The sequence below is a fragment of the Thioclava kandeliae genome (assembly GCF_040297545.1).
Lineage (GTDB): Bacteria > Pseudomonadota > Alphaproteobacteria > Rhodobacterales > Rhodobacteraceae > Thioclava > Thioclava kandeliae.
Genome location: NZ_JAYWLC010000005.1, coordinates 1 through 55474, shown reverse-complemented (window position 1 = coordinate 55474; position 55474 = coordinate 1). Strand labels below are relative to the sequence as shown.

Annotated in this window: 58 protein-coding genes and 1 pseudogene (1 of these 59 cut by a window edge); 40 read left to right on the top strand and 19 right to left on the bottom strand. The window is 61.3% G+C overall.

Annotated elements, in window-relative coordinates:
* On the bottom strand, positions 1–1067 hold the 5' portion of the coding sequence (locus VSX56_RS07990) for an efflux RND transporter periplasmic adaptor subunit (protein WP_350936240.1). 73 nt of this gene lie to the left of the window's left edge; only the first 1067 of its 1140 coding nucleotides appear in the window; its start codon is at positions 1065–1067; the stop codon falls past the left edge of the window.
* A 309-nt stretch (positions 1068–1376) separates the two neighbouring features.
* Here VSX56_RS07990 and VSX56_RS07985 point away from each other — a divergent pair, with 309 nt between their 5' ends.
* From VSX56_RS07985 to VSX56_RS07970, 4 genes are all read left to right on the top strand, one after another.
* The gene (locus VSX56_RS07985; protein ID WP_339114291.1) at positions 1377–1688 is read left to right on the top strand and encodes an antibiotic ABC transporter; all 312 of its coding nucleotides are present in this window, start codon (positions 1377–1379) and stop codon (positions 1686–1688) included.
* An 82-nt stretch (positions 1689–1770) separates the two neighbouring features.
* On the top strand, positions 1771–2742 hold the full coding sequence (locus VSX56_RS07980; protein ID WP_350936237.1) for a diacylglycerol/lipid kinase family protein: 972 nt from the start codon (positions 1771–1773) through the stop codon (positions 2740–2742).
* On the top strand, positions 2739–3593 hold the full coding sequence (locus tag VSX56_RS07975; protein WP_350936235.1) for a metallophosphoesterase family protein: 855 nt from the start codon (positions 2739–2741) through the stop codon (positions 3591–3593). Before VSX56_RS07980 ends, VSX56_RS07975 begins: the two co-directional genes overlap by 4 nt.
* Before the next feature lie 68 nt (positions 3594–3661).
* On the top strand, positions 3662–4000 hold the full coding sequence (locus VSX56_RS07970) for a hypothetical protein (protein WP_339114294.1): 339 nt from the start codon (positions 3662–3664) through the stop codon (positions 3998–4000).
* Here VSX56_RS07970 and VSX56_RS07965 read toward each other — a convergent pair.
* Complete coding sequence (locus VSX56_RS07965) at positions 3997–4758, bottom strand: alpha/beta fold hydrolase (RefSeq protein ID WP_350936233.1); 762 nt, start codon at positions 4756–4758, stop codon at positions 3997–3999. The two genes, VSX56_RS07970 and VSX56_RS07965, sit on opposite strands and share 4 nt — an antisense overlap.
* A gap of 97 nt (positions 4759–4855) precedes the next feature.
* Here VSX56_RS07965 and VSX56_RS07960 point away from each other — a divergent pair, with 97 nt between their 5' ends.
* Positions 4856–5227, top strand: coding sequence for a hypothetical protein (locus VSX56_RS07960; protein WP_339114296.1), 372 nt, complete (start codon positions 4856–4858; stop codon positions 5225–5227).
* Positions 5228–5323: 96 nt separating this feature from the next.
* Here the strand turns inward: VSX56_RS07960 and glyA are convergent, their stop codons facing one another.
* On the bottom strand, positions 5324–6616 hold the full coding sequence (glyA, locus tag VSX56_RS07955) for a serine hydroxymethyltransferase (RefSeq protein WP_350936229.1): 1293 nt from the start codon (positions 6614–6616) through the stop codon (positions 5324–5326).
* 182 nt (positions 6617–6798) lie between these two features.
* Here glyA and VSX56_RS07950 point away from each other — a divergent pair, with 182 nt between their 5' ends.
* Positions 6799–7560, top strand: coding sequence for an NAD kinase (locus VSX56_RS07950; protein ID WP_339114298.1), 762 nt, complete (start codon positions 6799–6801; stop codon positions 7558–7560).
* 4 nt (positions 7561–7564) lie between these two features.
* On the opposite strand, the gene VSX56_RS07945 is transcribed toward VSX56_RS07950, so the two are convergent.
* The 3 genes from VSX56_RS07945 to VSX56_RS07935 all read right to left on the bottom strand — a co-directional run bounded on the left by VSX56_RS07945 (position 7565) and on the right by VSX56_RS07935 (position 13697).
* Positions 7565–8950 carry a sigma-54-dependent transcriptional regulator gene (locus tag VSX56_RS07945; protein WP_350936227.1) on the bottom strand — a complete coding sequence of 462 codons (1386 nt, stop codon included), beginning with the start codon at positions 8948–8950 and terminating at the stop codon, positions 7565–7567.
* 339 nt (positions 8951–9289) lie between these two features.
* On the bottom strand, positions 9290–11185 hold the full coding sequence (locus tag VSX56_RS07940; protein WP_350936225.1) for a propionyl-CoA synthetase: 1896 nt from the start codon (positions 11183–11185) through the stop codon (positions 9290–9292).
* Positions 11186–11420: 235 nt separating this feature from the next.
* Positions 11421–13697: an NADP-dependent malic enzyme gene (locus VSX56_RS07935; protein ID WP_350936223.1), complete on the bottom strand. Its 2277-nt coding sequence runs from the start codon at positions 13695–13697 to the stop codon at positions 11421–11423.
* A gap of 206 nt (positions 13698–13903) precedes the next feature.
* Between VSX56_RS07935 and VSX56_RS07930 the strand changes: the two genes are divergently transcribed.
* The 5 genes from VSX56_RS07930 to VSX56_RS07910 all read left to right on the top strand — a co-directional run bounded on the left by VSX56_RS07930 (position 13904) and on the right by VSX56_RS07910 (position 19102).
* Positions 13904–14296: a cytidine deaminase gene (locus VSX56_RS07930; protein ID WP_339114302.1), complete on the top strand. Its 393-nt coding sequence runs from the start codon at positions 13904–13906 to the stop codon at positions 14294–14296.
* Entirely contained in the window at positions 14296–15603 is a 1308-nt protein-coding gene (locus VSX56_RS07925; protein WP_339114303.1) for a thymidine phosphorylase, read from the top strand. Before VSX56_RS07930 ends, VSX56_RS07925 begins: the two co-directional genes overlap by 1 nt.
* A complete protein-coding gene (locus VSX56_RS07920; protein WP_350936220.1) occupies positions 15603–16838 on the top strand; it encodes a phosphopentomutase in 1236 nt (411 codons plus the stop codon). Before VSX56_RS07925 ends, VSX56_RS07920 begins: the two co-directional genes overlap by 1 nt.
* Positions 16839–16895: 57 nt before the next feature.
* Positions 16896–17528 (top strand): uracil phosphoribosyltransferase, encoded by a 633-nt coding sequence (upp, locus tag VSX56_RS07915; protein WP_339114305.1) that lies wholly within the window; start codon positions 16896–16898, stop codon positions 17526–17528.
* 68 nt (positions 17529–17596) lie between these two features.
* Complete coding sequence (locus VSX56_RS07910; protein ID WP_350936218.1) at positions 17597–19102, top strand: SPOR domain-containing protein; 1506 nt, start codon at positions 17597–17599, stop codon at positions 19100–19102.
* Positions 19103–19149: 47 nt separating this feature from the next.
* Here the strand turns inward: VSX56_RS07910 and VSX56_RS07905 are convergent, their stop codons facing one another.
* Complete coding sequence (locus tag VSX56_RS07905; RefSeq protein ID WP_350936216.1) at positions 19150–20169, bottom strand: hypothetical protein; 1020 nt, start codon at positions 20167–20169, stop codon at positions 19150–19152.
* A 138-nt stretch (positions 20170–20307) separates the two neighbouring features.
* Here VSX56_RS07905 and VSX56_RS07900 point away from each other — a divergent pair, with 138 nt between their 5' ends.
* Positions 20308–20961: a sulfotransferase family 2 domain-containing protein gene (locus VSX56_RS07900; protein WP_434096021.1), complete on the top strand. Its 654-nt coding sequence runs from the start codon at positions 20308–20310 to the stop codon at positions 20959–20961.
* Positions 20962–21218: 257 nt separating this feature from the next.
* Positions 21219–21818: a Hint domain-containing protein gene (locus VSX56_RS07895; RefSeq protein ID WP_339114309.1), complete on the top strand. Its 600-nt coding sequence runs from the start codon at positions 21219–21221 to the stop codon at positions 21816–21818.
* A 69-nt stretch (positions 21819–21887) separates the two neighbouring features.
* Here the strand turns inward: VSX56_RS07895 and VSX56_RS07890 are convergent, their stop codons facing one another.
* The 3 genes from VSX56_RS07890 to VSX56_RS07880 all read right to left on the bottom strand — a co-directional run bounded on the left by VSX56_RS07890 (position 21888) and on the right by VSX56_RS07880 (position 23282).
* Positions 21888–22100 carry a hypothetical protein gene (locus VSX56_RS07890; protein ID WP_339114310.1) on the bottom strand — a complete coding sequence of 71 codons (213 nt, stop codon included), beginning with the start codon at positions 22098–22100 and terminating at the stop codon, positions 21888–21890.
* A gap of 200 nt (positions 22101–22300) precedes the next feature.
* Complete coding sequence (locus VSX56_RS07885; protein ID WP_350936211.1) at positions 22301–22699, bottom strand: MerR family transcriptional regulator; 399 nt, start codon at positions 22697–22699, stop codon at positions 22301–22303.
* Positions 22700–22913: 214 nt separating this feature from the next.
* Positions 22914–23282 (bottom strand): MerR family transcriptional regulator, encoded by a 369-nt coding sequence (locus tag VSX56_RS07880; RefSeq protein WP_406871115.1) that lies wholly within the window; start codon positions 23280–23282, stop codon positions 22914–22916.
* Between the two features lie 187 nt (positions 23283–23469).
* Here VSX56_RS07880 and VSX56_RS07875 point away from each other — a divergent pair, with 187 nt between their 5' ends.
* The 3 genes from VSX56_RS07875 to VSX56_RS07865 are packed head-to-tail and all read left to right on the top strand — an operon-like array spanning position 23470 to position 25724.
* Positions 23470–23892, top strand: a complete 423-nt coding sequence (locus tag VSX56_RS07875) for a PaaI family thioesterase (RefSeq protein WP_339114313.1) — start codon at positions 23470–23472, stop codon at positions 23890–23892.
* On the top strand, positions 23889–24395 hold the full coding sequence (locus tag VSX56_RS07870) for a PaaI family thioesterase (protein ID WP_339114314.1): 507 nt from the start codon (positions 23889–23891) through the stop codon (positions 24393–24395). Before VSX56_RS07875 ends, VSX56_RS07870 begins: the two co-directional genes overlap by 4 nt.
* 12 nt (positions 24396–24407) lie before the next feature.
* Positions 24408–25724 carry an MATE family efflux transporter gene (locus tag VSX56_RS07865; RefSeq protein WP_350936208.1) on the top strand — a complete coding sequence of 439 codons (1317 nt, stop codon included), beginning with the start codon at positions 24408–24410 and terminating at the stop codon, positions 25722–25724.
* Here VSX56_RS07865 and VSX56_RS07860 read toward each other — a convergent pair.
* Together VSX56_RS07860 and VSX56_RS07855 are read right to left on the bottom strand one after the other, a co-directional pair.
* Positions 25721–26170: a YqaA family protein gene (locus VSX56_RS07860; protein WP_350936206.1), complete on the bottom strand. Its 450-nt coding sequence runs from the start codon at positions 26168–26170 to the stop codon at positions 25721–25723. The two genes, VSX56_RS07865 and VSX56_RS07860, sit on opposite strands and share 4 nt — an antisense overlap.
* A 105-nt stretch (positions 26171–26275) precedes the next feature.
* Complete coding sequence (locus tag VSX56_RS07855) at positions 26276–26830, bottom strand: LabA-like NYN domain-containing protein (RefSeq protein ID WP_339114317.1); 555 nt, start codon at positions 26828–26830, stop codon at positions 26276–26278.
* Between the two features lie 150 nt (positions 26831–26980).
* Between VSX56_RS07855 and folK the strand changes: the two genes are divergently transcribed.
* From folK to recO, 12 genes are all read left to right on the top strand, one after another.
* The gene (folK, locus tag VSX56_RS07850; RefSeq protein WP_339114318.1) at positions 26981–27565 is read left to right on the top strand and encodes a 2-amino-4-hydroxy-6-hydroxymethyldihydropteridine diphosphokinase; all 585 of its coding nucleotides are present in this window, start codon (positions 26981–26983) and stop codon (positions 27563–27565) included.
* Between the two features lie 73 nt (positions 27566–27638).
* Positions 27639–28001 (top strand): DNA-directed RNA polymerase subunit omega, encoded by a 363-nt coding sequence (gene rpoZ, locus VSX56_RS07845; RefSeq protein WP_339114319.1) that lies wholly within the window; start codon positions 27639–27641, stop codon positions 27999–28001.
* A gap of 34 nt (positions 28002–28035) precedes the next feature.
* Positions 28036–30153, top strand: a complete 2118-nt coding sequence (locus VSX56_RS07840) for a RelA/SpoT family protein (protein ID WP_339114320.1) — start codon at positions 28036–28038, stop codon at positions 30151–30153.
* Between the two features lie 76 nt (positions 30154–30229).
* Positions 30230–30979: a DUF2062 domain-containing protein gene (locus tag VSX56_RS07835; protein WP_350936203.1), complete on the top strand. Its 750-nt coding sequence runs from the start codon at positions 30230–30232 to the stop codon at positions 30977–30979.
* A gap of 78 nt (positions 30980–31057) precedes the next feature.
* A complete protein-coding gene (locus VSX56_RS07830; RefSeq protein ID WP_339114322.1) occupies positions 31058–31801 on the top strand; it encodes a pyridoxine 5'-phosphate synthase in 744 nt (247 codons plus the stop codon).
* 18 nt (positions 31802–31819) lie between these two features.
* Positions 31820–32263 carry an ABZJ_00895 family protein gene (locus VSX56_RS07825; protein ID WP_339114323.1) on the top strand — a complete coding sequence of 148 codons (444 nt, stop codon included), beginning with the start codon at positions 31820–31822 and terminating at the stop codon, positions 32261–32263.
* Positions 32260–32685, top strand: coding sequence for a holo-ACP synthase (acpS, locus tag VSX56_RS07820; RefSeq protein WP_339114324.1), 426 nt, complete (start codon positions 32260–32262; stop codon positions 32683–32685). The genes VSX56_RS07825 and acpS overlap by 4 nt, the downstream gene beginning before the upstream one ends.
* Positions 32686–32741: 56 nt before the next feature.
* Positions 32742–33530: a signal peptidase I gene (gene lepB / locus VSX56_RS07815; RefSeq protein WP_339114325.1), complete on the top strand. Its 789-nt coding sequence runs from the start codon at positions 32742–32744 to the stop codon at positions 33528–33530.
* A complete protein-coding gene (gene rnc / locus VSX56_RS07810) occupies positions 33527–34213 on the top strand; it encodes a ribonuclease III (RefSeq protein WP_350936199.1) in 687 nt (228 codons plus the stop codon). Before lepB ends, rnc begins: the two co-directional genes overlap by 4 nt.
* Positions 34210–35121, top strand: coding sequence for a GTPase Era (era, locus tag VSX56_RS07805; RefSeq protein WP_350936197.1), 912 nt, complete (start codon positions 34210–34212; stop codon positions 35119–35121). Before rnc ends, era begins: the two co-directional genes overlap by 4 nt.
* Complete coding sequence (locus tag VSX56_RS07800; protein ID WP_339114328.1) at positions 35121–35447, top strand: DUF1491 family protein; 327 nt, start codon at positions 35121–35123, stop codon at positions 35445–35447. The genes era and VSX56_RS07800 overlap by 1 nt, the downstream gene beginning before the upstream one ends.
* 1 nt (position 35448) lies before the next feature.
* Positions 35449–36171, top strand: a complete 723-nt coding sequence (gene recO / locus VSX56_RS07795) for a DNA repair protein RecO (RefSeq protein ID WP_350936195.1) — start codon at positions 35449–35451, stop codon at positions 36169–36171.
* A 10-nt stretch (positions 36172–36181) separates the two neighbouring features.
* On the opposite strand, the gene VSX56_RS07790 is transcribed toward recO, so the two are convergent.
* Positions 36182–36685: a GNAT family N-acetyltransferase gene (locus VSX56_RS07790; protein ID WP_350936193.1), complete on the bottom strand. Its 504-nt coding sequence runs from the start codon at positions 36683–36685 to the stop codon at positions 36182–36184.
* A gap of 87 nt (positions 36686–36772) precedes the next feature.
* The gene (locus VSX56_RS07785) at positions 36773–38434 is read right to left on the bottom strand and encodes an acyl-CoA dehydrogenase family protein (protein WP_350936191.1); all 1662 of its coding nucleotides are present in this window, start codon (positions 38432–38434) and stop codon (positions 36773–36775) included.
* Positions 38435–38610: 176 nt separating this feature from the next.
* Here VSX56_RS07785 and VSX56_RS07780 point away from each other — a divergent pair, with 176 nt between their 5' ends.
* The 4 genes from VSX56_RS07780 to rnr are packed head-to-tail and all read left to right on the top strand — an operon-like array spanning position 38611 to position 43313.
* Complete coding sequence (locus tag VSX56_RS07780) at positions 38611–39369, top strand: sulfite exporter TauE/SafE family protein (RefSeq protein ID WP_350936189.1); 759 nt, start codon at positions 38611–38613, stop codon at positions 39367–39369.
* Positions 39370–39429: 60 nt separating this feature from the next.
* On the top strand, positions 39430–40572 hold the full coding sequence (gene dapE, locus VSX56_RS07775) for a succinyl-diaminopimelate desuccinylase (RefSeq protein ID WP_350936187.1): 1143 nt from the start codon (positions 39430–39432) through the stop codon (positions 40570–40572).
* Entirely contained in the window at positions 40569–40985 is a 417-nt protein-coding gene (locus VSX56_RS07770) for a GNAT family N-acetyltransferase (protein ID WP_339114334.1), read from the top strand. Before dapE ends, VSX56_RS07770 begins: the two co-directional genes overlap by 4 nt.
* Before the next feature lie 45 nt (positions 40986–41030).
* Complete coding sequence (rnr, locus tag VSX56_RS07765) at positions 41031–43313, top strand: ribonuclease R (RefSeq protein WP_350936184.1); 2283 nt, start codon at positions 41031–41033, stop codon at positions 43311–43313.
* Here rnr and VSX56_RS07760 read toward each other — a convergent pair.
* From VSX56_RS07760 to VSX56_RS07750, 3 genes are all read right to left on the bottom strand, one after another.
* Positions 43305–44780, bottom strand: coding sequence for a phospholipase D-like domain-containing protein (locus VSX56_RS07760; protein WP_350936182.1), 1476 nt, complete (start codon positions 44778–44780; stop codon positions 43305–43307). The two genes, rnr and VSX56_RS07760, sit on opposite strands and share 9 nt — an antisense overlap.
* Positions 44781–44929: 149 nt before the next feature.
* Entirely contained in the window at positions 44930–45892 is a 963-nt protein-coding gene (locus tag VSX56_RS07755) for a VPLPA-CTERM sorting domain-containing protein (protein WP_350936180.1), read from the bottom strand.
* Between the two features lie 172 nt (positions 45893–46064).
* Positions 46065–47663 (bottom strand): phosphoenolpyruvate carboxykinase, encoded by a 1599-nt coding sequence (locus tag VSX56_RS07750; protein ID WP_350936178.1) that lies wholly within the window; start codon positions 47661–47663, stop codon positions 46065–46067.
* 355 nt (positions 47664–48018) lie between these two features.
* Here VSX56_RS07750 and VSX56_RS07745 point away from each other — a divergent pair, with 355 nt between their 5' ends.
* The 7 genes from VSX56_RS07745 to VSX56_RS07715 are packed head-to-tail and all read left to right on the top strand — an operon-like array spanning position 48019 to position 53446.
* Positions 48019–48723 carry a response regulator transcription factor gene (locus tag VSX56_RS07745; RefSeq protein WP_339114339.1) on the top strand — a complete coding sequence of 235 codons (705 nt, stop codon included), beginning with the start codon at positions 48019–48021 and terminating at the stop codon, positions 48721–48723.
* A gap of 32 nt (positions 48724–48755) precedes the next feature.
* Complete coding sequence (locus VSX56_RS07740) at positions 48756–50462, top strand: sensor histidine kinase (protein ID WP_434096018.1); 1707 nt, start codon at positions 48756–48758, stop codon at positions 50460–50462.
* Positions 50463–50465: 3 nt separating this feature from the next.
* Positions 50466–50891: an HPr kinase/phosphorylase gene (locus VSX56_RS07735; RefSeq protein WP_339114341.1), complete on the top strand. Its 426-nt coding sequence runs from the start codon at positions 50466–50468 to the stop codon at positions 50889–50891.
* On the top strand, positions 50888–51811 hold the full coding sequence (rapZ, locus tag VSX56_RS07730) for an RNase adapter RapZ (protein ID WP_339114342.1): 924 nt from the start codon (positions 50888–50890) through the stop codon (positions 51809–51811). Before VSX56_RS07735 ends, rapZ begins: the two co-directional genes overlap by 4 nt.
* Positions 51808–52230, top strand: a complete 423-nt coding sequence (locus VSX56_RS07725; protein WP_339114343.1) for a PTS sugar transporter subunit IIA — start codon at positions 51808–51810, stop codon at positions 52228–52230. Before rapZ ends, VSX56_RS07725 begins: the two co-directional genes overlap by 4 nt.
* Entirely contained in the window at positions 52211–52480 is a 270-nt protein-coding gene (locus VSX56_RS07720; protein WP_350936174.1) for an HPr family phosphocarrier protein, read from the top strand. Before VSX56_RS07725 ends, VSX56_RS07720 begins: the two co-directional genes overlap by 20 nt.
* Positions 52481–52516: 36 nt before the next feature.
* Positions 52517–53446 carry a lysophospholipid acyltransferase family protein gene (locus tag VSX56_RS07715; RefSeq protein WP_339114468.1) on the top strand — a complete coding sequence of 310 codons (930 nt, stop codon included), beginning with the start codon at positions 52517–52519 and terminating at the stop codon, positions 53444–53446.
* A gap of 25 nt (positions 53447–53471) precedes the next feature.
* On the opposite strand, the gene VSX56_RS07710 is transcribed toward VSX56_RS07715, so the two are convergent.
* On the bottom strand, positions 53472–54347 hold the full coding sequence (locus VSX56_RS07710; protein ID WP_339114345.1) for a 3-hydroxybutyryl-CoA dehydrogenase: 876 nt from the start codon (positions 54345–54347) through the stop codon (positions 53472–53474).
* Positions 54348–54511: 164 nt separating this feature from the next.
* Between VSX56_RS07710 and VSX56_RS07705 the strand changes: the two genes are divergently transcribed.
* Positions 54512–55333 (top strand): DUF6473 family protein, encoded by an 822-nt coding sequence (locus tag VSX56_RS07705; RefSeq protein WP_350936171.1) that lies wholly within the window; start codon positions 54512–54514, stop codon positions 55331–55333.
* 56 nt (positions 55334–55389) lie between these two features.
* On the opposite strand, the pseudogene VSX56_RS07700 reads toward VSX56_RS07705, so the two are convergent.
* Positions 55390–55474, bottom strand: a pseudogene (locus VSX56_RS07700) (electron transfer flavoprotein subunit alpha); the annotation flags it as partial.

Sequence of the window (55474 nt, the reverse complement as noted above, 5' to 3'; positions counted from 1 at the left end):
GTCGCCCCCAGATTAAGACGGTTCTGGCCGGCATTGACGATCTTGTCGCCCGCCGTCACGCCGTCGGTGATCTCGACCATATCGCCCGAACGGCGGCCCAGTTTCACGAAGACCTGTTTGACGATCTGGCGTGTCTCGCCATCGCTTTGCTCGTCGCGCACCGCATAGACGCTATCGCCATAGAGGCTCGAGGTGATGACGGTTTGCGGCAGGGCGATGACCCCGTCCTCGGTCGGCAGGATCACCCGCACCTGCAGGAACTGGCCGGGCGTCAGCGCGCGGTCCTCGTTGGGGATCATCGCTCGCACCCCGACCAGACGGGAATTGGCATCGATCTTGGGTTCGATCCCGACGATCTTACCCTCGCGGGTGATGCCGCCGATTTCGGAGGTCACCTGCACATCCTGACCCACCGAGACATTGCGGACCTGCTGCTCGGAGAGGGTAAAATCGACATGCATTTTCGAGGCATTTTGCAGCGTGGCATAGGTGGTGCCGACGGTGGCATATTCGCCCAGATCCACCTGCGGAATACCGATCGTGCCATCGAAGGGGGCCAGAAGCCGTTTGGTTTCAAGCACGGCTTTCAGCTTCTCGACGCTGGAATGGGCAGTGGTGGCATCGGCAATCGCGCTATCGAGTGTGGAGACGGCCGAAACGCCGCGGTCGCTGAGTTTCTGCGCCCGTTCAAGCGAGGTCTGCGCCAGTTCGAGCGAGGCCTGAGCCGCTGCCAGATCGGCGCGCTCCTGACGGTCGTCGATCTGCACGAGAAGATCGCCCTGTTTGACCTCCGCATTGGCGGTGAAGTTGATCTCGCGCACGATCCCTGCGGCCTCGACCGCCAGATCGGTGCCTTCGGCGGCATTGGCGGTGCCGATGGCTTCGATCCCCGGTGTCCATGTGACGGGGCGGACCTCGGTGACAGAGACCACGACGGGCGGAGCCTGCATCGTGGCGAAGAACTGACCGATCATTTTCTCGCGGAACAGGTTGAAACCGATGATACCACCGGCGACCACGATCAGAAGGATAATGGCAATGGTAGGGGAGAGGAGTCGTCTGAACATGGTGGCTCCGATTAGCCTGCGGGGAATAATAAGCATCGAACTGAACTATTGGGTTCAGTTAGGTCTTCTTATCTCTGTCACGTTTCTTTGAGCAAGCTTAAAGTTTTCGTGTGCCATAGGGGAAAGAAACTGTGGGTCAAATAACACTGACGCAAGGTAAATGCTGTATCGGCGCTGTTTCTTTTCCATGTTTGCGCAAACGTGTGTAACTGACCGCGTCTCAAACGCGTTAATGGACGGTAAGGGAGCAATATGCCATGCTGCAGGTGCAGCATTGCGCCGGCCCCGTCTGGTGTAGAAAGGTGACCCATGTTCTTCGATCCCACGGCTTCGGCCTCACTGCCTCTTGAAACTGCGTGGCTTGGCTGGGAAGCGCAGGCCGTGATCGCCATGCGCATGGCGGGAATGGCAGGGCTCTGGCATGCCGCGCCCGATGAAATGACCCGAATGGTTACCGAGAAAATCGATGCAGGTTTCGGCGCGACCGAAGCCGCCGCCCGCACCGTGTTTGCAGGGGGCACCATGGATCAGGCAATGCGTGCGATGGTGAAGGAATATAGCCGTCATACCTCGGATAATGTGCAGCGCCTATCCAAGCTGGGCCCCGCGCAGGTCTTCTGAAACCGCGTCGATGAATTTGAACGCCCCATGAAACCCGTGGGGCGTTTTCGCGTTCACCCTGTAATCACAGGAGTTCGCACGCATGTCACTGTCTCAGGTTGATGTAGAAGAGGTTCGCAGTCCCGAGCCGTTGGCTGTCGATACTGCGCAATTCCTGCGCATCTATGTGGTCGCCAACCCCAAATCCGGCCAGAATTCTCGGGCGCGAGAACCCATTGAAGCCGCTCTGGAAGTGTTTGGCGATGAGGCCAAGCTCTATCGCTGGGCGCCGGATGAGGAAGTTTCGAAAGCCGTGGACCGCGCGATTGCTGATGGCGCGGAACTGATCGTGGCCGCAGGGGGGGATGGCACCGTCATGGCCGTGGCGCAGGCGATGCTGGGCAAGAACGTCCCGATGGCGGTTCTGCCTTTGGGCACGTTCAACTTTTTCGCCCGCGGTCTGCGCCTGTCGGAGGATGCGACCGAAGCCGCGCGCCAGATCCTGAAAGGGGATACCCGCCAGATCAGGGTTGGCACTGTCGAGGGACAGGTGTTCCTGAACAATGCCTCGCTCGGGATCTATCCCAAGATCCTCAAAGCGCGCGAGGCGATCTATGCGCGCTGGGGTCGGCACCGGTTGGTGGCCTATTGGTCGGTGATCCGTACTTTCCTGAAATTCCAGAAACCTATGAAAGTTGAGTTCCGGACTGAGGATCTGCACGATACCCGCTCGACCCCACTGATTTTCGTGGCGCGCTCGGCCTATCAGCTGGATTTCTTCGGATTGCGCGGCGTGCGGGCGATCACCGATGACAAATTCGCCGTTCTCATCGCCAAGGGCAAGACCCGTGGCGAGCTGTTCCGGCTGGCATGGCGGCTGGTGACGCGGCAGGTGCAGGAGGGTCGGGATTACGATGTGCTGCGCTGCCGCGAGTTTACCGTCAGCCTGCTCGACAAACGTCGCGCGCTGCTGGCCTTTGATGGCGAAAAGGCACGGATGAACGCGCCTTTCGAATTCCGTATGCACCCCGAGCCGCTGACCATTGTTATCCCCGAGGAGAGCGAGGAGGCATGAGACGTATCATCCATCTCTCCGATCTCCATTTCGGAAAGACCGATCCACGGCTGGAGCGGCCTCTTCTGCGCAAGATCGACGAGCTTGCCCCTGATCTGGTGATCGTTTCGGGTGATTTTACCCAGCGTGCACGGCGCCATCAGTTTGCGCAGGCGCGCGCTTTTCTGAACCGGATCAAAGCGCCCGTGCTGGCGGTTCCGGGCAACCATGACACGCCGCTGGATAATGTTCTGGTGCGCTTTGTTACGCCGTGGCGGCGTTACCGGCAGGCGATCGACCGCGAGCTGGAGCCCGAATGGCGCGACGCGCGTGTGCATGTGGTCGGCGTGAACACCGTCAACCGGTTCAAATGGCAGCGCGGACGGATCGGCCCGCATACCATCCGCCGCGTGTGCAGCAGCTTTTCTGCAGTGCCGCGCGATGTTCTGCGAATCGTTGTGATGCATCATCCGCTCGAACATGGGCCGGAGACCGACAAGAAGTTGATGGAGGGTGCTTCCCACGCGCTCAGGCGGCTGTCGAAATGCGGTGCGGATATTGTTTTGTCGGGACATCTTCACGAGGGATCTGCCGCGCCATTCCACGCAGCGCCCGGGCTTTTGTTCGTGCAGGCGGGAACGGGGCTGTCGACGCGGCTGCGGGGCACTCCCAATATGTTCAATCTGCTGGAACACCAGTCGGCGGGCGAGGTGTCTATCACGCGCTATCTTTCGAGTTCTGAGGGAAAGTTTGCGCCGGAGGCCGTGCGGCATTTCCGCAAGACCGCGCAGGATTGGTCGGAGGTCGCTTCTCCAAGCCCGATCGAGGCGACCTCCCACGATATGATCCGGTCGGTGGCTTTTGCCCCGTAAGCTGTTTACCAAGCCTTAACCATCATCCGGCCATGCTATGCCTACTCCGTCAAAGAGGGGAGGGCACCATGCGTAGAGAATTTGCTGCTTGTGTGGTCACAGGATGTGCGATGCTCCTGCAAGGCTGTGGTGCCCAACCCGCCCCCCAGTTCTTCAATGCCGAACGCCACGAGATCACGCTCGACGGTATCCGCTTTGTGGTGTTTGACCGCGGAGGCGATGCCGAGGTGATCCGCATGGGGTATCTGACATTGCGCGAGCGTGATCGGGTGCCGCCCCTTATGCGTCGCGCGGCCGAAGCGACGACCGGTTGCAAGGTGACCGGCCCCTCGAGTGGCCCGCTCAGATCCCCCTCGCTGCCCGGGGATACGGGCGAGGCGAGGTTCCGGCTTGAGTGTGGGGCTTAATCCAGAAATTCGCGGATAATGTCCTCGAACTCGCGCGGTTTCTCGGCATGGAGCCAATGCCCGACGCCCTCGAGCCTGACCATGCTGTTCTGCGGGAAAAGCGCGTCGATCCTCGGCTGGAATTCGGGGCGGACATAGTCCGAAGCGCCGCCATAGACAAAAAGGGTCTCGCCGTTGAAGGAGCCTGTCACATCGGGGAAGCCGACGATCTTGTCCATCTCCCGTTCCAGCACATCAAGGTTCAGTTTCCACTGTGCAGGCTCGGATTTCAGATCCAGCGATTGCAGCAGGAAGGCACGCACGGGCTCGCTGGCAACGGTCTCCGATAGGCGGCGATTGGCCTCCGAGCGCAGTGTCAGCCCCTCCAGATCGAGGCCCTTCATCGCGCGCACCAGGGAGTTCTGTGAATGGGCATAACCCACCGGCGCGATATCGGCTACAATCAGCCGGTTGATCAGCTCCGGTCGCGTGAGCGCCAGCACCATCACCGCCTTGCCGCCCATCGAGTGGCCTAGCACGTCCATTTTGCCGCCATGCGCCTCGATCACTTGCGCGACATCCCCGGCCATATCGAAATAGCTCTGGCTGTCCAACTGAGGACTGTCGCCGTGATTGCGCTGGTCTACAGCCAGCACTTCGCGCCCGTCCGACAGGCGTTTCTGGATGACCCCCCAGTTACGGGCGGATCCGAAAAGACCGTGGACGATCAGAAGCGGGGGCTTGCCAGTGGGGCTACCTTGGGAGAGCACGTTCAACATGGGCCCATTGCTAGCGCGCGGGCCCGCGCAATGCCAGAGGTTTCAACGCTTGTCCCCATGCGGTCGCAGGGCTAGCTTGCCTGCAAAGGAGCCCGCGATGAACCCTGCCGAATTTCAAGACAAAGTGGATCATGTGTCTAGGCTGCTGGCCAAGCGGCTGGGGGCCAAGGGGGCGAGCCTTGGCGAACGGATCAACCACCGTGCCCGCGCGCTGCCACGCCGTGTGCGGGTGGCCGCCCGCGAGCTGGCGAGGCTCGAGCCGATGATGGGGGCGCCCAAGTTGATGAAACAGGTCGATCAGAAAAAGACCGACCGGAATTATCGTATCTGTATCAAGTATCTGGAGCCTCTGGGGGCGGAGCAGAGGCTGGTGCAGGGGGTGCTGAAGGTGATCACGGGGATCGTTTTCCTTATCGTGCTCACCGGTGGCGCGATGCTGGCTTATGCCATAGCCCACGGGCAGCTTTGAGAGGGCCGGCCCCGCTGCGGGCCGCCTGGCGATCCTGAGCGCGGATATGGAAAAGGCCCCGGAATTCCGGGGCCTTTTCGGTTGGTTCGAACCGGATCAGAGGTTCGGGTAGAGCGGGAACTTGGCGCAGAGTGCCGCGACTTCCTCGCGCACTTCGGCCTCGACCGCGTCGTTATTGTCTTCGCCATTAGCGGCCAGACCGTCCACGACCTTCACGATCATGCGACCGATCTGGCGGAACTCTTCTTCCTTGAAGCCGCGGGTGGTGCCTGCGGGGGTGCCCAGACGGACGCCCGAGGTCACGGTCGGCTTCTCGGGGTCGAAGGGCACGCCGTTCTTGTTGCAGGTGATGTGCGAACGGCCCAGAGCCTTGTCGGTCGCGTTGCCCTTCACGCCTTTCGGGCGCAGGTCAACCAGCACGACATGGGTGTCGGTGCCGCCGGTGACGATGTTCAGGCCACCTTTCATCAGCTCGTCCGAAAGAGCTTGCGCATTTTTCACGACCTGCTCGGCATAGACCTTGAACTCGGGGCGCAGCGCCTCGCCGAAGGCCACGGCTTTCGCCGCGATCACATGCATCAGAGGACCACCCTGAATGCCCGGGAAGATGGCCGAGTTGATCTTCTTGGCGATCGCCTCGTCATTGGTCAGGATCATGCCGCCACGCGGACCACGCAGGGTCTTGTGGGTGGTGGTGGTGGCCACATCGGCATAGGGGAAGGGCGAGGGGTGCTGACCGCCTGCGACCAGACCGGCAAAGTGCGCCATATCGACCATCAGCAGAGCGCCAACCGAGTCGGCGATCTCGCGCATTTTGGCGAAGTCGACCTGACGCGGGATGGCCGAACCACCGGCGATGATCAGCTTCGGCTTGTGCTCGTTGGCCAGTTCCTGGATCTGGTCATAGTCGATACGCTCATCCTGACGGCGCACGCCATATTGCACGGCGTTGAACCATTTGCCCGACTGGTTGGGCTTGGCACCGTGGGTCAGGTGGCCGCCTGCATCCAGCGACATGCCCAGAATGGTGTCGCCCGGCTGCAGCAGGGCGGTGAACACACCCTGGTTGGCCTGCGAGCCCGAGTTCGGCTGGACGTTGACATATTCACACCCGAACAGCTGCTTTGCGCGCTCGATGGCGAGGTTTTCGGCAACATCGACGAACTCGCAGCCGCCGTAATAGCGCTTGCCCGGATAGCCTTCGGCATATTTGTTGGTCAGAACCGAGCCCTGGGCTTCCATCACCGCTGCCGAGACGATGTTCTCGGAGGCGATCAGTTCGATCTCGTCGCGCTGGCGGCCAAGCTCGTTGCGGATCGAGCCAAACAGCTCGGGGTCACGGGTTTCAAGGCTTTCGGTGAAGAAGCCTGCATCACGCTGTTCGGTCATCTCTCGGATCTCCCGGGTAAGGAATTTTCGTGCACCGTTTATCGCAGAAAATCTCTGGCGGAAAGCGCTATAGGCGACAAATATGCGACGAATGGCGGCAGGGGGAGGACTTGCGGTCGGGATTGTATTGCCTTTCATGCCCGTGCTTGATCTATCTTCGGGTCGAATGAAGGAGAAGGCTCGTGCGCTTTCGCAATAAAATCCATTTCACCGCATCGCGTGGCGAGGTTGCGCAGACAGCGCTCAAGGCGCTTACCGCGCATTACGGCCAGTGCGCGGTGACACAGGCCGAGGTGCTGGTGGCTCTGGGCGGCGACGGGTTCATGCTGCAGACCCTGCATGAGGGGCTGGATCTGCCCGTCTACGGGATGAATCGCGGCACGGTCGGCTTTTTGATGAATAAATATGGTTTCGAGGATCTCGAGGCGCGGCTGGAGGCTGCGGAAGAGGCCGTGATCCATCCGCTCTCGATGACTGCCCAGACCGCGGATGGCGAGATCCACAAGGCGTTGGCAATCAACGAGGTCTCGCTTCTTCGTGCTGGTCCGCAGGCGGCGAAACTCCGGATCTCGGTGAACGGGCGCGAACGGATGAGCGAGCTGATCTGCGACGGGGCGATCCTGTCCACGCCCGCCGGATCGACGGCCTATAACTACTCGGCGCATGGGCCGATCCTGCCGATCGGGGCAGGGGTGCTGGCGCTGACCGGTATCGCGTCCTTCCGGCCCCGCAGATGGCGCGGGGCGATTCTGCCCGATCAGGCGAAGGTCCGGTTCGAGGTGCTGGAACCGATGAAGCGGCCTGTGATGGCAGATGCCGATTCCCGTTCGGTGCATCCGGTCAAATGGGTCGAGATCGAGCTGGAGCGCCGCATCTCGCACCGTATCCTCTTCGATCCGGGGCATGGTCTGGAAGAGCGGCTGATGAACGAGCAATTCGCCTGAATGCTCATTCTTCGGTCGCGCGCCATGTCTCCAGCTTGCGGTAGAGCGTCGAGGGCGCCACTTGCAGCCCGCGCGCTGTCTGCGGCACGGACTGATCGTTCCGGGCGAGCCGGTATTCGATGATCCGCCGTTCGATCTGGGCAAGGCTTTCCCCATCGAACGCTGCCAGCGCGTCGAGCGGCGTATCATTCTGCGGGGGCGGTTCGCTGATCTGCGGCAGCATGTCGAGCGTCAGCGCATCCCCGTCATTGAGGATCACGGCCGAGCGGATCATGTTCATCAACTCGCGCACATTTCCCGGCCAGAGGGCGGTTTGCAGGCGATGCAATGTCTGCTCCGGAATGGTGGTGAAGCCCCGCTGTTCCTGTGCGGCGAATTTCCGAAGGAAATGTTCGGCCAGCGGGCCAATGTCCTCGCGTCTCTCGCGAAGGGGCGGGATATGAAGTGCCACAACGCAGAGCCGGTAGAGCAGATCAGCACGCAGTTTGCCCTGCTCTACGGCGTCCTGCTGCGGGATGTCCGAGGCGCTGAGGATGCGCAGATCAACTTGTCTCTCGGTCGGACTGCCGACAGGGCGGACCTTTTGGTTCTGCAAGAATCTCAGTAATTTGCCCTGAAGCGCGGTGTCGAGCTCGGTCAGCTTGTCGAGAAACAGCGTGCCGCCATCGGCGCGGATGGCAGCCCCCGCATGATCGGAGATTGCACCGGGTAGCGCCCCGCGCATATGGCCGAACAGCTCGGATTCAAAGCGGTCAGCCCGGATGGCCGAGCAGTCGAAGACCACGAACGGGTTGCCCGCGCGCGGAGATAGCCGGTGGATGGCCTCGGCACAGATTTCCTTACCGGTGCCGGATTCGCCCACGATCAGGACCGAGGCATCCGAGGTCGCCGTCTGCCGGATACGGTCGTAAAGCGCGGCCATCTGTTCGGACTGACCGATAAAGGCGCCCACCGCCCCCGGAGACGGGCTGCCACTGGCGCGCTGGCCGCGGATTTGCGCCAGCGCGCGGTTTATCGCGGACTGTAGGCGCGGCTCGCTCACCGGTTTTGTCAGGTAATCGAACACGCCAGCGCGCATCGCTGTCACCGCGCGCTCTGCCATGCGTTCGGCGGTGATGACGATGATCTGGGTATGGGGAGCTTCTGCGCGCATCTGCGCGATCAGATCCATCCCGTCGCCATCCGGCAGCATCAGATCCAGAAGGACAAGCGGGTAGGGGTGCTGGGCAAATAGCGCCATTGCCTGTCTGGTATTCTCGGCAGAATGGGGCACCAGCCCCATCTTCTGCAACTGGGCCATATAGACATGCTGCACGCTGGCAATATCCTCGACAACCAGAACAGGGGTCGGGTTGGGGTCGGGAAGGGGCACAGGAGCAGAATTCATCATACCGGCTGTTCTTCGGCTAATGGGCAAGTGATACAGGATACTGTTTCTTTTATCGTAACAATCGCGAGGTTCATAAACCTAATTGCCCCAAGGATGCCCTGCGGACTGCCTTTCCGCCTTGGGTTGAGTTGCGTCCGGGGCAGATCAAACGCCGCATCCTTCCGAAAATCTGTCCGGCGGGGGGAGGCTGCGAGAAAGAGGTCTGATTTGATCATGTGCGCTTAAAAGGACTCTATGTTTCCCAGTCCTAGCGCACGGATCTTTGAAAAAGGTTATCAGGCCAGCATCGGGTGGATATGCAGGCACCGGGGGCAGGTCCCGCGGTGCCTGGCAGAGGATTCAGGCGGTTTTGGGCAGTCCCAGACCGTGCAGCGCCTCTTCGATTTCGGTCAGGACCGCTGGGTCATCGATTGTGGCGGGAAGCTTGTAGGGCTGGCCATCCGCGATCTTGACCATCGTCGCGCGCAGGATCTTGCCGGAGCGCGTTTTGGGAAGCCGGTCGACCACGCAGGCGGTCTTGAAGGCCGCTACGGGGCCGATCTTCTCGCGTACGAGGCCGAGGCATTCGCGGACGATCTCGTTATGTGCCCGCCCGCAGCCCGCATTGAGGCATAAAAACCCGAGCGGCATCTGGCCCTTCAGCGCGTCCGAGACCCCGATCACCGCGCATTCCGCCACATCGGGATGGGAGGCCAGAACCTCCTCCATCGCGCCAGTCGAGAGGCGGTGGCCCGCCACATTGATGACGTCATCGGTGCGGGCCATGATATAGACATAACCGTCCGCATCGATATAGCCCGCATCGCCTGTCTCGTAAAAGCCTGGGAAATGTTCCAGATAGCTTTTGCGGAACCTGTCCTCGGCATTCCACAGCGTGGGCAGCGTTCCGGGGGGCAGAGGCAGTTTGATGGCAATCGCGCCCAGTTCGCCCTGTGGCATGGGATTGCCCTCATCATCGAGGATATGGATGTCATAGCCCGGCATCGGCACCGAGGGGCTGCCCGGTTTGGTGGGTAGGGTCTCGATGCCGATGGGATTTGCCGCGATGGCCCAGCCGGTCTCGGTCTGCCACCAGTGGTCGACCACCGGCACGCCCAGATGTTTCTGCGCCCATTCCACCGTCGCGGGGTCGGCCCGCTCGCCGGCTAGGAAGATCGCCTGCAGGTCATGCAGCTTGTAGCGCCGGATCCATTCGCCATCGGGGTCCTCGCGGCGGATGGCGCGAAGGGCTGTGGGCGCGGTGAAGAAGCTCTTGATCCGCTGGTTCTGGATGATGCGCCAGAAGACGCCCGGATGCGGCGTGCCTACGGGTTTGCCTTCGAACACCACCGTGGTGGCACCTGCCAGAAGCGGTCCGTAGCAGATATAGCTATGGCCCACGACCCAACCCACATCCGAGGCCGCCCAGAACCTGTCGCCCGCTTCGATATTGTAGATCGCCTTCATTGACCATTGCAGCGCGACCAGATGGCCCGCCGTATGGCGCACCACGCCTTTGGGCTGGCCGGTGGTGCCGGAAGTGTAGAGGATATAGGCGGGATGGTTGCCCTCAACCGGCACGCATTCGGCAGGGCGCACGCCATACTGGAAACCGTGCCAGCTGAAATCGCGCCCGTCGACGAGCTTGGCGACCTCCTGCTCGCGTTGCAGGATGACGCAGAATTCGGGTTTATGGGCGGCCTGATCGATCGCCTGATCCAGCAGCGGCTTGTAATGGACCACCCGATTGGGCTCGAGCCCGCAGGAGGCGGCGATGATCGCCTTGGGGGTGCAATCATCGATCCTTACCGCCAACTCGGTGGCGGCAAAGCCCCCGAAGACGACCGAATGGATCGCGCCCAGCCGTGCCACGGCGAGCATGGCGATCACGGCTTCGGGGATCATCGGCATATAGATGATGACGCGGTCGCCTTTTTCGATGCCACGCATCCGCAAGGCTCCTGCAAGCGAGGCAACGCGGTTCTGTAATTCCTTATAGGTGATACCCTTGGTCGAATGGGTGATCGGGCTTTCGTGCTGGATCGCAATCTGGTCGCCGCGCCCTGCCTCCACATGGCGGTCGACGGCGTTCCAGCAGGTATTCACCATCCCGTCGCTGAACCATTCATAAACGGGGGCCTTCTCGTCGAACAGGGCCTTGCTCGGGCGTTTCTCCCAGTCGATGCCGCGGGCGGCCTGCATCCAGAACCCGTCCGGATCCGCCTTCCAGCCCTCATAGACCTCTTTATAATTCATGGGTTCCTCCTCCTACCTCCCTATTTGGTAGGATGCAGGACGAACCCTAGCAACAATGTTACCGCTGAAGTTGCGCCTTTGCCGAAAATATTTGCATAGTCATGCGTAGAAATACGCGAATAATTTGCAAATTGACGAAGGGGAAGGCGGGCCCTGTAAATTCTGTCGATATTTGCAAAGCGCATGAAAAAGCGGGACGCCCGAGAGCGCCCCGCTTTCCGGAAACCGGTGCCGATCAGCTGTAATGCGCGACCGGCGTGCCCGCGATGGCCGACATGTTCAGAAGACCGCGGGTGGTGATCGACGGCGTCACGATATGGGCCTTGTTGCCCATGCCCATCAGGAGCGGGCCGACTTCGAGCCCGTTGGCCTTCATCTTCAGGATGTTACGCACACCCGAGGCCGCATCTGTATTGGCAAAGACCAGCACGTTGGCGGCGCCCTGCATACGCGAGCTGGGCAGCAGGCGCTCGCGGACCGATGCGTCGAGTGCCGCGTCCACATGCATCTCGCCCTCGAAGCAGAAATCGACCTCATGCGCTTCGAGCAGATCCATCGCCTCGCGCATCCGGCGGCCCGAGTCGGTGTCGAGATTGCCGAACTGGCTATGCGAGCAGAGCGCGATCTTCGGTTCCAGACCGAAGCGACGCACATGGCGAGCCGCGCCGATCACCGCTTCCATGATCTGGAGCGGCGTGGGCGAATGGTGCACATGCGTATCGGCAATGAACAGCGGCTCGTCCTCGAGGATCATCAGCGACAGCGCCCCCACCGGATGCAGGCCCCCGCGCGCAAGGATCTCGCGCACATATTTCAGGTGCCAGCCATATTGGCCGAAGGTGCCGCAGATCATCGAATCCGCCTCGTTACGATGCACCATCACGCCCGCAATCGCGGTGGTATTGGTGCGCATGATCGCCCGCGCCAGATCGGGCGTGGTGCCACGGCGCGCCATCAGCTCGTGATAGGTGCCCCAGTAATCGCGGTAGCGCGGGTCGTTCTCGGGGTTCACGATCTCGGTCTGGTTGAGATCCAGCGTGAGGCCCGCCCGTTCGCAGCGCATCTGCATGACCTCCGGACGGCCGATCAGGATCGGCGTATCGGTGGTTTCCTCGATCATCGCCTGCGCCGCGCGCAACACGCGCTCGTCCTCGCCCTCGGCAAAGACGATCCGGCGCGAGGCCTGGGCTGCGGCCTCGAAGACCGGACGCATGAGCAGGGCGGATTTGAAGACCGAGCTATCGAGCTTCTGCTTGTAGGCCTTGATATCGGGCAGCGGGCGCTCGGCCACGCCGGTTTCCATCGCGGCCTTTGCCACAGTGGTCGCCACGATGCCCATCAGACGCGGATCGAAGGGCTTGGGGATCAGATAATCCACCCCGAAGGTCAGCTTTTCGCCCTGATAGGCCGCGGCCGCCTCGGCAGAGGTGGTGATACGCGCCAGTTCGGCGATCCCTTCGACGCAGGCGATCTTCATCGCGTCATTGATCTCGGTCGCACCCACATCCAGCGCACCGCGGAAGATGAAGGGGAAGCAGAGCACGTTATTGACCTGGTTCGGATAATCCGACCGGCCCGTGGCCATGATCGCATCGGGCGCCACTGCGCGCACCTCTTCGGGCATGATCTCGGGGGTGGGGTTGGCCAGCGCGAGGATGATCGGCTGTTTGGTCATCTTCGCGACCATCTCGGGCTTCAGGACACCCGGACCCGACAGGCCGAGGAACAGATCCGCACCGTCGATCACCTCGTCGAGGGTCCGCAGGTCGGAGTTCTGAGCATAGGCGGCCTTATGCGGGTTCATGTCTTCGTTGCGGCCCTCATGGACCAGACCATGAAGGTCGCACAGCCAGACATTCTCGCGCTTCACACCGAGTTTGAGCAGCATGTTGAGGCAGGCAATGCCCGCAGCCCCGCCACCGGTGGACACGATCTTGATATCCTCGGGCTTTTTGCCCGCGATCTTCAGCGCGTTGGTGACAGCCGCGCCCACCACGATGGCGGTGCCGTGCTGGTCGTCATGGAAGACCGGAATATTCATCCGCTCGCGGCAGATCTTTTCCACCACGAAACAGTCGGGGGCCTTGATGTCCTCGAGGTTGATCGCGCCGAAAGTGGGCTCCATCGCGCAGACGATCTCGGCCAGTTTCTCGGGGTCGGATTCGTTCAGCTCGATATCGAAACAGTCGATATTGGCGAATTTCTTGAACAGAACCGCCTTACCTTCCATCACGGGTTTCGAGGCGAGCGCGCCGATATTGCCAAGGCCCAGAACGGCGGTGCCGTTCGAGACCACGGCCACAAGATTGCCGCGCGCGGTGTAGCGGGCGGCATCTTTCGGCTCTGCTTTGATCTCGAGGCAGGCCTCGGCCACGCCGGGGCTATAGGCACGGGAAAGGTCGCGACCGTTTGCCATGGGCTTGGTTGCGCGGATCTCCAGCTTACCGGGCTTGGGGAATTCGTGGTAGTCGAGCGCCGGATGGCGCGGCTTGTCGGACCGGATGTCTTCCATTCTTGCCTCCGATGAGAGTTGGTTTGGTATTAAACTATTTTCTCGTGGGGTCAAATGGCTGTTGGGGCGAATTGTCGCAGGTCTCGCGCGGGCCGCATCACTTCGGCGTGGGGGCGGGCCGTCTGTGCGGGGAGGCGGGGCCTTGCATCGCCTGTCTACTCGGCGCAGAGTCCGGTCAAACAGTCTGCTGACCCGGAGATGATGGGATGACGCTTCTCGATGCTGCGCGCAAGGTGCGCGAAAATGCCTATGTGCCCTATTCCAACTTCAAGGTCGGGGCGGCGCTACGCACGGCCTCGGGAACGGTCTATGTGGGCGTGAATGTCGAGAACGTGGCCTATCCCGAAGGCACCTGCGCCGAAGCGGGCGCGATTGCGGCAATGGTCGCGGCAGGTGAGACCGAGCTGGCCGAAGTCGCCGTCATTGCCGATAGTCCGACGCCCGTCCCGCCCTGTGGCGGCTGCCGCCAGAAGCTGGCCGAATTCGGCGCCAAAGACACGCCGGTTACGCTGGGCACGTTGTCGGGTGCCACGCTGAAGACGACAATCGGCGATCTGCTGCCCGGCCAATTCGACAAGAGCCATATGGACAACGCCTGATGGATGCGCGCCGTGTGATCGAGACGGTCCGCGATGGCTGTGGCCTGAGCGTGGAGGCCGCTGAATGGTTCACTCGCGGGCTGGTGGACGGCTCGGTTGGAGATGCGCAGGCAGGGGCCTTTGCGATGGCTGTCCTGTGTCGCGGGATCGGCACCTCGGGACGGGTGGCGCTGACCGAGGCCATGCGCGACAGCGGCCGCGTCATGCGCTGGGATTTGGGCGGGCCGGTGGTCGACAAACATTCGACAGGCGGTGTGGGTGATTGCACCTCGCTCCTGCTGGCACCGGCGCTTGCGGCCTGCGGGGCCTATGTGCCGATGATTTCGGGACGGGGTCTGGGCCATACGGGCGGCACGCTCGACAAGCTGGAGGCCATTCCGGGCTATACGGTCAATCCCGACGAAGAAAGCTTCCGCGATCTGGTGGCCGCGGTCGGCTGTGCGATTATCGGCGCCAATGACCGGATCGCGCCCGCAGACAAGCGCCTTTATGCGATCCGCGACATCTCCGGCACAGTGGAAAGCATCGACCTGATCACCGCCTCGATCCTGTCGAAGAAGCTGGCGGTGGGGCTTGATGCATTGGTGCTGGATGTAAAAACTGGCTCGGGCGCGTTCATGGCGGGGCATGACCAGTCCCTCGGTCTGGCGCAGGCGCTGGTCGATACGGCCAATGGCGCGGGCTGCCGCACCTCGGCGCTGATCACCGATATGAACCAGCCTTTGTCCTTCGCGGCCGGCAATGCGCTCGAGATCATCGAGGTGATGGAAACGCTGACCGGCAATCAGGTCAATGAGGCGCTGTGGGATGTGGTCTCGGCCCTGGGTGGCGAGGCTTTGCTGCTTGCGGGGCTGGCCAAGACAGCCGATGAGGGATCGGCGCGGATTGATGCCGCACTCGAGAGCGGGCGCGCGGCCGAGGTCTTCGGGCGGATGGTGGCTGGGCTTGGCGGGCCCAATGATTTCGTCGAACATTATCTCGACCGGCTTCCCTCTGTGCCGGTAATGCGTCCTGTGCCGGCACCGCGCCGTGGCTATATCGCGCGGATCGACACGCGCGCCTTGGGCGAGACGGTGGTGCAGCTGGGCGGCGGGCGGATGAATGCGGGCGATCGCATCAATCCGGGCGTCGGCCTGTCGAGCCTTGCGATGATCGGCGAGGACCGCGAGCCGAACGAGCCGCTGGCGATGGTTCATGCCGCCACTCCCGAGGCCGCCGAACGCGCGGTTGCGCGGGTGCAGGCCGCCTATCAGCTGAGCGACAGCCGCCCCGAAGAGCCACCGCTGATCCATGAGAGGCTTGCCTGATGACCCGCGCCTTCCTGATCGTGATGGACAGTGTGGGGATTGGTGGTGCCCCCGATGCCGATGCGTTTTTCAATGATGGCACACCCGATACCGGCGCCAATACGCTCGCCCATATCGCGCAGGCCTGTGCGCAGGGGCGTGCCGAAGACGGGCGCTCTGGCCCGCTGCGGATGCCAACGCTCGACCGGTTGGGGCTGGGGGCGGCGGTGCGGCTCGCCTCGGGCGAGGTGGCCCCCGGGCTTGGGGCCGAACCGCAAGGGGCATGGGGCGCGGCCAGCGAGATCTCCAAGGGTAAGGACACTCCTTCGGGTCATTGGGAGCTGGCGGGTGTTCCCGTGCCATGGGACTGGGGCTATTTCCCCGACAAACAGGACAGCTTCCCGCCGGATCTGGTGGACTTCGTGGCGCGATGCGCGGGCACGGAAGGGATCTTGGGCAATTGCCATGCCTCGGGCACCAATATCATCGAGGATCTGGGCGACGCGCATATCCGCACGGGCTGGCCCATCTGCTATACCTCTGTCGATAGCGTCTTCCAGATTGCGGCGCATGAGGAGACCTTCGGCCTCGAGCGTCTTCTGCAGCTTTGCCGCGACATCGCCCCGCGTCTGCACGGGATGAAAATCGGGCGGGTCATCGCGCGGCCCTTCACCGGCAGCGAAGGCAGGTTTATCCGTACACCCAACCGCCGCGATTTCGCCATTGCTTCGCCCGCCCCCACGCTTCTGGACTGGACGCACGATGCGGGCCGCACGACCCATGCAATTGGCAAGATCGGCGATATCTTCAGCCATCGTGGCATTGCCCATCTGCACAAGGGCAAGAATGATGCCGATCTGATGGACCATCTGGTGCGGCTGGGGACAGAGGCGGAAGAGGGCAGTCTGACCTTTGCCAATTTCGTCGAATTCGACAGTCTCTGGGGGCATCGGCGCAATGTGTCGGGCTATGCGCGGGCGCTCGAATGGTTTGATCGGGGGGCGGCGCGCTTCCTCGAGACGCTGCGTCCGGGCGATCTGGCGATCTTCACCGCCGATCATGGCAATGACCCGACCTGGGCGGGCACCGACCATACCCGCGAGCGGGTGCCCGTGCTCGCGGCGGGGCTCGGGGTGCGGGCGCTGGGGCAGGTGGGGTTTGTCGATGTGGCGGCCTCGGTTGCCGGCCATCTGGGCCTTTCCGTGCCAGCTATGCAAAAAACGGGGAACAGCTTCCTTTTGCACAGTCCCGTTTGATAGCATAAGGGACAGACCGAACCGTTCCGCAGGGAAAGCCACAAGAAGGAGAGGCCAATGGGCCAGCATCTCACCGTCGTCGATCACCCGCTCGTCCAGCACAAGCTGACGCTCATGCGCAAGGCCGATACCTCCACCGCATCCTTCCGCCAGCTGCTGCGCGAGATCAGCCTGCTTCTGGCCTATGAGGTCACCCGCGATCTGGAACTGACCACCTTGCGCATCGACACCCCGATGCAGCCGATGGATGCGCCGATCCTCGAAGGCAAGAAGCTGGCACTGGTGTCGATCCTGCGCGCGGGCAACGGGCTTCTGGACGGGATCCTTGAGCTGATCCCCGCCGCGCGCGTAGGGTTTGTGGGCATGTATCGCGACCCCGAGACGCTCCAGCCGGTGGAATATTACTCCAAACTGCCGAACCTTCTGGAAGAGCGCATGACCATCGTGGTCGATCCGATGCTGGCCACGGGCAATTCCTCGGTCGCCGCCATTGATCTGGTCAAGAAGAAGGGCGCCAAGAACATCATCTTCCTCTGCCTGCTGGCAGCCCCGGAAGGCGTGGCCCGCATGAAGGAAGCCCATCCCGATGTGCCGGTTGTGACGGCGGCGCTCGACGAATGCCTCAATGACCACGGTTATATCGTGCCGGGTCTAGGGGATGCGGGTGACCGTATCTTTGGCACCAAATAAGCCATTTGAGCTTTACTTGCGGCCCGTCCTCATTCATCTTTAGGTAACTTCTACCTCGAGGATGGAATATGCGTATGGGCCGCCTGTTGACGAGCACTGTGATCCTAGCGGTTCTGGGCACGGCCGGAGCCGCTTTCGCCCAAGAGAGCGCCCCCGCCGAACTTCCTCCTGCCTCCTACAAGGGGCGGCAATATGTGGATAGTCAGGGCTGCGTCTTCGTGCGGGGTGGCTTTGGCAATGTGGTGCGCTGGGTGCCGCGCGTGAATCGTGACCGCACGCCGATCTGTAACTACAAACCTACTTTCGGCAGCAATGAGAAGGTTCTCGATATCGCGAAATCCGCGCCCGAGGCCACGCCTGCGCCCGTGGAGAAACCCGCGCCCGCGCCGAAAATGGCCGCCAGCACGCCTGCCGCGAAACCCGCCGCCAAGCCCGCGTCCGATCCTCTGGCAGGCTATAAGGGCGGGCGGAATGCGCCGATGCCCACCATCGCGCTGACCACCACTCCGCCGCGGATCGGACGTGCGGTTGCGACAGCGCAGCCCGTGCCTGCCGCAGGTCAGGTGCCCGCCCCCGTTCCCGGCGCGCCGAGCCGCGTGGCCCCCACGGTCCTTGCCCAGAGCACTCCTGCGGCGTCGGGCTATGTCTCCCCCTATATGCTGCAGGGCGCAGCGCCTGCCGTGACGATCGCCAGCACACAGGTGGTCGCAGGTGCAACGACGAGTTGCCCCAACAGCCCCGCCCAGGCCACCCGTTATATGCTCAGCGATGGGCGCTCCGTGTTGCGCTGTGGCGCTCCGGTGCAGGATCCGGCCAGCTTCATCAACACCGCGAATGTCGGCAACCTGACAGTCCGGACGAGCAGCAACCCGTCGGGCGGTTACCAGTCGCCCTATGTCGCCGGTGGTGTGGCGGTGGCACAAAACGCCCCGGTTCCGTCGCGCGCCAAGATCAACCATAACACCACCCGTCTGCCCGCACCGGTGCCGAGCAGCACCGAGACCGTGACGGTCGGGGCCAGTTCGCAGCAAGCCTATGCCGCTAGCTCGCCCTATGCGATCCCGCGCGAGGTCTATGTGAAGACGCCGAATGCGCCGGTAAGCCTCGCGCCGGTGGCGATTTCCTCCTCGAACCCGGGCGGATACGAGCCCGCCTTCGATGATGGTCGCCTGAACCCGTTCCGCGGGCCGCGCACGGCCTCGGGCGATGCGCAGATGCGTCAGCTCTGGGATGACTCCGTGCCCGCCAAGCTGATCCCCTATCCTACGGCCTATGCTGCCCCCCAGCCGTCCGTGCAGGTCTCTGTCTCGTCAAAATCCCCGCGCAGCGCACCCGCGCCGAAAACGCGCAAGGTGGTCGCCTCGGGGCGCTTCGTGCAGGTTGGGGCCTATGCGGATGCCTCGAATGCGGCCTCGGCCAAGGCCCGCCTGCGGGCCAGCGGTCTGCCGGTGGCCTCGAGCCGCACGTCCAAGGGGCTAGTGATCGTCTATGCGGGTCCCTTCGATGGCGGTTCCATTTCCGGTGCTCTGGGCACGGCCCGTCTGGCCGGTTTCCGCGACGCCTATATCCGCTAAGGGTTCGACCGATCTGTAAGAAAGCCGGCCCCGTGAGGCCGGCTTTTTCATTCGGTGTTGCAAATATCCTGTAATGCGACCCACTGGCTGTCATCGAGAAGCGGCATCGGGGCAGGGGCGCCCTTGAACGGATCTGCCTCGATCAGGGGCTGCACCTTTTCGCCCGAGGGATCGAGCGCATAGGCATAGGGGGTCGAGGAGACGCCGACCGTCTTGAAGGCCGCCAGCAGCGCGGTGCTGTCGGGCAGTGGTGCGGATTGATCCAGCATCACACTGTCATAGCCCGTCAGATCATCGCTCCCCAATGCCCCCGTTGTCAGGAGCCGGAACGCCGCGCCGATCCCCGCCCAATCGAGCAGCCGCCGCAGCGGATCATGCGCCTGAGCATCGACCTCGGCGGTGATGATCGCGCCCGCGGCCACCTCAGGGGTATCGTATTTCTCCAAGAGATCCTGACCCATGATCACGATCCCGCCGGGCAACCAGCGCACACCGCTCACACCTTCGGGCAGAACGGCAATGCCTGCGGTGCCGGGAATGCGGGCGGCCAGCTTGCGCAGGGCTTCGTTGCCTGCCTCGCCGCCACAGGGGGCGCCTGTGCGTTTGACGAGATCGCGTAGCAGATGCTGACCGATCTCCTGACGTGTCGGGGGCGGGGCCACGGAGGCCGCATGGCTGATCAGTGCGCTGGGGAGCCAGAAGCCCCCCCCACCCAGCACAGCCACCGCGAGACTGGCATAGAGCACGCCGCGCAGCCGTCCAGGATGGGGTTTGCGCGCGGCGATCACTTGATGGACGCGCTCGATGGCGTCGATCATCGTTTCTTCCTCGATCTCGAGGCGTTCATCGGTCTCTTCGGAGGGCGCATAGATGGCGGGACGCTTGCCCGGATTGATCCGGACCATTGCCGGCAGCGACCAATGCGAGATGAAGCGGGTTTCCTTGACCTCGGACAGGACCAGAGAGGCGCGACCGAAAGAGAGGATGACCTCTTGCGGAGCGGCCTCGGCACTTTGTGTCCAGCGACCAGTCGCCTCGAGGCGATCATATTTCGGTAGGGAAACCATCTGCTACGTTTCTGTTCTTATCATTGCCATTAAAGATAGACGAACGCGGTGCAGGGTCAATCAGGTTGATTGCCGTGTCTTATGGGAAGGAGGCGAATCCCATTGCCCAAAGCCGGCATTGTGCGGCAGATTGGGGGAATGATCGTCTCGCATGGCCGCCGCTATATATTCGTCCATATTCCCAAGACTGCGGGCACGGCGCTTGCGCTCGCGCTGGAGGCGCGGGCGATGGCCGATGATCTGATGATCGGGGACACGCCCAAGGCCCTGCGTCGCCGCAAGCGTGTGGACGGGATGCGGATGGCGGGGCGGAAGTGGAAACATGCCACACTGTCGGACGGGATCGGTCTCTATACGCCCGAGGAAGCGCGCCGGTATTTTACCTTCACGCTGGTGCGCAACCCGTGGGACAGGTTGGTGAGCTACTATCACTGGCTGCGGGGGCAGGGCTTCGACCATGGGGCGGTGCATGCGGCAAAGACCTATGGTTTCGGGGCGTTTCTTGCCCAACCGCTGATCCGGCGCAGCCTTCAGGCGCATTCCTACGCCAGCTATATGCGGCTGCCCGATGGAGGGCTGTGCTGTAGCAGCTTCATCCGGCTCGAGCATTTTGTCGAGGATGTAGCGGCGCTGGAGGCGCATTTGGGGTTTGCGCTTGGCGTCTTGCCTGTCGCCAACCGTTCCGAGCGCGAGGCGGATTACCGTCGGTATTATGATTCTTCCTCGGTCGATCTTGTGGCCGAGATCTGCGCCGAGGATATCGCGCAATTCAACTATAAATTTAATCGTTAACGGACTGAATTTCTAAATGGATGCCTCATTTCGAAGCTTTTGTCTTTAAAGAGAAGGGTTTCCGTAAGGTTTCGCCTTTAATTAACCTTAATTGCGCCGTCGTATTTCCACTACGCAAGGTTGAAACTAGCGTCAGTTCCCCTCGGAGTTGAGGGACTTAGCGATGGAGTTTGGTTGTGTTTGGGTTGAGAACTGGTTCGGAAGTAAAAAATCCTGCTGTGCGGTCTGCCTTCGACACGCGGCCAAATGCACGGCAGATGTTCGCCGCATCTTCGGAAGGCAAGACAGAAGGGCTCTGTGAAGGGACACTGGTGCTGACCAAATTCGGGTGGCGCGCGGTCGAGACGCTTCAGGCCGATGACGAGGTCATGACGTTCGATCATGGATATCGACCCTTGCGCCGGATCGCACGGTCGCTGTCTTTGGCGGGGAGCGCGGATTGTCCCGATCACGGACAGCTCGTTGCGGTTCCGGCACAGGCTTTGGGTAATCGCGATGCGATCGTCTTGCAGCCAAACCAATATGTGATGATCGAGAGCGATATGGCCGAGGATGCGTTTGGCGATCCCTTCGTTCTGGTGCCTGCCCATGCGCTCACCGGCTATCGCGGTATCGCGCGGGCCGATACTGCACAGCGCCTGTCCGTCTACACGCTGCAATTTGCCGATGACGAGGTCATCTATGTTAACGGGGCGGGGCTGGTGCATTGCGGCGGCACTTCGACCGCAGGGCTAGAACAGCTGATCGGGGGCAATCTGCCCTCCTATATCTCCCTTCCTGTCGAGGCGGCGCGTGCCGTGATTGACGCGCTCAAGGAAGGGGATGAAACCGGCCAAGAGGATGACGCCGCGCTCTGAAAAGCGCGGCGTTGGTTTATGCCGGAGCGCAAGGCTGCCACCTCCCTCCGGCATGCCTTTTGCTGATGATCAGGCTTTGCGCTCGACCAGTTCCGCCTTGAACAGGCTCAGGCGGGCCGACAGATTATCCTCGCGGAAAACCGAACTGAAATTCTCGAAGATGAATGTAAGCGCTTCGTCCTGCGACAGCCCCGCCTCCTGCGCAAAACGCTGGAGGCGGCGATAGCCGTCATTGGTCATGGCGGCAGGGAAGCGGCGGGTTAGTCTGAGGCGTTTGGGCATTGCGATCCTGCTGTTTTTCTCTCGTTAACCGGAGAATATGGCAAGATTTTGAGTGCATGGACAGAAGAAGGCCGGAGTGGTAGGGGCGGGTCCGGTGATCCTGGGCTTTCGGCTTTGCCAGAGTGGATGGCGGCCGGCCGTGGAAAATGGGTCGGACCGGTGGACGGCGCCCCTACCTTTGTCTTGTCTTGCAGGCCAGCTCAGGCGGCCGAGCTCTCCGCGCGGCGTTCCTGCAGCTTGCCTTCGCCTGCCGAGATTTCCGCATCCAGCTCGTTGATCGCCGCGGCCAGTTCGTCGCGTTCCCGCTGCATTTCCTGCAGGCGGACGCGCGCGAGCTTCAGTGTTTCGGTTAGCTGGGTCACCTGATTGTCGCCGATGCTGTAGAGATCCAGCAGCTGCCGGATATCCTCGAGGCTGAAGCCAAAACGCTTCCACCGCAAGATCAGCTTGAGACGGGCCCGGTCGCGGCGGGTAAAGAGCCGCTTCTGGCCTTCTCGTATCGGGAACAGGAGTTCCTTGCTCTCATAGAACCGGAGTGTGCGCGGGGTTACCTCGAAGGCGTCGCACATCTCGCGGATCGTCATTACTTCATTTTCCATCCGTGCCTCACACAGTCTAATGCACAGGTAGCAGAGAAATTTCCACCTATGCGTTACTCGATATTTGAAAAAAATGCGCTTGTGGTGCAGCGCGTTATGCCCGACTGGACAGAATGTCGTGACATATAAAAGGCTTTGAATATAAGGTGAAAGCCGGAGCACCACCTAGAGGCGATATGCCTTCCCAAGGGTAAAAGATCAAGTTTCTTTCATGTTACTTACTCTGGGTAAGCGCTTGTTCGCGCAGGTTCCTCAACTCGTCAATCGTCTTGTCCAGCTCGCTGCGCTGCTGTTCGAGAACCACCAACTGACGCTCGGAAAGCTCCAGAAAGACACGTCTTTGCTCGTCCGTTCCGTCGGTATCATATATCTCGAGCCACTGGCGCAGCTCCTCCAGAGAGAAGCCGAACCGTTTCCCGCGCAGGATGATCGTCATCCTTGCGACTTCCCTTGGGCCATAGAACCTTTTACGCCCCTCACGCATGGGCGCGAGCAGTTCAATGTATTCGTAATAGCGCAGCGTTCGAGGAGTGACGTCGAATTTTGCACACATTTCCTTCAGGTTGAGCATACGCCTCCCCATTCGTCTCAGTGGCGATACGCTAACAGCACTGGCCGTTATTTCAACCGCAATCAGCGGTAGCATCCCGGAGGTGAAGGCCCTTGTATTGGGCGCGCGGGGGCAGATACTGTCCGCGAGAAAAAGATGGAGACAGTCCATGACCGAGAATAATAAGCCAACATATGATGGCAAAAGCAGCAATTTTTTGATGAATTCTTTCCTTGAGGGCCTTCCCCACTGCAAATCTCTGGATATGCGGATGGTCGAGGTCTCCGAAGGGAAGGCACGTATGGCGTTGCCATATAACGAAAAATTGATCGGAGATCCGGAGACCGGCGTTGTTCATGGGGGCGCGGTTTCCGTGCTGATGGATACCTGTTGTGCAACGGCGGTCATGGCCCATCCCGCAAACCCCCAGAGCACCGCGACGCTCGATCTGCGGATCGATTATATGCGCCCGGCCGTTCCGGGGCAGACGATCACCGCCTCGGCCGAGGTTTACCGCATCTCGCGCAGTGTGGCGTTCGTGCGCGCGATCGCCCGCGACGAGAGTGGCGGGCCCGATGATGTGCCTGTGGCGCAGGCGACCGCAGCTTTCACGGTCTATCTGCCCGAGGAGGCGGCCCAATGAAAACCCGTCTGTCCCCCGAACCCGTTCAGGTCATCAAGAAACGCCGCGACGAGGCGCTACGCCAGCTGGTGGCGGCAGTGCCCTATATCAATTTCCTCGGCGTCGAGTTCGACCGCCGTGGAGACGAGCTGACCGCGATCCTGCCCTATAAGGACAGCCTCATCGGGGATGCCTCGGTGCCTGCATTGCATGGCGGTGCAACGGCGGCCTTCATGGAGATCACCGCGATCATCGAGCTGAGCTGGTCCACGCTCTGGCCGGAATTCGAGAAGGAGAAGGTCACGCTCGACCGTATCCCGCCGATGCCCAAGACCATCGATATCACGATGGATTATCTGCGGCCCGGTCTGCCGCGCGATGCCTATGCGCGCGCAAGGGTCACCCGTTCGGGGCGGCGCTATGCCAGCGTCTTCGTCGAGGCGTGGCAGGATAACCGCGCGCGTCCCTTTGCACAGGCAACGGGCCATTTCCTGATGCCCGAACCTGCCGATCTGGCCCGATAAGAGACGCCCTCCGTGACAGGTTCCCAAGCGATCACGCATCGCCGCGTTCTGGCCATCGCCCTGCCGGTGGTCCTTTCCAATGTGACGGTGCCGCTTCTGGGGCTTGTCGATACGGCGGTCGTGGGGCAGCTGGGTGAAGCCGCGCCGATCGGGGCTGTTGGGGTGGGGGCGGTGATCCTGTCCTCGCTTTATTGGGTCTTCGGGTTTTTGCGCATGGGCACGACGGGGCTCGTGGCTCAGGCGTATGGGCGCGGGGACAGGGTGGAAACCGCCGCAGGGCTCTTGCGCGCGCTCCTGATCGCGCTGGTCGCGGGTCTGGTGCTGATCGCATTGCAGGGATGGCTCTTTGAACTGGCGTTCCGTCTGGCGCCTGCCAGCGACGCGGTCGAGAGCCTTGCGCGTGACTATCTCGCGATCCGCATCTGGGGGGCGCCCGCCACGATCGGGCTTTACGGGTTGATCGGCTGGCTGATCGCGCTGGAACGCACCCGCTCGATCCTGCTGATACAGGTGGCGATGAATGCGCTGAATGTGGGGCTGGATTTCCTCTTCGTGCTGGGGCTTGGCTGGGGCGTCGAGGGCGTGGCATGGGCGACGCTGATCTCGGAGGTGCTTGGTGCGCTCGGGGCGCTCTGGCTGGCACGCGGGGCTTTCGTGCCTGCCGCAATGCGGATTGCGCGGCTCTTCGACAGGGTCGAACTCATGAAGCTTCTCCGGGTCAATGCCGATATCATGATCCGTTCCGTGCTGCTGCAGGCGAGCTTTACCACCTTCCTGTTCCTCTCGGCAGGGCGGGGGGATGTGGCGCTGGCGGCCAATCAGGTGCTCTTGCAGTTCCTGCAGATTACGTCCTTCGCACTGGACGGTTTCGCCTTTGCGGCCGAGAGCCTTGTGGGGCAAGCGGTGGGCGCGGGCTCCGTGGCGCGGCTGCGTCGCGCAGGCGGGATCAGCGGAATCTGGGGGCTTGGCTTCTCGCTGGCGCTGGGGCTGGTCTTCGCGGTTGCGGGCGGGAAAATCATCGACGTCATGGCACAGGCCGGAGAGGTGCGCAGCGTGGCGCGGGATTATCTGCCATGGCTTGTGGTGATGCCGCTGGTGAGTGTCGGCAGCTATATCCTTGACGGGATCTTCATCGGGGCGACCCAGACGCGGGCGATGCGCAATGCGATGATCGTGACCGTCACGATCTATGCCTGTCTGCTGTATGTGATGGTGCCGCTCTGGGGCAATCACGGGCTCTGGGGCGCGCTGATGGTGCTGAATTTCCTGCGCGCGCTCACTTTGGGCGGGCTCTATCCGGGGCTCGAGCGGCGGGTGGCCACGAGTTAGTGGACGATTTCCATTGTCTTGGCGGCAATGAGCGCGACAACGGCATAGCGACCGGTCTTGGCCAGAAACACGATCGGAATGAACTGCCATAACGATTTCCGCAAGATGCCCGCGATAAGGCAGATCAGATCACCGCCCGGCGCCCAGCTGAGAAACAGCAGCCAGTTGCCCCAGCGCTCGAACCAGCGATGCCCGCGCTCGAGCTGTTTCTCGCTGGCGGGAAACCATTTCCGGTCGCGCCAGCGGGTGACGCCCGCACCGATGTAATAGGTAATCAGCGCGCCAAGCGTATTCCCGATGCCCGCAATCACGATCATCAGGCCGATCGGCGCGGCATCAGCCGTCTGCATTGCGACAAACACGATTTCGGATTGTGCAGGGATAGGGGTCGCCGCCAGCAGGCCGGAGAAGAACAGACCGGCAAGGGAGGCGGTGAGATCGAACATGCAATGGTCCTGTCGATGGCGGTCAGGTGAGGCCGCTAAACTGAAACGGGCGATGGCATGGAAATGCCTCGCCCGTCAAACTGGTTCCGTGAGTGGTGGTCCGGCTCAGCTTTGGTCGTCTTCGCGCGGCTCACGCGGGGGGCGGCCGACAACATCGCGCAGCGCATCCAGCTCGATGAAATTATCGGCCTGACGGCGCAGCTCGTCCGCGATCATTGGCGGTTGCGAACGGATTGTCGAAACGACCGAGACGCGCACGCCCTGACGTTGTAGTGCCTCGACCAGCGGGCGGAAATCGCCATCACCGGAGAAGAGCACGGCATGGTCGAGACGGGGCGCAAGCTCCATCGCATTGACCGCCAGTTCGATATCCATATTGCCCTTCACCTTCCGGCGACCCATGGAATCGGTGTATTCCTTGGCGGGTTTGGTTACCATCGCATAGCCGTTGTAATGCAGCCAGTCGACCAGCGGGCGGATCGGGGAGTATTCCTCGTTTTCCAGCAGCGCGGTGTAATAGAAGGCGCGTACCAGCTTCCCGCGACGTTCGAATTCCTGACGCAGGAGCTTGTAATCAATGTCGAACCCGAGCGATTTCGCCGCTGCGTAAAGATTCGAGCCGTCAATGAACAGCGCAAGCCGTTCGTCTTTGTAGAACATGAAATCAAATTCCTTTCTATTTCACACTCGCTACAACCAAAAGCATCTAGAGTGGTGTGGTTAGATGCTCGAAACTCATCTACTCATTAGACTTCGCGAGTGATATCGCTGTCAGATAGCAATGCAATATGATCATGGGTATCTGTCTAAATGGATAGTAACACGATTATCATCGCCTTTGGGGCCAATGTTCCTTCTGCACTCGGTAGCCCATCTGATGCAATCAAGGAAGCCTTCAAGCGCTTATGTGATGCGTCACTTCGCCCATCGGCAATGTCTCGCTTTTATCGGTCGCCTGCCTATCCGGCGGGAAGCGGTCCGGATTTTGTCAACGCCTGTGGATGTTTCGAGGTATCCGGCAGCCCTTATGACGTATTGTATTTATTGCATGAAATTGAGGCGGAGCTGGGACGGACGCGACTGGTGCGATGGGGCGCGCGGGTGATCGATCTGGACCTGATCGCCTATGGTGACAGGGTCTTGCCAGAAGAAATGACGTTGCGTCACTGGAGAGGGCTTCCCTTCGAAGAGCAGCAGATCGCCACCCCGCAGGAGTTGATCCTGCCCCATCCACGTCTTGAAGACCGCGGATTCGTGCTGATTCCCATGGCCGAAGTCGCCCCGAACTGGCGTCATCCATTGACCTTGAAGACGGTCCGTCAGATGATCGCGGAGCTGCCTGCCGCGCAGACCGAGGGGCTCACGGCCTTCGATCCGGCGCAGTTGTGTGAATGAGCGCTTGTCAATCGTGACGTTTCTGCCTATGTAGGCGGTTCAGACATTCCCCGAGATCCGACTGGAGTGACATATGGCCCGCGTGACGGTTGAAGATTGCGTTGACAAAGTCCCGAACCGTTTCGAACTGGTGATGCTTGCTGCCCATCGTGCACGCGAGATTGCGGCTGGTTCTGCCCTGACGGTTGATCGTGACAACGATAAGAACCCGGTTTGCGCCCTGCGCGAAATCGCCGACGAGACCCAATCCGCAGATGATCTGCGCGAGCGTCTGATCGAGGCGAACCAGACCCAGATCGAAGTCGACGAACCCGAAGACGATCAGATGGCACAGCTGATGTCGGGCGAGCCCGCCACGGCAGACAAGCCCGCCGATGATGACATGAACGAAGAGCGGATGCTGCGCGCGCTGATGGAAGCGCAAGGCCGCGAGTAATCTGAACTTACGAGAAAATGCGGAACGAGCGTAAATGATCGATGTCGAAGACCTGATCGCGCTCGTTCGCAATTACAACCCGCAGACGGATGACGGGTTGATCCGTGCCGCCTATAGCTACGGGCTACAGATGCACGAAGGGCAGTTCCGCCGGTCCGGCGAGCCCTATTTCACGCATCCGGTTGCGGTCGCCGCGATCCTGACCGAGATGCGCCTCGACGATGCGACCATCGTCACCGCCCTTTTGCATGACACGATCGAAGACACCCGCGCCTCTTACAAGGAGGTTGCAGGGCTGTTTGGCGAGCCTATCGCCGAGCTGGTCGATGGCGTGACCAAGCTGACCAATCTGCAGCTGTCCTCTTCCGAGACCAAGCAGGCGGAAAACTTCCGCAAGCTGTTCATGGCGATGTCGAAGGATCTGCGGGTTATTCTCGTGAAACTGGCAGATCGTCTGCATAACATGCGCACGATCAAGTCGATGAAGCCCGAGAAGCAGGCCCAGAAAGCCCGCGAGACCATGGAGATCTATGCGCCGCTGGCAGGGCGTATGGGGATGCAGTGGATGCGCGAGGAGCTGGAGGATCTGGCCTTCAAGGTGCTCAACCCCGAGGCGCGGACTTCGATTATCCGCCGCTTTGTCGGGCTGCAGAAAGAGACCGGGGATGTGATTCCCAAGATCTCGGGCGACATCCGTCTGCTGCTCGAAGAGGCGAAAATCGACGCCGATGTGTTTGGCCGTGCCAAACGCCCCTATTCCATCTGGCGCAAGATGGAGGAGAAACAGCTCGCCTTCTCGCGCCTGTCCGACATCTACGGCTTCCGGGTTATCACCAAGACCGAGGCCGAATGCTATCGCGTGCTTGGGCTGATCCACCATCGCTGGCGCGCTGTGCCGGGGCGGTTCAAGGATTATATCAGCCAGCCCAAAACCAACGGGTACCGCTCGATCCATACCACCGTATCGGGGCGCGATGGCAAACGTGTCGAAGTCCAGATCCGCACCCGCCAGATGCACGAGGTTGCCGAATCGGGTGTGGCCGCCCACTGGGCCTATAAGGACGGGGCGCGCTCGTCGAACCCGTTCGCGGTCGATCCGGCGCAGTGGATCGCGACCCTGACCGAGCGTTTCGGCGAGGGCGATCACGAGGAATTCCTCGAGACCGTCAAGCTGGAGATGTATTCCGATCAGGTCTTCTGCTTCACCCCAAAAGGCGATGTGGTCAAGCTGCCCAAAGGCGCCACCCCCATCGATTTCGCCTATGCCATCCACACACGGATCGGCAATTCCTGCGTGGGCGCGAAGGTTGACGGTATCCGCGTGCCTTTGTGGACGCGGTTGAAAAATGGCCAATCCGTTCAGGTGATTACGGCCTCCGGCCAGCGCCCGCAGGCGACATGGCTCGATATCGTGGGCACGGGACGCGCGCGGGCGTCCATCCGCAAATCCCTGCGCGAGGAAGACCGGACCCGCTTTGTCAAACTGGGCTCCGAGCTTGCGCGTGTGGCCTTCGAGCATGTGGGGCGCAAGGTCTCCGACAAGGCGCTGCGCACCGCCGCCAAGGCTTTGGGGCTGACCGACGAGACCGAGGTGCTGGCGCGGCTGGGGTCGGCGGAGATCACCTCGAGCGAGGTGATCAGCGTCCTTTACCCTGAACTGATCCATCGCCGCGAGGAGACTATCGAGCCGACGCGTGCCGTGATCGGCCTCGGCGCCGATCAGAGCTTCACCCGCGCAGGCTGTTGTCAGCCGCTTCCGGGCGAGCGGATCGTGGGTATCACCTATCGCGGCAAGGGCGTGGTCATCCATTCGATCGACTGCCCGGCGCTGGAGGATGTGGAGAGCGAACCCGAGCGCTGGGTCGATCTGCATTGGCAGGGCGGCCAGCATCCGCCGGTCTATACCGCTTCGCTGAAGGTCACGATCTCGAACGATGCAGGTGTGCTGGGGCATATCTGCACCCTGATCGGCCAGCAACGGGCGAATATCTCGGATCTGAATTTCGTGGACCGGAAACCGGACTTTTACTCTTTGATCATAGAGGTGGAGTTGCGGGATATGGAGCATCTCCACCGCCTGTTGACAGCGCTCGAAGCCGAAACAGATGTGGCACAGGTGGAACGCTGGCGCGATTTATCGCATAAGCCCTGACGATTGGCGGTTGCGTCTACCTTGTAAGCGGGCCTTGATGGTTGCGTGGTAATTCGCGCACAGCCAGTGTCAGCGGATGAAGGGAAGTAAGTTCAACGTGTTCAAGCGGCGTGATAAAAAACCTGTCCTGATCGCCGCGCGGGATGCTTTGTGGCCGCGTACGGGATGGTCGCGTGCCTTCCAGTATGTCAAACACCGCATCAACCGCCTCCCGGACCGCCCGCAGCGTATCGCGCGGGGCATTGCGGCTGGGGTGTTCATTTCTTTCACGCCCTTCTTCGGACTGCATTTCTTCGGCGCTGCGGCTCTGGCGTGGATTTTGCGGGGCAATATCATCGCCTCGATCCTCGGCACGTTTTTCGGCAACCCGCTGACCTTCCCGATCATCGCCGTCTCGGCCACCCAGTTCGGGCGGTTCATTCTGGGTGAAGACCATCCGCATCAGACGGAGTTGGGGCAGGGCGGATCAATCCTCTCGCCCGATCCGCAGGCCGCGACCACGCTGGGCGAGGTATTTGCCCGGGCAGGCCATGATCTGGTGCATAACCTCTATTCGGTCTTCACGCCTGCGCAGACCGAATGGGGCGGGCTGAAACAGTTCTTCGAGGATGTCTGGCTGCCTTATCTGGTAGGCGGGCTTCTGCCGGGGCTGATCGCAGGGATCGTGATGTATTACGTTACGCTGCCCTTCATCTCGGCCTATCAGAACCGTCGTCGCGCGCGGCTCAAGGAGCGCCTCGAACAGGCCCGCGCCAAGCTTGCCGCCCGCTCGCGCGAGCGTACCGAACGCCGCGCCAGCGACAAGGCCGCAAAGCGCGAGAGCTGACGTCATATTGGGGTTCAATCCGCCCGTGAGACGGGCCATACTCGGGGCAAGTTGATTGCCTTGAAGGTTGGCCCATAAATGTCGAAGAAACTCCGTCTTGGCGTGAATATCGATCACGTCGCTACGATCCGTAACGCCCGCGGCTCGTCCTATCCGAGCCCTGTCCGTGCGGCTAAACTGGCCGAAGAGGCGGGGGCTGACGGCATTACGGCGCATCTGCGCGAAGATCGCCGCCATATCCGCGACAGCGATATCGAGGCGCTGCGGGCCGAGTTGAGCACACCCCTGAACTTCGAGATGGCGTCCACTCCCGAGATGCAGGCCATCGCCCTGCGCCATATCCCGCATGCCTGCTGTATCGTGCCCGAGAAGCGCGAGGAGGTGACGACCGAGGGCGGGCTGGATGTCGCCGCCGATCAGGCGCGTCTGACCGAATATCTCAAGCCTCTGGTCGATGCCGGTATCCGTGTCTCGATGTTCATCGGCCACGAGCCGGCCCAGATCGAGGCTTCGGCCAAGATCGGCGCGCAGGTGATCGAACTGCATACCGGCCATTACTGCGATATGCATTTTGCGGGCCGTTTTGCCGAGCGTGATCTCGAACTCGAGGCGCTGGCCGCCGGAGCCGCCTATGCGCATTCGCTGGGGCTCGAGGTCCATGCGGGTCACGGGCTGACCTATGACACCGTCTCGCCCATTGCCGCGATCAAGGAGATCAAGGAGCTCAATATCGGGCATTTCCTGATTGCCGAGGCTGTCTTCCTCGGTCTGCGGCCGGCTGTCGAGCATATGCGCCATCTGATGGATGCGGCCCGCGGTTGAGGGGTCGATGAGAAACGTATGAACTTCAAAAGATATATTCTGGTTCTTGTGGCCACGATGCTCGGTCTGGGCGTCTTGCTAACAGGGCTCTCCATGGCGGGCATCTATATCGAAGCCCGATCAATCGCGCTCATCCCCGTCATCATCGCGGCCTTCGTCGAGGGCCAATGCTATGCGCAGAAGCACGAACGCCTTCCGACAAAAGGTGACGCATGGCGTTTCGGTCTGCAGGCGGGGATGGTCGTTATGGTGTTGCAATGTCTTGCAGGCGCGGCCTTCTACTGGCTCGTGCCCGAGAGCTTCACCGGCTTGACGCTTGCACAATTCGCGGCCTATGTGTTGGCCGCCTTGGGCGCCATCTTCGTGCTGACAGCGGTCGCCTCGCGCTTCATTTTCCGGAATATTGCCAAATCGACGCTGAAGGCGCAGGCGAAACGCGCCGCCAGACAGGCAAAGACATGATCATCGGGATCGGAAGTGATCTGGCCAATATAGAACGGATCCAGAATACGCTCGACCGTTTCGGGGACCGGTTCCGCAATCGCGTGTTCACGGAAGTCGAACAGGCCAAGGCCGAGGCCCGCGCCGATATCGCGGGCACCTATGCCAAACGCTGGGCGGCCAAGGAGGCTTGCTCGAAGGCGCTTGGCACGGGGCTGCGGATGGGGATCTCGTGGAAGGACATGGCGGTGACCAACCTGCCCACCGGCCAGCCGGTGATGGAGGTCACTGGATGGGCGGCCGAGCGGCTCGCGCAGATCACGCCTGCCGGTCACGAGGCGGTGATCCATGTGACCCTGACGGATGACCATCCCTGGGCACAGGCCTTTGTTGTGATCGAAGCACGACCGCTTTCTACCCCTTCCGGCGCTGGCCTTTCTTGACAGCGCCCGCACATCGCGCGAAGGAAGGGCGCAAGCTACAAAGGAGCACGCCCCGCATGGCAGCCAAGTCGAAGCCCCAGAACGGCATCATCGAGACGATCAAGACGGTTTTCTGGGCCTTGCTCATCGCGGGCGTGTTCCGCACGCTCTTCTTCCAGCCCTTCTGGATCCCGTCGGGGTCGATGAAGGATACGCTGCTGATCGGCGATTTCCTGTTCGTGAACAAGATGGCCTATGGCTATTCGCGCTATTCCTGCCCGTTCTCGGCTTGCCCGATCAATGGCCGGATCTTCGCGCATGACCCGCAGCGCGGCGATGTGGTGGTGTTCCGCCATCCGACTAAAGGCGTCGATTTCATCAAACGTCTGATCGGCCTGCCGGGCGACCGTATCCAAGTGCGCGACGGTGTGCTCTATATTAACGACAAGGCCGTGAAGCTGGAAAGTGCCCCAGATTTTACCGAGATCAAGGAGCCGCAAGGTCCGCAGGGCCTGACCCCGCGCTGCGCCAATGATCCGGTGGGCACGGGCGGCACCTGCGTCAAGGAGCGCCAGCGCGAAACCCTGCCCAATGGCGTGACGCATGATATCCTCAACATCACCACCCAGGGATTTGTGGATAACACCGAAGTCTTCACCGTCCCCGAAGGCGAGTATTTCTTCATGGGGGATAACCGCGACAATTCCGAAGACAGCCGCGTGCCGGTGCGCGCAGGCGGTGTGGGCTTCGTGCCTGCGGAATATCTGATCGGTCGCGCCGACCGCATCATGTTCTCTTCGGCAGGGCGGTCGCTCTTCTTCTTCTGGACCTGGCGTCCGGATCGTTTCTTCAAGGCAATCGAGTGAAAATCTCAAGCGACATAACAGACTTCATGGATCGGCTCGGGCATCAGTTTGATAAGCCCGAGCTGATTATTCGTGCGTTGACCCATGCGTCGATCTCCACCAAGACCCGCCCCGATAACCAGCGGCTGGAATTTCTGGGCGATCGCGTTCTGGGGCTGACAATGGCCGAGGCACTGTTTTCTGCCGATAAAGCCGCCACCGAAGGCCAGCTTGCGCCGCGTTTCAACGCGCTGGTGCGCAAGGAAGCCTGCGCCGAAGTGGCCCGCCAGATCGATCTGGGTGCGGTGCTCAAACTCGGACGCTCCGAGATGATGACCGGCGGCCGCCGCAAGGAGGCTCTTCTGGCCGATGCGATGGAGGCGGTGATTGCCGCTGTCTATCTGGATGCCGGTTTCGAGGTGGCGCGCGATCTGGTGCTGCGTCTTTGGGGAGACCGTGTCGAGAGCGTGGATGCCGATAGCCGTGACGCCAAGACCTCGTTGCAGGAATGGGCGCAGGCTCGTCATCTCGCACCGCCGAAATATGTTACCATCTCGCGGGACGGGCCGGACCACGCGCCCGTCTTCGAGATCGAAGCCCAACTTGAAAATGGCGAAAGCGCCCGTGCCAAGGCCCGTGCAAAACGTCAGGCCGAACAGGCCGCAGCCCGAGCCCTGCTCGACCGGATGGAGAAGAAAGCATGACCGAAGAGACCCGCGCAGGCTTTGTTGCCCTGATCGGCGAGCCCAATGCCGGTAAATCGACGCTGCTGAACCGGATGGTGGGCGCGAAAGTGTCGATCGTCACGCATAAGGTCCAGACCACCCGCGCGCGTATCCGTGGTGTGGCGATGGCGGGCCAGAGCCAGATCGTCTTCGTGGATACCCCCGGTATCTTCCGCCCGCGCCGCCGTCTGGACCGCGCGATGGTGAAGGCCGCATGGGGTGGGGCTGCGGATGCCGATGTGGTGGTGCTCCTCGTCGAGGCCCATCGCGGGCTGACCGGTGGTGTCGAGGCGATCATCGAGGCGCTGAAGGAACGCGGGGGCGACCAGCCGGTGGCGCTGGCGATCAACAAGATCGACAAGGTGAAATCCGAGGATCTTCTGGCGCTGACCCAGAAACTCAACGACGCTTTCCCCTTCGTGAAGACCTTCATGATCTCTGCCGAGCGCGGCCACGGGGTCGAGGATCTGCGCGAATGGCTGGCAGGCGAGGTGCCCGCAGGCCCGTGGCTCTATCCCGAGGACCAGATCGCCGATCTGCCGATGCGCATGATCGCCGCCGAGATCACCCGCGAGAAGCTGACCCTGCGTCTGCATGAGGAGCTTCCCTATCAGCTGACCGTCGAGACCGAGCACTGGACCGACCGCGAGGATGGCACCACCCGTATCGATCAGGTGATCTATGTCGCGCGCGACGGCCATAAGGGCATCGTTCTGGGCAAGGGCGGCGAGACGATCAAGGGCGTGTCCACCGCGGCGCGTGCCGAGCTGTGCGAGTTCCTTGGCAAGACCGTGCATCTGTTCTTGCAGGTGAAGGTGCGTCCGAACTGGCTCGAAGAGCGCGACCGCTATTCCGAGATGGGTCTGGACTTCAAGGACGGCGATTGATGCTGACGGCGGAATTCTGGGTGAAGGCCTATCTCAAACGGCTCGAGCTTGCGAATATTCCGGCCTATGTGACGGCGCATGGCAATGATGCCTCGGGCGCGGTGCTGGTGAAATGCGCCCGCCTCGATGGCACCGCCGAGGCCTTCCAGCGCAGTTTCGATCTGATGACGGGCGCGCGCAAATGGATGTCTCTGGTGTCGGGCCCCGAGCCCGATGTCGATGCCTCGATCCGTAAACAGCGCAGCTTCGACCGCGACCTCTGGGTGATCGAGATCGAGAGCCGCGAGGGCGTCACGCTGCTGGATGAAGACGGTTTGATGGATTGAGATGGACTGGGTTGATCAAGGCACCATCCTGACCAGCCGTCCTCAGGGCGAGACCTCGCGCCTGATCGAGGTGTTTACCGAAACCCATGGCCGCCATGCGGGCATCGTGCGGGGCGGGGCCTCGCGCAAGATGGCCGCGCATCTGCAACCGGGCAGCCATGTAAGCGTGACGTGGCGGGCACGTCTGGCCGATCAGCTGGGGTCCTTTACCGTCGAGCCGCTGAAATCCCGCGCGGGGGCCATGGCCGACCGGATGGCGCTTCTGGGGCTCAATTCGACCTGCGCTCTGCTGGCTTTCGCGCTGCCCGACCGCGAGGCGCATCCTGCCCTTTATCACCGCTCCGAGCCTCTGTTCGATGTGATCGGTCAGGCCCATGAGGGCTGGATACTGGATTATCTGCGCTGGGAAATGAGCCTGCTGGAGGATCTGGGCTACGGGCTGGACCTCACGCGCTGTGCGGTAACCGGTTCGTTTGACGATCTGGCCTATGTCAGCCCGAGGACAGGCCGGGCGGTCAGCCGTGCGGGCGCGGGTGATTGGGCGCCGCGCCTTCTGCCCTTGCCGCAATTCCTGCTGGGGCAGGGGCCTGCCTCGCTGGCCGAGGTCGAGGCGGGTCTGGGGCTGACGGGCCATTTCCTGAACGCCCATCTGGCCCCCGCTCTGGGCAACCGCCCGCTGCCTGCCGCACGGGCGCGTCTGGTCGAGGCGCTCGCCCGCTTGTGATATCGCGGCTTTAGGGCGCGGGCCGGTCGTCCAGCTTCAGCTGCAACAGCACCAGATTGAGCCAGCGCCCGAATTTGCGCCCGACCTCGGGCATCCGGCCCGTTTCAACAAAGCCCAGCCGTTCATGCAGCCTGATCGAGCCGGGATTGTCCTCGGAAATTGCCGCGACCATCACATGTTTGCCCGCCGCGCGTGCATGGGTGATCAGCGCCTCGAGCATCGGCGTGCCGAGCCCGCGCCCGCGCATCGACGGGTGCACATAGACCGAATGCTCGATGCTCAGCGCATAGCCATCATGGGGGCGATAAGGGCCATAGCTTGCATAGCCCATCACCTTGCCGTCGATCTCTGTGACAAAGACCGGATACCCTGCCGCCTGACGCTCGGCAATCCATGCGCGGCGGTTCTCGGCATCGACGAGGATCTCGTTCCAGATCGCGGTCGTGGTCTCTACCGCGTCATTGTAGATTTCCAGAATATCCTCGGCATCAGTCGCGCGCGCGTCACGGATCATGGCGGTCTCCTTCTTTTCCGCCCAGATTGCGCGGATGAAGGCGGTTTGCAATGGAAATCGGGGCCCGTGAGCCCCGACCCGTCGGGGTCAGCCCAGAAGGCGGCGGGCGATCACCTGCGCCTGGATCTCGGCGGCGCCCTCGAAGATATTGAGGATGCGGGCGTCACACAGGATGCGCGAGATCTGGTATTCCAGCGCGAAACCGTTGCCGCCATGGATCTGCAATCCGTTATCGGCGGCGGACCATGCGACGCGGGCACCCAGCAGTTTCGCCATACCCGCCTCAAGGTCACAGCGATGGCCGTGATCCTTTTCCCAAGCCGAGTAATAGGTCAGCTGGCGGGCGATCATGATCTCGGCGGCCATTATCGCGATCTTGCCGGCCACGCGCGGGAACTCGATCAGCGATTTGCCGAACTGCTTGCGGTCGATGGCGTATTGCATCGCCACCTCGCAGGCCGATTGCGCCACGCCCACCGCGCGCGCGGCGGTCTGGATGCGGGCGGATTCGAATGTCTCCATCAGTTGCTTGAAGCCACGGCCCTCTTCGCCGCCCAGAAGATTCTCGCCCTTCACGCGGAAGCCGTCAAAGGCCAGCTCGTATTCCTTCATGCCGCGATAGCCCAGCACCTCGATCTCGCCGCCGGTCATGCCCTCGGTGGGGAAGGGATTGTCATCGGTGCCCGGCGTCTTTTCGGCGAGGAACATCGACAGGCCCTTATAGTCGCTCGTGGCGGGGTCGGTGCGGGCCAGAAGCGTCATCACATGGGTGCGCTGCGCATGGGTGATCCATGTCTTGTTGCCGGTGATCACCCAGTCATCGCCCTCTTTCACCGCGCGGGTGCGCAGGGAGCCCAGATCGGAGCCGGTATTCGGTTCGGTAAAGACGGCGGTCGAGAGGATCTCGCCCGAGGCCAGACCGGGCAGCCATTTCTGTTTCTGCTCCTCGGTGCCGCCGCATAGGATCAGCTCTGCCGCGATCTCCGATCGCGTGCCCAGAGAGCCCACACCGATATAGCCGCGCGACAGTTCCTCGGTCACGACGGCCATCGCCGCCTTGGACATGCCGAAACCGCCATATTCCTCGGGGATGGTCAGGCCGAACACGCCGAGCTCTGCCAGTTCCCCGATCGTCTCCATCGGGATCAGCTCGTCCTTCAGGTGCCATTCATGGGCAAAAGGTTTCACCTTTTCCTCGGCATAGCGGTAGAACTGCTCACGGACCATCTCCAGTTCCTCGTCCAGCCCGGAGGTGCCGAAGATCGAGCGCCCTTGCAGCTCGCGCAACTCGGCCACGAGCGTCTGGCGCGCTTGCGGGCTATTGCCATGCGCCATCAACTCGCGCGCCTCGGCCGAAGGGGTCCAGCTGATCTCCAGATCCGACAGGCGCGCGATCTCGCCCTGGCTCATCGGGATGCCGCCCGCGATCTGGTTGAGATATTCGCCGAAGCCGATCTGCAGCAGGAGCGCATCGATGGTTCCGAGGCCGTGTTCGCCCGCGCGCGCCGCCCAGGCGTGGAGTTGTTTGAGGCTTTCCTCATAGGTGGCAAGCCATGCCAGCGCATGGGCCTGGAACTGGTGGTCCTCCAGTGCCGCGGCTGAGATGCGCCCGTCTTCGGTGACCTTGGCGCGCAAAGCGTCCTTGGCCTCGGCCACCAGAACGGCGATCTCGGGGAGCGTCGCCCCTGTCAGCCCGGTCAGCCCCGCCATAATACCCTTCATGCTCATCTCCGCCCCGTCATGCGCCATGAATCAGTCCTCCCTCTCTCGCCTGCAGCATAATCCCTTCGCAGCCGCAGCGCAATAAAAACACAAAAGGGAGTTATAATTTGATTTAAAGTTACCAAGAGGATTGGATAGTTCTGTCTATTCAATGTCTTCCACGGGTTGTAAGTCTGGGGCGAAACCTCTGGGGGGAGAGTGTGATGTTCGGGATGGAGATCTGGCAGCTGGCTGTGGCTGTCGGGGTGGCGGTGCTTGCGGGTTTCGTCAAAGGGGCAATCGGCTTCGCGCTGCCGATGATCATGCTCTCGGTTTATGCGTCGATTTTCGATGCAGATACGGCGCTGGCGCTCTTGATCCTGCCGGTCACGGCCACCAATGTGGCGCAGGCGTTGCGGCAGGGCTGGTGCGAGGCGTGGAAGACGGCGGTGCAATACCGAGTGCACCTGATCACGCTATTGGTCTATATCGCGATCAGCGCCAATTTCGTCACCATCCTGCCGCAGGCTGTGGCCTATGCGCTTCTGGGCGGGCCGATCATCCTTTATTCTGTCTCCGAGATCCTCGGATACGGGTTCCGCCTGCATACCCGCCACGCGAAGCGGTTCGAGTTCTGGTCGAGCGTTGTGGGCGGTCTCTTTGGCGGGATCTCCGGTATCTGGGGGCCGCCGCTGATCGCCTATCTGATGTCGATGAAGGTCGAGAAGACGGAGGCCATGCGGATTATGGGCGTGTCGTTCTTTGCCGGTGGTGTCATGCTGACCGGCGCGCATCTGATGACCGGCGTGATGAATGCCCATACATTCCCGATGTCGGCGCTTCTGGTGATCCCGTCCTTTGTCGGGCTGTGGCTGGGTTTTCGGGCGCATGACCGCCTGAATGCGGTGATGTTCCGCCGTGCGACACTGTTCGTTCTGATGCTGACGGGGATGAACCTGCTGCGAAAGGCCTTCATGGGCTGATGTTGTGCCTCGGCTGTCTTCGCGCTATGCCGAGCAAAACCCCTGACAGGAGCCCAACCCATGCCCATTGATCCCGTCGACCTGAGCGCCCGGCTGATCCGTTGCCCTTCCGTGACGCCGGAGGAGGGGGGCGCATTGGTCCTGCTGGAGCGGTTGCTGGCAGAGGCGGGCTTTGCCTGCACTCGCGTGGATCGGGGGGGCGTGTCGAACCTCTTCGCCCGCTGGGGCGCCAAGAACGCGGCAAGAAGTTTTGGCTTTGGCGGCCATACCGATGTGGTGCCGGTGGGGGATGAGGCGGCATGGACGCATCCGCCGTTTTCGGGGCTGATCGAGGATGGCGTCCTTTGGGGCCGCGGGGCCACCGATATGAAGACGGGGGTGGCGGCCTTTGTCGCGGCCGCCGTGGATTTCGTGAAGGACACGCCCCCTGAAGGTGCGATTGTCTTTGTCATCACCGGCGATGAGGAAGGCCCTGCCAAGGATGGCACTGTGGCGGTGCTCGACTGGATGGAGGCTCAGGGCGAGACAATGTCGGTCTGTCTGGTGGGCGAGCCGACTTCTCCGGAGGTCTTGGGCGATATGATCAAGATCGGGCGGCGCGGGTCGGTGACCTTTGACCTTGTCGCCGAGGGCGTGCAGGGGCATGTGGCCTATCCGCATCGCGCCAAGAACCCGCTCCATGCGCTGGTGGACCTGCTGGGCCGGATGAATGCCCAGCCGCTGGATAATGGCACGGCGCATTTTGACCCGACATCGTTGCAGATGACCACCATCGATTGTGGCAATCAGGCCAGCAATGTGGTGCCTGCACGGGCCATGGCGCGGGTGAATATCCGCTTCAATGATGCCCATAGCGGGGCGTCTCTGACCGAATGGGCCGAGGGTCTGGTGGCGGAGGTGGCTGGGGCAACGGGCGTGAAGATCGGCCTGACGGCGTCGATCTCGGGCGAGAGCTTCTACACCGCGCCGGGGCCTTTCGTGGATCTGGTCTCCAATGCGATTGAAGCCGAATGCGGCATTCGCCCAGAACTCTCGACCTCGGGCGGCACCTCGGATGCGCGGTTCATCAAGAACCATTGTCCGGTGCTCGAATTCGGTCTGGTCGGCAAGACCATGCATAAGGTCGACGAGCGGATCGAGATCGCCCAGATCACCCAGTTGAAGGCCGTCTATACCCGTATCCTGAAAGGCTATTTCGTATGAGAACCTGCGAGGAAGTGACCGATCTGACCGAAGTCTACGCCTTGCGCCGCGCGGTCTTCATCGACGAGCAGGGTTTTACCGAGGCCGATGAATTCGATGGCCGCGACGCGGAGGCGATGCAGATCCTGATGCGCGAGGGGGATCAGCCGATTGCCTCCGCGCGGGTGTTCACCGAGGGCGATACCGCCAAGATCGGCCGGATCTGCGTGGCGAAATCGCATCGCGGTCTGGGTCTCGGGGCCGAGATCCTGCGCGATGCCATGGCGCGGGCCAAGGCGAGGGGCTGCACCAAAGCCAAACTCAGCGCACAGGTGCAGGCGATCCCCTTCTACGAAAAGCTCGGCTATGTGGCCTATGGCGCCCCCTATCCCGACGGCCATGTGCCCCATCGCGATATGGTTGCCCCCCTTTGATCTTTCCCGCGTGACGGAATTGGCGCGCCGTGCTAGGCAAAAATCATGACAACACAGATTCCGTCCCGCAGCCAAATCCTCGATTGGCTCAATGATAACCCGACCACGACCTCCAAGCGTGATATTGCCCGTGCTTTTGGGATCAAAGGCCAAGGCAAGATCGAGCTGAAGCGCATCCTGCGCGAGATGGAGGACGAGGGGTTGGTCGAGCGCCGTCGCAAGTCCTTCCGCGAGCCCTCGAAGCTGCCGCCCGTGACCGTGCTCGAGGTGCTGCGCCCCGACAGTATGGGCGATCTCTGGGCCAAGCCCCTAGAATGGGAAGGTGAGGGGGCAGAGCCTCTGATCCTGATCATCCCCAAAGCGGGCGAAGAGGCGCTGGGGCCCCATGACCGTGTGCTGGCACGGCTGACCGAGACGCCCGACGAGCAATATGATTACGAGGCGCGCCCGATCCGCAAGATCGGTTCGGCGGCCAAGAAGGTCGTTGTGGGTATTTTCCGCAAAACCGCCGAGGGCGGGCGGATCGTGCCGATCGACAAGGGGCAGGACAAGGAATGGCATGTGCCGCATGCCGCCGCGATGGAGGCCCGCGATGGCGAGCTGGTCGAGGCGGAACAGACCGGCCCGCGTGGCCGCATGGGTCTGCCGCTCGCGCGGATCATCGCGCGTCTGGGTGACCCGACCGCGCCCAAGGCCGTGTCGCTCATCGCGATCCACCAGCATGGTATCCCGGACCGTTTCCCCGATGAGGTGATCGCCGAGGCCGATGCCGCGAAGCCTGCGGGCATGGCGGGGCGCGAGGACCTCACGCATATGCCCTTCGTCACCATCGATCCGGGCGATGCGCGCGACCATGACGATGCCTGTTTCGTCGAATATGACAAGGATCCCGCGAATGAGGATGGCACCATCCTCTGGGTCGCGATTGCCGATGTGGCGCATTATGTGACGCCCAATTCCGCGCTCGACCGCGAGGCGCGGATGCGCGGCAATTCGAGCTATTTCCCCGACCGTGTGGTGCCGATGTTGCCCGACCGGCTGTCGGGGGATTTGTGTTCGCTGCACGAAGGTGTGTCGCGGGCGGTTCTGGTGGCGAAGATGACCATCGATGCCGATGGCAACAAGGTCCGCCATAGCTTCCACCGCGCGATGATCAAATCTGTGGCCTCGCTGGAATATGCCCAGGTGCAGCGCGCTCAGGATGGCAACCCGGATGAGCAATGCGCGGCCCTGATGGACGAGGTGATCGAGCCGCTTTACGACTGCTATGCCGCGCTTTTGCGCGCGCGGGCCCGTCGCCAGCCGCTGAACCTCGATCTGCCCGAGCGCAAGATCGTGCTCTCGGATGAGGGCAAGGTGCTGTCGATCCAGTTCAAGGAGCGGCTGGATGCGCATAAGCTGATCGAGGAATTCATGGTGTTGGCCAATGTGGCCGCTGCCGAGGAGCTGGAGCGGCTGAAACGCCCGCTACTATATCGTGTCCATGAAGAACCCAGTCAGGACAAGCTCGAGAGTCTGCGCGAGGTGGCGCAGGCCTCGGGCTTCAAGCTGGCCAAGGGGCAGGTCCTGCGGACCTCGCATCTCAACCACCTGCTGGAGCAGGCATTGGACAGCGATTTCAACGAGCTGATTAATATGTCTACGCTGCGGACCATGACGCAGGCCTATTACTACCCGCAGAATTTCGGGCATTTCGGTCTGGCGCTGAAATCCTATGCGCATTTCACCTCGCCGATCCGCCGCTATTCGGACCTGATCGTGCATCGCGCATTGATTGCGGGGCATAAATGGGGCGATGACGGGCTCAGCCAATGGGATGTCGAGCATCTGGAAGAAACGGCCAAGCAGATCTCGGATACCGAGCGCCGCTCGATGGCGGCCGAGCGCGACACGACCGACCGTTATCTGGCGGCCTATCTGTCCGAACGCGTGGGCAACGAGTTTACGGGGCGCGTGTCGGGCGTGCAGGGGTTCGGCCTGTTCATCCGGCTCGATGAGACGGGGGCGGATGGCATGATCCCGATCCGTGCCATCGGCAACGAGTTCTTCCATTTCGACCGCGAGGCCCAGACCCTGACCGGCGCTGATACCGGCATAGAGATCACCGCTGGCATGCGGGTTCTGGTGCGTCTGGTGGAAGCCGTGCCGGTGACGGGTGGCCTGCTGCTGGACCTGCTGCAGCTGGAAGGGGCAGAACTGCCCAGCTCGCGTCGCGGCGCAAGGCGCAAGGGGCGGCCCGGCACCTCGGCGCCGCGCAAGATCGGGGCGCTCAAGGCCAAAGCCCGCGCCAAGACCCGCAAGGTCAAGCGCGAGCGGAAGTCAAAGTAACCACTCGATCGGCAGAAGAGATCCTGCCACGATCAGCGATCTCTGCCACCACGAGGTATAGGGCTCGTGGTGCCAGACCTCGGTGCCTTGTCCGTCAACCTGCCGCTCCCAGCGGATGCGCTTATGTTCGCGCGTCAGCTGCCATGCGGCGGCAGGGATGACGGTCTCAAAGCCCTTATGCAGGTCTTCCGCCCATTTCTTGTCATGGATCACGATCCCCATCTCGGTGTTGAGCAGAAGCGAGCGCGGATCGAAATTGAACGTGCCGATAAAGACCTTCTCGACATCGACCGAAAGGATCTTGGCATGCAGTTTGGTCCGCGCGAAGGGCGAGGTCCCGCGGCGGTGATGCCCGATCAGCCCGCGGCGGAACTTGACATGCTCGTCATGGGCGAATTCGAAAATCTCCACCCCGCCCGAGAGAAGCTTGCGCCGCTGGCCGGCATAACCCGTATGGACGATCGGCTTGTCCGAGGAGGCCAGAGAGTTGGTGAGGATGCGGACCTTCACGCCCGCTTTGGCCAGTTTGATCAGCTGCCGGCGGCCCGCATTGCGGGGCACGAAATAGGGGGAGATGATATCGAAGCTCTTGGTCGGCGTGCCCATCGCCATATGCATATTGGGAAACAGGAGATTGCGGCGGCGCGCGCGGCCCAGCACTTTCTCGGGCGCATCATAGAGGAGCTTGACCTCTGCCTGACGCAGGGTGGGACGATCGGCTTCCAGCTCGTCGGTGGTGGGCGTTTGCTCCAGAAGGGCCGCGAATTTCTGCGCGCCCTCGCTGGTTAGACATTCGGCATTCTGCGTCCCGCCGGTGGTCTCGTCTTTCAGTAACCGCTGCGGCAGGATCGCGCTTGCGGGCCATGTGGGCTCGCTATTCCAGTAGGTCTCGAATTCCTCGCGGGCTTCTTGCGCGGCCTTGCCCATCACCAGCGCGTCGAAATCCATGAATGTGCCCATGCGGGCAAGATCGTTGTAATATTCGTCCCCGATATTGCGCCCGCCCAGCACGGCGGCGCGACCATCGGCAACCAGCGCCTTGTTGTGCATCCGCCGGTTGAGGCGGGCGAAATCCATCGCATAGCCCAAAAGCCGCATGCCGCGCAGCGGGAAGGGGTTGAAGAGCCTGACCTCCACCTGCGGATGGGCGTCCATCCAGACGATGCGCGGATCAATGCGCTTGGTCGCATTGTCATCGAGCAGGATGCGGACCTTTACCCCGCGATCGGCCGCGCGGCGTAATGCGTTAAACATCAGGCTGCCGCAGGCATCCGGACGCCAGAGGTAATATTGCACATCAAGACTATGCTCGGCCTGCTCGACGAGCTTGAGCCGCGTGGCAAAAGCCTCGATCCCGTCGGGCAGGGGCAAAAGCCCCGTGGTCTCGAGATCCGGCCACATCTTTCCGAGACGGGTTCCATCGGGTGTGGTGACATGATCGGGCGAGAGGTCGGGACGGGTAGGCAAACGCGTGATCCGCCATAGGAAAATCAGCGCGATGGCTAAAATCGCGAATAAAGCAAAGAGCATAGGTCACCACGGGCTTGTTACGGATATTACCTAGTCCGTGGCCGTCAAAGGAAAAGGGCCGGAAAGCCGGCCCTGACGAAGACGGATCAGGCTGCGGGAAGGGGTGTCCTCTCGCGCCGACGCAATAGAGGCAGTCCCGCAATCGCGCATAGAAGTAACAGGGCACTTGCGGGAAGGGGAACCGCGGGGACCGCGGAAAAGAGATCGCTATCGGAGGAGACGGTTAGACCCTCGGTGGTTGCGAATGCCAGCGCAAGGGTGGATGTCGCTGTGGTTGCTCCCCAAGCAGAGAGATAGGTCCAAAGATCCAGAAATGCGGTTTCGCCATCTTCAAGCCAGATCGTTGTGGTCAGGTCGAAGCTGAACGTATCGCCGAAATCATAGCTGCCATCCGCCAGTATCCCGTCATCGGAGAAGGAATAGGTATCGAGATACTGATAATAGCTGGCGCTATCCGATGAAAAACTCTCGGCCCCGTCCGACAGATAATCCGATGTGTAGAGCGTGAGGCCGGCAATGGCCGAGATGTCCGTATAGGTCGAATTCAGGCGCTGGTAGTAGGTCATGGCCACATCCCCGCTGAAAGTGGCGGAGGCGGTCAGATAGCCGCTGCCGGAAGCCGTCAGAGCTCCATAGATACTGGCACCGGCATAGGCGCCCCAGCCACTGTATTCATAGGCCTCGGTCGTCGGATCGTCGCTGACATCATCATTGCTATACCAGTTCCCAAAGGGCTGTTCCTCGACAGGCATATCGCCTTGGAGGTAGCTGGTGCTGCTTGTAATGGCACCGGTGGACCCATCAATCGCGACCGAAGAGGTTTCCTGCCCTGCAACCGCGCCCCGGCTGCCATAGTCTGTATAGGTGTTGTAGGTGATGTAGTTGCGGGGATTGGTGAGCGTTATATCCGTGCAGCTTACATAGCAATATGCGCTGCCTTCAAACGTGCTTACTTCGGCATAGGTGCTGGCCGCATGGACCGGAGCTGTCAGAACCGGCAGGGCAAGCGCTGCGTAGAGCGCAAAATGTCTGATATGTCTCAGGCGCAATTCTATGTCTCCAAAATGTGTGAAATGCTCGTGGAGATAAGAATGCCTGATGTTTACCTTGGGGTAACAAGTGTTTTGAGAAATTATTGGCCGAAAGGAATTCAACCCCAGAATGAAAAGATCCCGCCACTTTTTATGGCGGGATCTCCGATGTTTTGCGGGGCTGGTCGGATCAGCCGATCGCGACGGCTTTCACTTCGTCGTCGATATAGGGCACGTATTGCTCGAAATTGTCCGAGAACATCTTCACCAGCTTGGCGGCCTGTGCGTCATAGGCAGCGCCATCCGCCCAGGTGTCGCGCGGGTTCAGTAGTTTGGTGTCCACGCCATCGACCAGAACCGGAACGTCGAAGCCGAAATTCGGATCCTTGCGGAACTGGACCGCCTCGAGCGAGCCGTCGAGAGCTGCATCCAGAAGGGCGCGGGTCGCCTTGATCGGCATCCGCTTGCCTTCGCCGAACTTGCCGCCGGTCCAGCCGGTATTCACCAGCCAGCACGAGGCGCCGTTCTTGGCGATCTTCTCGGCCAGAAGCTTGCCATAGACTTCCGGACGACGCGGCATGAAGGGTGCACCAAAGCAGGTCGAGAAGGTCGGGATGGGTTCCACCACACCGATCTCGGTGCCAGGGGTCTTCGAGGTGAAGCCCGACAGGAAGTGATACATGGCCTGTGCCGGTGTCAGGCGCGCGATGGGGGGCAGGACGCCATAGGCATCGCAGGTCAGCATGATCACATGCTTGGGGTTGCCGCCCACCGAGTCTTCCGAGGCATTCGAGATGTAATGCAGCGGGTAGGCGCAGCGCATGTTATCGGTGATCGAGTTGTCTTCGAAATTGAGATCGAGCGTCTCGGGGTCGAAGGTCATGTTCTCGACCACGGTGCCGAACATGGAGCAGGTCGCGTAGATCTCCGGCTCGGCCTCGGCCGAGAGATTGATCGTCTTTGCGTAGCAGCCGCCCTCGAAATTGAAGATGCCCTTGTCGGACCAGCCATGCTCGTCATCGCCGATCAGCGTGCGCGAGGGGCTTGCCGAAAGCGTCGTCTTGCCGGTGCCCGACAGGCCGAAGAAGATCGCGCTGTCGTCGGGGTTGTCGATGGCATGGTTGGCCGAGCAGTGCATCGCCATGATGTTATTGCCGGGCAGAATATAGTTGAGAAGGGTGAAGACGCCCTTCTTGTTCTCGCCCGAATACTGGGTATTGGCGATCAGGATCAGCTTCTTGGTGAAGTTGAGCGCGATGACCGTTTCCGAGCGGCAACCGTGACGCTCGGGATCGGCCTTGAAGCTGGGGCAGTTCACGATGGTGAATTCGGGGATGAAATCGTCCAGTTCGGAGCGCTCGGGACGGCGCAGCATGGTGCGGATGAACAGGTTGTGCCAGGCGAGTTCCGACACGACGCGCACGTCGAGACGGTGTTCGGGGTCGGCACCACCGAAGAGATCCTGCACGAAATAGTCGCGGCCCTTCATATGCTCGAGCATATCGGCATAGAGGAGGTCGAACTTGTCTTCCTCCATGGGCGCGTTGTTTTCCCACCAGATGGTGTCTTCGACTTCGGGGGTGCGGACGACGAACTTGTCTTTGGGCGAACGGCCGGTATGGGCGCCGGTGGTGCAATAGAATGCGCCGCCTTTGCCAAGCGTGCCTTCATTGCGTTTCAGCGCTTCTTCGATAAGCGCCGGCTCGATCAGGTTGTAATAGACATTGCCCAGTCCAGAAATGCCTTGATCTTCCAGGCGCTGTGCCGGGTTCACGTGTCCGATGATCATCTGTTGCTCCCGAATGCCGTCGTGGTGCGGCGGTTCAATGGAATCCTCCCGATCCTGCCGGGCCTTGGCCGGATCGCCTTCGGTGCCAGAGATGCACCGGATAATCGACCATATATCACGCTGAAATCTTTAGGGAACACAGGGTGCGCTACCGTTAGCGTTATCATTTACACTTTAGCGCAATCACTTATGTGACAGAAGGACGCAATCTTTGCAGTTAATCTTAAATTGAGGCTTTTCGGATGCAATGGAGGGCGGAATTGCTGCGGGATTGAGCTTCGTGTTGATTCTTCTCGCAGGGGCGTCGATGATGGCCATTAAGTATAACCGTCCGGAAGAATGAGGGTGCAGGCACATGTCGCGGATTGCTTTGGTCGATGATGATCGCAATATTCTTACTTCGGTTGCCATGACTCTCGAGGCCGAAGGGTTCGATGTGGAGACCTATAATGACGGGCAATCGGCGCTGGATGCGTTCAATAAACGCCTGCCCGATATGGCCGTTCTTGATATCAAGATGCCGCGTATGGACGGGATGGACCTGCTGCAGCGTCTGCGCCAGAAGACCCAGATGCCGGTGATCTTCCTGACCTCGAAAGATGACGAGATCGACGAGGTTCTGGGCCTGCGGATGGGCGCCGACGACTATGTGAAAAAGCCTTTCAGCCAGCGGCTTCTGGTCGAGCGTATCCGGGCGCTCCTGCGCCGTCAGGATGCGCTGGAGGGCCGCGTGGAGACGGTGCAGACCGAAGAGACCAAGACGATCACGCGCGGGGCGCTGGTCATGGATCCGCTGCGCCACTCGGTCAGCTGGAAGGGTAAGGATGTGACTCTGACGGTCACCGAGTTCCTGCTTCTTCAGGCGCTGGCACAGCGTCCGGGTTTCGTGAAATCGCGCGATCAGCTGATGGATGTGGCCTATGACGATCAGGTCTATGTCGATGATCGCACGATCGACAGCCATATCAAGCGTCTGCGCAAGAAGATGCGCAGCGTCGACGAGGATTTCTCGGCTATCGAGACGCTGTATGGCATCGGCTATCGTTATAACGAAGAATGAGTATCGCAGGACGGATCGGGTTGAGCCTTGGAATGAGTGCCAGGAAACGGAACAGGGATACGGTGGCTGTCGATCCAGGCGAGGACTTGGTCGGGGGCAAGGGCGCCGTCGACGAGAGCGTGAGCAAACGCCGCGAGACACGCAACCTAATCTCGCTCAACCGCTCGCCGCTCGCGCGAAAGATCATCATCTTCAATCTTCTGGCGATGGTCGTTCTCGTGGCGGGGGTGCTCTATCTCAATCCGTTCCGTGACAGCCTTGTGGTCCAACGCGAGAATGCGATCGTGGTCGAGGCCGAGCTGGTTGCCGATGTGTTCGAGGCGCGTCTGCCCAAGACCGCGCCCGTCAATCTGGCGGCAGGCGACGGGATCGATGTCGTGGATACGCTTTCGGGTATCCAGCTTCCCTCGGGCTCTTCGCTTTATGTCTTCGATGCGGCGGGCAACCTGCTGATCAGCTCGGATGACGTGGTGACCGCTCCCCCTGCCGATGTGACTGGCGGACATGACGATACGCGCTCGACCCTGTTGACCGATCTCCTGAGCCGTGGCTGGGGATGGGCGTCCTCGCTCATCCATGGCGATGAGGAGGGTGCGAAGGTCAGCACGCAGGTCATCGCGCAGGATCTCAATGCCGAGTTGCGTCCCGGTGTTACCCGCATGGATACACGCCGCGATACGTCCGGCGCTACGATTTTCTCTGTTGCAACAGGGATTTACCAGGGAGATCGGATCGTGGGCTCTATCGCGTTGACCTCGGCTGCCGGCGAGATCGACCATCTGGTGCGCGTGGAACGCGAGCAGGTGCTGCAGATGTTTGTCATCGCCATCATCGTCTCGATCGGTCTGTCGCTGGTGCTGGCCTCGACGATCGCCAACCCGATCTCCGATCTGGCGGCGGCGGCCGAGATCGGCGGCGAGCGCCATGCCCGCAAGGTCAGTCCCGCGCGGGTCCGCATCCCCGATCTGTCCGCCCGCCCCGACGAGATCGGACGTCTGTCTGGTGCGCTGCGCGGGATGGTGACGGCGCTTTATGACCGGATCGATGCCAACGAGCAGTTTGCGGCAGATGTCAGCCACGAGATCAAGAATCCGCTGGCGAGCCTGCGCTCTGCCGTGGCCTCGCTGCGGATGGTGAAGAAGGAAGAGCACCGCGAGAAGCTTCTCGATGTGATCGACCACGACGTGCGCCGTCTCGACCGTCTGGTTTCCGATATCTCCAATGCCTCGCGGCTTGATTCCGAGCTGGTCAAGGAGGAGGAAGAGCCCTTCGACCTGATCCATATGGTCGATAATCTCGCGCAGTATCTGGGCGATCAGGCAAAGCAGAAAGGCGTGGATTTCATCATCGATCTGCCCGCCGATCCTATCGTGATCAACGGGTTGGAGGGCCGCCTCGCGCAGGTCTTCGTGAACCTGATCAGCAATGCCATTTCCTTCAGCGAAGAGGGAGATGCGGTGCGTGTCTGGGCCCGCAGACGCGATCATCGGGTGCTGGTGGTGGTTGAGGATACCGGTCCGGGCATTCCGGAAGAGGCTCTGTCGAAGGTCTTCAAACGCTTCTACTCGCAGCGGCCCGAGGGCCAGTTCGGGGATCATTCGGGGCTCGGTCTGGCGATTTCCAAGCAGATCGTCGAGGCGCATGGCGGCGTGATCTGGGCCGAGAATATCCGCCCGACCGATGCCGATGTGACCTCCGAACCGCTTGGCGCGCGTTTCGTGGTCGGGCTTCCGTTCTAATCCATGAGCGTCCGGCACATCCTGCACGCCAGTTGTGTCGCGCTCGATGCGCAGCGTGCGGTGTTGATCCTCGGGGCATCCGGTACAGGGAAATCCACGCTGGCACTCAAGCTGATGGCCATTGGCGGGCAGCTTGTGGCCGATGACCGCACCGATCTGACGTTTAGGGATGGTGGCTTGTTGGCGCGCGCGCCAGCAGCGATCCGCGGGCGGATCGAGGCGCGCGGTGTGGGCATTCTTGCGGCGGATGTGCTGGAGGAGGCTTTTATCTCACTGGTTGTGGATCTTGACCGGACCGAGACGGAAAGACTGCCGCCGCTGCGAAATATCTCTCTTTATGGGGTGTCGCTGCCCCTTGTGCTGCGCTTGCAACATGGTCATCTTGATGCAGCAATCTGGCAATATCTCAAAGCCGGGAGAGTTGCGTGACCCACCACGCCGAATGTGACACCGAAGATCTGAGCCAGCGCGTTGTGCTGGTCACCGGCCCCTCCGGGGCAGGGCGGTCGACCGTGATCGCGGCACTGGAGGATCTGGGCTACGAGACTATCGACAACCTGCCGCTCTCGATGGTTCCGAGAGTGCTTGACGGGCCGGTATTGCAGCCCATCGCGCTGGGGATCGATGTACGCAACCGCGAGTTCAGCGCGACGCGCCTTATCGAGCTGATCGACCGGTTGACGCGGGAGCCGAAGATCCAGCTGGAAGTTCTGTATATGGATGCGCGGCCCGATGTGCTGCAGCGGCGCTATTCCGAAACGCGCAGGCGTCATCCGCTCTCGCCCGATGATGCGCCCGAAGAGGGCATCCTGCGCGAGATCGACCTTCTGGTGCCGATCCGCGCCCGTGCCGATATCCTCATCGACAGTTCGGCGATGACGGTCCATGATGCACGCGCCGAGATCAACCAGCTGTTCGATCAGCGCAAGACGGCGGGGCTGGCGGTATCGGTGCATAGTTTCAGCTACAAACGTGGCGTGCCGCGAGGGCTCGATATCATGTTCGATTGCCGGTTTCTGGCCAACCCGCATTGGCAGCCCGAACTGCGCCCAAAGGACGGGCGCGATGCTGCGGTGGCGGACTATGTCACACATGATCCACGCTATCGTGAATTCTTCGACAGGGTGATGGGGCTTCTTCTTTTCACTTTGCCTGCCCATGTTGAGGAAGGAAAAACACATTTGGCTGTAGGCTTTGGATGTACTGGGGGTAAACATCGCTCTGTTGCCCTTACGGAATCGGTTTCTGGTGCTCTTGCAGAGGCCGGTTGGCATGTGTCTAAACGGCACAGAGAGTTGGAACGGCGCGGGCTCGAACTGCCCGCCTCTGGAACGGGAAACGGCGCTTGATCGGAATCGTGATTGTCGCTCATGGTGGTTTGGCCCGCGAGTATCTCGCGGCGGTGGAGCATGTCGTGGGGCCCCAGCAGGGCATCCGTGCCATCACCATCGAGGATGGCCATGATCGCGCCGAAAAACAGATCGAGATCAGGGCGGCAGCCGATGCGGTGGATAGCGGTTTCGGGGTCGTGGTCGTAACCGATATGTTTGGGGCCTCGCCATCCAATCTCAGCCTGAAAGCCTGTGAGAATTGCGAGCGCGAGATCATTTATGGTGCGAATTTGCCACTATTGATCAAGCTTGCGAAGTCTAGAAGCCTCGGCGTACACGCCGCGGTGGAGGCAGCACTTGATGCAGGACGCAAATATATCAATAGTTACTCTGCCTATGGGAGCAGGGAAGGAATGCATGGCGCATCAGGAGCTTAAGATCATCAACGAGAAGGGGCTGCACGCGCGGGCCTCGGCAAAATTCGTTGAGATCGTTGAAAGATTTGACGCTCGGGCCGAAGTGTCCAAAGATGGCATGAGCGTGTCGGGCGACTCGATCATGGGGCTTCTCATGCTGGCTGCTTCACGTGGAACGTCCATCGAGGTCACCACAACGGGAGCCGAAGCCGAGGCGCTGATGACGGCTCTTGCGGAACTGGTTGCCGATTATTTCGGCGAGGGGTTCTGACCCCGCCACCTGACGAAGAGGCCTGTCGTGAACCAGATGCAACAGACCGATTTACAAACGCCTGATGATGGCAAAGGCAGATCGGTCCTGTCCTCGGGGAGTGCAGCGCAGGATATCCGGACAGATGACGGTTTCCAGACCGTTCAGAAACCCTATGACAAACGCCGTCTGTCCTATGCGGGCACCTTCACCAACCCATTCAAACGCGCGGTGATCCGCACAATCGAATGGGGCACCGCCAAGCTGCATATCCTGCGTATAATCCGCAAGTTCGAGGCGCGCGGCATCCCCGAAGGACAGGCGTTCTGGGCGCAGGCGCTCGATGTCATGGGGATCACTGTCACCACTCCCGAGGCGGAGATCATGCGAATTCCCCCCACTGGCCCTCTGGTGATCGTGGCGAACCATCCGCATGGGCTGGTGGATGGGATGGTGCTGGCCGAGGTGATCGGGCGGGTGCGCACCGATTACAAGATCCTCACACGCAACCTTCTGACAGGCCTGCCAGAAATCGCGCCTTTCATGATCCCTGTGCCCTTTGCCCATGAGGCGGATGCGCGGGAGGAAGGGCTGAAGATGCGCGCGGATGCAATGCTGCATCTCAAGCGCGGCGGCTGTATCGTGTTATTTCCCGCAGGGTCTGTGGCGGCCTCCGAGAGCTTTTTCGGGCCGGTGGTCGAGAAGGAATGGAACCCGTTTACCGCCAAGATGGTCGCACGGTCCAGGGCGCAGGTTCTGCCGGTCCGTTTCCCGACGCATAACTCGCGGCTCTACCAGATCGCGAACCAGCTATCGGCGACGCTACGTCAATCTTTGCTTCTTTACGAGATCCGTGCCGCCTTCAACAAGCCGCAGCGCCCGATCATCGGCCATGTCAGATCACCCGAGGAGATGGCGGATGCGCTGAAGACTCCGCGCCAATGGCTCGCCGATATGCGTGAGGAGGTGCTCTCGCTGAAAGAATGAAGCCCGGCCAGAGCCGGGCTTTTGTTCAGCGGGTCGGGACGGGTGTCTCGCCGCGGTAATCATAGAACCCGCGACCGGATTTCCGGCCGAGCCAGCCGGCCTCGACATATTTCGTCAGAAGCGGACAGGGGCGGTATTTGGTATCGGCCAGCCCGTCATGCAGCACATTCATGATCGCCAGACAGGTGTCGAGCCCGATGAAATCCGCAAGCTCCAGCGGGCCCATCGGATGGGCGGCACCGAGCTTCATCGACTGGTCGATGGAGATCACATTGCCCACGCCCTCATAGAGCGCATAGACCGCCTCGTTGATCATCGGGATCAGGATACGGTTGACGATGAAGGCAGGAAAATCCTCGGCGCTGGCATGGGTTTTGCCAAGTTTATCAACGACCTCTTTCAGGGCATTGAAGGTCTTTTCATCGGTCGCGATGCCGCGGATCAGCTCGACCAGCTGCATCACCGGCACCGGGTTCATGAAATGCACGCCCATGAATTTCTCGGGGCGGTCGGTCCGCGAGGCAAGCCGCGTGATGGAGATCGAGGAGGTATTCGAGGCCAGGATGGTATGCGGTGCGAGATGCGGCACGAGATCCTCGAAAATCGCGGATTTCACCGACTCGCGCTCGGTCGCGGCCTCGATAATCAGATCCATCGGTCCGAGATCGGTCAGGGTGAGGGTCGTCGTGACACGCGACAGGGCTGCATCACGCTCCTCGGCGGAAATTTTTTCACGTGAAACCTGCCGGTCGAGATTCTTGCGAATCGTGGCGATCCCCTTGTCCAGACCGTCCTGTGAAATGTCGTTCAGCAGCACGTCAAATCCGGCAAGCGCGAAAACATGGGCGATCCCGTTGCCCATCTGTCCCGCGCCTACGATGCCAACTGTCTGAATCGTCATGGCGATCTCCCTCTCTCTTCTGCACCTGCACAGTAGGGCGGCGAGGGCTTTCGCCGCAAGGGGAAAGCTTATGGTCAACCCTCTATGCCAAATTTTCACCTTAGTGGTTTGGTAATGGGTTTATTGCAGACTGCCTTTGGGTGATTTTGAGACTGAGGTGGGAGATGGCCTTTGAATATCCGGGCGAGGGCGCCCTAGATTACTTCCCGTGCCGTTACGGGAAATCCAAACTATTGTTCCGTGGGCCACGTCGACGGCTGGATGTGCCTTTTGTCTCTGCAATCGGCGGCTCCGAAACCTACGGCAAGTTCGTGGAAAATCCATGGCCGGAGCTTGTCGAAGAGAAAATTGGCATGCAGGTCGTGAATTTCGGCTATCTGAATGCGGGGGTCGATGTGTTCTTGCACGAGCCGCAGATGAGCGAAATCCTTCAGAAGTCGCATGTGAGTGTGATCCAGCTGATGGGCGCGCAGAATATGTCGAACCGGTTCTATGCCGTGCATCCCCGCCGGAACGATCGCTTCCTGCGGGCGTCGAATCTGATGCGCGCGGTTTTCAATGATATCGACTTTACAGAATTCAACTTCACTCGGCATATGCTGACAGCTCTGCATCGCCGTGCGCCGGACCGTTTCGAGGCGCTCGCGCAGGAGTTGCAGATGGCTTGGGTGTCGCGGATGAACAAGCTTCTGGACCGTATCCCGGGCCGTAAGGTGCTGCTGTCGCTGCATGATTACACCGACCCCTCGCAAGGGGACTCGCTTGGACCGGAGCCGCTGCTGGTCTCACCCGAGATGCTGGATCAGATACGGAGTCGTGCAGATGTGGTCGTGGCGATCGAACCGTCGATGAAAGCGCGGCGGTCTGGCACGGAAGGTATGCATTTTGCAGCTATGGAAGAGCCCGCGGCTCTGACGATGCCTGGCCCGCTTGTGCATGAAGAGATTGCCGAGGCTCTGGCGCCGGTTCTGGCAAAAATGATCTAAGCGCAGGCACTGACCAGCGCGGTAAAAAAGGGGGCCTTTCGGCCCCCTTTCTTGTCTCAGACCTTGGAGGTCAATTCCGGCACGGCGGCGAAGAGATCTGCCACGAGGCCGTAATCGGCGATCTGGAAGATCGGGGCTTCC

Bases quoted from the DNA above. Each gene is read 5' to 3' on its own strand.
- VSX56_RS07985 (WP_339114291.1), top strand. From the start codon at position 1,377: ATGTTCTTCGATCCCACGGCTTCGGCCTCACTGCCTCTTGAAACTGCG.
- lepB (WP_339114325.1), top strand. From the start codon at position 32,742: ATGGCAGCCAAGTCGAAGCCCCAGAACGGCATCATCGAGACGATCAAG.
- acpS (WP_339114324.1), top strand. From the start codon at position 32,260: ATGATCATCGGGATCGGAAGTGATCTGGCCAATATAGAACGGATCCAG.
- VSX56_RS07880 (WP_406871115.1), bottom strand. From the start codon at position 23,282: ATGGGGAGGCGTATGCTCAACCTGAAGGAAATGTGTGCAAAATTCGAC.
- VSX56_RS07930 (WP_339114302.1), top strand. From the start codon at position 13,904: ATGACGCTTCTCGATGCTGCGCGCAAGGTGCGCGAAAATGCCTATGTG.
- VSX56_RS07740 (WP_434096018.1), top strand. From the start codon at position 48,756: ATGAGTGCCAGGAAACGGAACAGGGATACGGTGGCTGTCGATCCAGGC.
- VSX56_RS07800 (WP_339114328.1), top strand. From the start codon at position 35,121: ATGCTGACGGCGGAATTCTGGGTGAAGGCCTATCTCAAACGGCTCGAG.
- VSX56_RS07940 (WP_350936225.1), bottom strand. From the start codon at position 11,185: ATGAATTATAAAGAGGTCTATGAGGGCTGGAAGGCGGATCCGGACGGG.
- VSX56_RS07745 (WP_339114339.1), top strand. From the start codon at position 48,019: ATGTCGCGGATTGCTTTGGTCGATGATGATCGCAATATTCTTACTTCG.
- VSX56_RS07970 (WP_339114294.1), top strand. From the start codon at position 3,662: ATGCGTAGAGAATTTGCTGCTTGTGTGGTCACAGGATGTGCGATGCTC.
- VSX56_RS07920 (WP_350936220.1), top strand. From the start codon at position 15,603: ATGACCCGCGCCTTCCTGATCGTGATGGACAGTGTGGGGATTGGTGGT.
- era (WP_350936197.1), top strand. From the start codon at position 34,210: ATGACCGAAGAGACCCGCGCAGGCTTTGTTGCCCTGATCGGCGAGCCC.
- VSX56_RS07875 (WP_339114313.1), top strand. From the start codon at position 23,470: ATGAATTCTTTCCTTGAGGGCCTTCCCCACTGCAAATCTCTGGATATG.
- VSX56_RS07910 (WP_350936218.1), top strand. From the start codon at position 17,597: ATGCGTATGGGCCGCCTGTTGACGAGCACTGTGATCCTAGCGGTTCTG.
- VSX56_RS07895 (WP_339114309.1), top strand. From the start codon at position 21,219: ATGTTCGCCGCATCTTCGGAAGGCAAGACAGAAGGGCTCTGTGAAGGG.
- VSX56_RS07840 (WP_339114320.1), top strand. From the start codon at position 28,036: ATGATCGATGTCGAAGACCTGATCGCGCTCGTTCGCAATTACAACCCG.
- VSX56_RS07780 (WP_350936189.1), top strand. From the start codon at position 38,611: ATGTTCGGGATGGAGATCTGGCAGCTGGCTGTGGCTGTCGGGGTGGCG.
- VSX56_RS07960 (WP_339114296.1), top strand. From the start codon at position 4,856: ATGAACCCTGCCGAATTTCAAGACAAAGTGGATCATGTGTCTAGGCTG.
- rpoZ (WP_339114319.1), top strand. From the start codon at position 27,639: ATGGCCCGCGTGACGGTTGAAGATTGCGTTGACAAAGTCCCGAACCGT.
- upp (WP_339114305.1), top strand. From the start codon at position 16,896: ATGGGCCAGCATCTCACCGTCGTCGATCACCCGCTCGTCCAGCACAAG.
- VSX56_RS07935 (WP_350936223.1), bottom strand. From the start codon at position 13,697: ATGGAAGACATCCGGTCCGACAAGCCGCGCCATCCGGCGCTCGACTAC.
- VSX56_RS07965 (WP_350936233.1), bottom strand. From the start codon at position 4,758: ATGTTGAACGTGCTCTCCCAAGGTAGCCCCACTGGCAAGCCCCCGCTT.
- VSX56_RS07790 (WP_350936193.1), bottom strand. From the start codon at position 36,685: ATGATCCGTGACGCGCGCGCGACTGATGCCGAGGATATTCTGGAAATC.
- VSX56_RS07945 (WP_350936227.1), bottom strand. From the start codon at position 8,950: ATGATGAATTCTGCTCCTGTGCCCCTTCCCGACCCCAACCCGACCCCT.
- VSX56_RS07890 (WP_339114310.1), bottom strand. From the start codon at position 22,100: ATGCCCAAACGCCTCAGACTAACCCGCCGCTTCCCTGCCGCCATGACC.
- glyA (WP_350936229.1), bottom strand. From the start codon at position 6,616: ATGACCGAACAGCGTGATGCAGGCTTCTTCACCGAAAGCCTTGAAACC.
- VSX56_RS07735 (WP_339114341.1), top strand. From the start codon at position 50,466: ATGAGCGTCCGGCACATCCTGCACGCCAGTTGTGTCGCGCTCGATGCG.
- VSX56_RS07750 (WP_350936178.1), bottom strand. From the start codon at position 47,663: ATGATCATCGGACACGTGAACCCGGCACAGCGCCTGGAAGATCAAGGC.
- VSX56_RS07870 (WP_339114314.1), top strand. From the start codon at position 23,889: ATGAAAACCCGTCTGTCCCCCGAACCCGTTCAGGTCATCAAGAAACGC.
- VSX56_RS07720 (WP_350936174.1), top strand. From the start codon at position 52,211: ATGGCGCATCAGGAGCTTAAGATCATCAACGAGAAGGGGCTGCACGCG.
- VSX56_RS07715 (WP_339114468.1), top strand. From the start codon at position 52,517: ATGCAACAGACCGATTTACAAACGCCTGATGATGGCAAAGGCAGATCG.
- VSX56_RS07885 (WP_350936211.1), bottom strand. From the start codon at position 22,699: ATGGAAAATGAAGTAATGACGATCCGCGAGATGTGCGACGCCTTCGAG.
- VSX56_RS07975 (WP_350936235.1), top strand. From the start codon at position 2,739: ATGAGACGTATCATCCATCTCTCCGATCTCCATTTCGGAAAGACCGAT.
- VSX56_RS07825 (WP_339114323.1), top strand. From the start codon at position 31,820: ATGAACTTCAAAAGATATATTCTGGTTCTTGTGGCCACGATGCTCGGT.
- rnr (WP_350936184.1), top strand. From the start codon at position 41,031: ATGACAACACAGATTCCGTCCCGCAGCCAAATCCTCGATTGGCTCAAT.
- recO (WP_350936195.1), top strand. From the start codon at position 35,449: ATGGACTGGGTTGATCAAGGCACCATCCTGACCAGCCGTCCTCAGGGC.
- VSX56_RS07785 (WP_350936191.1), bottom strand. From the start codon at position 38,434: ATGGCGCATGACGGGGCGGAGATGAGCATGAAGGGTATTATGGCGGGG.
- VSX56_RS07705 (WP_350936171.1), top strand. From the start codon at position 54,512: ATGGCCTTTGAATATCCGGGCGAGGGCGCCCTAGATTACTTCCCGTGC.
- VSX56_RS07710 (WP_339114345.1), bottom strand. From the start codon at position 54,347: ATGACGATTCAGACAGTTGGCATCGTAGGCGCGGGACAGATGGGCAAC.
- dapE (WP_350936187.1), top strand. From the start codon at position 39,430: ATGCCCATTGATCCCGTCGACCTGAGCGCCCGGCTGATCCGTTGCCCT.
- VSX56_RS07855 (WP_339114317.1), bottom strand. From the start codon at position 26,830: ATGTTCTACAAAGACGAACGGCTTGCGCTGTTCATTGACGGCTCGAAT.
- VSX56_RS07770 (WP_339114334.1), top strand. From the start codon at position 40,569: ATGAGAACCTGCGAGGAAGTGACCGATCTGACCGAAGTCTACGCCTTG.
- VSX56_RS07925 (WP_339114303.1), top strand. From the start codon at position 14,296: ATGGATGCGCGCCGTGTGATCGAGACGGTCCGCGATGGCTGTGGCCTG.
- VSX56_RS07900 (WP_434096021.1), top strand. From the start codon at position 20,308: ATGATCGTCTCGCATGGCCGCCGCTATATATTCGTCCATATTCCCAAG.
- VSX56_RS07860 (WP_350936206.1), bottom strand. From the start codon at position 26,170: ATGTTCGATCTCACCGCCTCCCTTGCCGGTCTGTTCTTCTCCGGCCTG.
- VSX56_RS07830 (WP_339114322.1), top strand. From the start codon at position 31,058: ATGTCGAAGAAACTCCGTCTTGGCGTGAATATCGATCACGTCGCTACG.
- VSX56_RS07835 (WP_350936203.1), top strand. From the start codon at position 30,230: ATGAAGGGAAGTAAGTTCAACGTGTTCAAGCGGCGTGATAAAAAACCT.
- VSX56_RS07980 (WP_350936237.1), top strand. From the start codon at position 1,771: ATGTCACTGTCTCAGGTTGATGTAGAAGAGGTTCGCAGTCCCGAGCCG.
- VSX56_RS07905 (WP_350936216.1), bottom strand. From the start codon at position 20,169: ATGGTTTCCCTACCGAAATATGATCGCCTCGAGGCGACTGGTCGCTGG.
- folK (WP_339114318.1), top strand. From the start codon at position 26,981: ATGGATAGTAACACGATTATCATCGCCTTTGGGGCCAATGTTCCTTCT.